Source organism: Thiomonas delicata (genome assembly GCF_900088825.1).
GTDB classification, from domain to species: domain Bacteria; phylum Pseudomonadota; class Gammaproteobacteria; order Burkholderiales; family Burkholderiaceae_C; genus Thiomonas_A; species Thiomonas_A delicata.
Window position 1 is genome coordinate 221,715 of sequence record NZ_LT592170.1, and the last position, 55,394, is coordinate 277,108.

General features: G+C 67.1%; 56 protein-coding genes (2 of these 56 cut by a window edge). 38 read left to right on the forward strand and 18 right to left on the reverse strand.

Annotated features, from left to right (window positions below; genetic code table 11):
- On the forward strand, window positions 1–565 hold the 3' portion of the coding sequence (gene ubiA / locus THIARS_RS01235; RefSeq protein ID WP_094160546.1) for a 4-hydroxybenzoate octaprenyltransferase. Its footprint begins 293 nt before the window's first position; 565 of the gene's 858 nt are visible here — the last part of the coding sequence; its start codon lies off the left edge, out of view; its stop codon occupies window positions 563–565.
- Between the two features lie 47 nt (window positions 566–612).
- On the opposite strand, the gene THIARS_RS01240 is transcribed toward ubiA, so the two are convergent.
- The 6 genes from THIARS_RS01240 to THIARS_RS01260 all read right to left on the reverse strand — a co-directional run bounded on the left by THIARS_RS01240 (window position 613) and on the right by THIARS_RS01260 (window position 7,077).
- Window positions 613–1,905: a Glu/Leu/Phe/Val family dehydrogenase gene (locus tag THIARS_RS01240; protein ID WP_094159121.1), complete on the reverse strand. Its 1,293-nt coding sequence runs from the start codon at window positions 1,903–1,905 to the stop codon at window positions 613–615.
- Window positions 1,906–2,060: 155 nt separating this feature from the next.
- Window positions 2,061–3,047 carry an aldo/keto reductase gene (locus tag THIARS_RS01245; RefSeq protein ID WP_094159122.1) on the reverse strand — a complete coding sequence of 329 codons (987 nt, stop codon included), beginning with the start codon at window positions 3,045–3,047 and terminating at the stop codon, window positions 2,061–2,063.
- A gap of 134 nt (window positions 3,048–3,181) precedes the next feature.
- Window positions 3,182–3,355: a hypothetical protein gene (locus THIARS_RS18495; protein ID WP_186436635.1), complete on the reverse strand. Its 174-nt coding sequence runs from the start codon at window positions 3,353–3,355 to the stop codon at window positions 3,182–3,184.
- A 77-nt stretch (window positions 3,356–3,432) separates the two neighbouring features.
- Window positions 3,433–5,442: a PglL family O-oligosaccharyltransferase gene (locus THIARS_RS01250; RefSeq protein WP_141202308.1), complete on the reverse strand. Its 2,010-nt coding sequence runs from the start codon at window positions 5,440–5,442 to the stop codon at window positions 3,433–3,435.
- Window positions 5,443–5,537: 95 nt separating this feature from the next.
- The gene (locus THIARS_RS01255) at window positions 5,538–5,975 is read right to left on the reverse strand and encodes a pilin (RefSeq protein WP_094159124.1); all 438 of its coding nucleotides are present in this window, start codon (window positions 5,973–5,975) and stop codon (window positions 5,538–5,540) included.
- A 628-nt stretch (window positions 5,976–6,603) separates the two neighbouring features.
- Complete coding sequence (locus THIARS_RS01260; RefSeq protein ID WP_094160547.1) at window positions 6,604–7,077, reverse strand: pilin; 474 nt, start codon at window positions 7,075–7,077, stop codon at window positions 6,604–6,606.
- A gap of 329 nt (window positions 7,078–7,406) precedes the next feature.
- Between THIARS_RS01260 and THIARS_RS01265 the strand changes: the two genes are divergently transcribed.
- The gene (locus THIARS_RS01265; RefSeq protein ID WP_094159125.1) at window positions 7,407–7,814 is read left to right on the forward strand and encodes a MerR family transcriptional regulator; all 408 of its coding nucleotides are present in this window, start codon (window positions 7,407–7,409) and stop codon (window positions 7,812–7,814) included.
- A 5-nt stretch (window positions 7,815–7,819) separates the two neighbouring features.
- Here the strand turns inward: THIARS_RS01265 and THIARS_RS01270 are convergent, their stop codons facing one another.
- Together THIARS_RS01270 and THIARS_RS01275 are read right to left on the reverse strand one after the other, a co-directional pair.
- A complete protein-coding gene (locus tag THIARS_RS01270; protein ID WP_094159126.1) occupies window positions 7,820–8,248 on the reverse strand; it encodes a type II toxin-antitoxin system VapC family toxin in 429 nt (142 codons plus the stop codon).
- Window positions 8,245–8,487 carry an antitoxin gene (locus THIARS_RS01275; RefSeq protein WP_094159127.1) on the reverse strand — a complete coding sequence of 81 codons (243 nt, stop codon included), beginning with the start codon at window positions 8,485–8,487 and terminating at the stop codon, window positions 8,245–8,247. Before THIARS_RS01275 ends, THIARS_RS01270 begins: the two co-directional genes overlap by 4 nt.
- Window positions 8,488–8,728: 241 nt before the next feature.
- Between THIARS_RS01275 and THIARS_RS01280 the strand changes: the two genes are divergently transcribed.
- Complete coding sequence (locus tag THIARS_RS01280) at window positions 8,729–9,907, forward strand: isovaleryl-CoA dehydrogenase (RefSeq protein WP_094159128.1); 1,179 nt, start codon at window positions 8,729–8,731, stop codon at window positions 9,905–9,907.
- A 95-nt stretch (window positions 9,908–10,002) separates the two neighbouring features.
- Here the strand turns inward: THIARS_RS01280 and THIARS_RS01285 are convergent, their stop codons facing one another.
- Window positions 10,003–11,166, reverse strand: coding sequence for an aminotransferase class V-fold PLP-dependent enzyme (locus tag THIARS_RS01285; protein WP_094159129.1), 1,164 nt, complete (start codon window positions 11,164–11,166; stop codon window positions 10,003–10,005).
- 196 nt (window positions 11,167–11,362) lie between these two features.
- Between THIARS_RS01285 and aceK the strand changes: the two genes are divergently transcribed.
- From aceK to leuA, 26 genes are all read left to right on the forward strand, one after another.
- A complete protein-coding gene (aceK, locus tag THIARS_RS01290) occupies window positions 11,363–13,174 on the forward strand; it encodes a bifunctional isocitrate dehydrogenase kinase/phosphatase (protein WP_094159130.1) in 1,812 nt (603 codons plus the stop codon).
- A complete protein-coding gene (locus tag THIARS_RS01295; protein ID WP_094159131.1) occupies window positions 13,171–14,352 on the forward strand; it encodes an acetyl-CoA C-acyltransferase in 1,182 nt (393 codons plus the stop codon). The genes aceK and THIARS_RS01295 overlap by 4 nt, the downstream gene beginning before the upstream one ends.
- Window positions 14,353–14,420: 68 nt before the next feature.
- Complete coding sequence (locus tag THIARS_RS01300; RefSeq protein WP_094160548.1) at window positions 14,421–14,801, forward strand: RidA family protein; 381 nt, start codon at window positions 14,421–14,423, stop codon at window positions 14,799–14,801.
- Between the two features lie 2 nt (window positions 14,802–14,803).
- Complete coding sequence (locus tag THIARS_RS01305) at window positions 14,804–15,931, forward strand: acyl-CoA dehydrogenase family protein (protein WP_094159132.1); 1,128 nt, start codon at window positions 14,804–14,806, stop codon at window positions 15,929–15,931.
- 29 nt (window positions 15,932–15,960) lie between these two features.
- Window positions 15,961–16,563 carry a 2-hydroxychromene-2-carboxylate isomerase gene (locus THIARS_RS01310; protein WP_094159133.1) on the forward strand — a complete coding sequence of 201 codons (603 nt, stop codon included), beginning with the start codon at window positions 15,961–15,963 and terminating at the stop codon, window positions 16,561–16,563.
- A gap of 80 nt (window positions 16,564–16,643) precedes the next feature.
- Entirely contained in the window at window positions 16,644–18,341 is a 1,698-nt protein-coding gene (locus THIARS_RS01315) for an AMP-binding protein (RefSeq protein ID WP_094159134.1), read from the forward strand.
- Between the two features lie 63 nt (window positions 18,342–18,404).
- Complete coding sequence (locus THIARS_RS01320) at window positions 18,405–20,018, forward strand: carboxyl transferase domain-containing protein (protein ID WP_094159135.1); 1,614 nt, start codon at window positions 18,405–18,407, stop codon at window positions 20,016–20,018.
- A gap of 41 nt (window positions 20,019–20,059) precedes the next feature.
- On the forward strand, window positions 20,060–20,314 hold the full coding sequence (locus tag THIARS_RS01325) for a type II toxin-antitoxin system VapB family antitoxin (RefSeq protein ID WP_094159136.1): 255 nt from the start codon (window positions 20,060–20,062) through the stop codon (window positions 20,312–20,314).
- Entirely contained in the window at window positions 20,311–20,709 is a 399-nt protein-coding gene (gene vapC / locus THIARS_RS01330) for a type II toxin-antitoxin system VapC family toxin (RefSeq protein WP_094159137.1), read from the forward strand. Before THIARS_RS01325 ends, vapC begins: the two co-directional genes overlap by 4 nt.
- 43 nt (window positions 20,710–20,752) lie before the next feature.
- Window positions 20,753–21,286, forward strand: coding sequence for a DinB family protein (locus THIARS_RS01335; RefSeq protein ID WP_094159138.1), 534 nt, complete (start codon window positions 20,753–20,755; stop codon window positions 21,284–21,286).
- On the forward strand, window positions 21,283–22,074 hold the full coding sequence (locus THIARS_RS01340; protein ID WP_094159139.1) for an enoyl-CoA hydratase-related protein: 792 nt from the start codon (window positions 21,283–21,285) through the stop codon (window positions 22,072–22,074). Before THIARS_RS01335 ends, THIARS_RS01340 begins: the two co-directional genes overlap by 4 nt.
- A gap of 19 nt (window positions 22,075–22,093) precedes the next feature.
- Window positions 22,094–23,122, forward strand: coding sequence for a biotin synthase BioB (bioB, locus tag THIARS_RS01345; RefSeq protein WP_094159140.1), 1,029 nt, complete (start codon window positions 22,094–22,096; stop codon window positions 23,120–23,122).
- A 51-nt stretch (window positions 23,123–23,173) separates the two neighbouring features.
- Window positions 23,174–23,887: a DUF4126 domain-containing protein gene (locus THIARS_RS01350; protein WP_094159141.1), complete on the forward strand. Its 714-nt coding sequence runs from the start codon at window positions 23,174–23,176 to the stop codon at window positions 23,885–23,887.
- Between the two features lie 4 nt (window positions 23,888–23,891).
- Window positions 23,892–25,976, forward strand: coding sequence for an acetyl/propionyl/methylcrotonyl-CoA carboxylase subunit alpha (locus THIARS_RS01355; protein ID WP_094159142.1), 2,085 nt, complete (start codon window positions 23,892–23,894; stop codon window positions 25,974–25,976).
- Window positions 25,973–26,923, forward strand: a complete 951-nt coding sequence (locus THIARS_RS01360) for an NAD(P)-dependent oxidoreductase (protein ID WP_094159143.1) — start codon at window positions 25,973–25,975, stop codon at window positions 26,921–26,923. Before THIARS_RS01355 ends, THIARS_RS01360 begins: the two co-directional genes overlap by 4 nt.
- A gap of 47 nt (window positions 26,924–26,970) precedes the next feature.
- On the forward strand, window positions 26,971–27,909 hold the full coding sequence (locus THIARS_RS01365; RefSeq protein WP_094160549.1) for a hydroxymethylglutaryl-CoA lyase: 939 nt from the start codon (window positions 26,971–26,973) through the stop codon (window positions 27,907–27,909).
- A gap of 43 nt (window positions 27,910–27,952) precedes the next feature.
- A complete protein-coding gene (locus tag THIARS_RS01370) occupies window positions 27,953–28,621 on the forward strand; it encodes a glutathione S-transferase family protein (protein WP_094159144.1) in 669 nt (222 codons plus the stop codon).
- A 13-nt stretch (window positions 28,622–28,634) separates the two neighbouring features.
- A complete protein-coding gene (locus THIARS_RS01375; protein ID WP_094159145.1) occupies window positions 28,635–29,153 on the forward strand; it encodes a YbaK/EbsC family protein in 519 nt (172 codons plus the stop codon).
- Window positions 29,154–29,183: 30 nt separating this feature from the next.
- Complete coding sequence (locus THIARS_RS01380) at window positions 29,184–29,618, forward strand: thioesterase family protein (protein ID WP_094159146.1); 435 nt, start codon at window positions 29,184–29,186, stop codon at window positions 29,616–29,618.
- 32 nt (window positions 29,619–29,650) lie between these two features.
- Window positions 29,651–29,848 (forward strand): DUF1289 domain-containing protein, encoded by a 198-nt coding sequence (locus tag THIARS_RS01385; RefSeq protein ID WP_094159147.1) that lies wholly within the window; start codon window positions 29,651–29,653, stop codon window positions 29,846–29,848.
- Between the two features lie 59 nt (window positions 29,849–29,907).
- Complete coding sequence (gene dusB / locus THIARS_RS01390) at window positions 29,908–30,963, forward strand: tRNA dihydrouridine synthase DusB (RefSeq protein ID WP_094159148.1); 1,056 nt, start codon at window positions 29,908–29,910, stop codon at window positions 30,961–30,963.
- Window positions 30,964–31,038: 75 nt separating this feature from the next.
- Window positions 31,039–31,278, forward strand: a complete 240-nt coding sequence (locus tag THIARS_RS01395) for a helix-turn-helix domain-containing protein (RefSeq protein WP_094160550.1) — start codon at window positions 31,039–31,041, stop codon at window positions 31,276–31,278.
- Window positions 31,279–31,330: 52 nt separating this feature from the next.
- A complete protein-coding gene (purH, locus tag THIARS_RS01400; protein WP_094159149.1) occupies window positions 31,331–32,881 on the forward strand; it encodes a bifunctional phosphoribosylaminoimidazolecarboxamide formyltransferase/IMP cyclohydrolase in 1,551 nt (516 codons plus the stop codon).
- A gap of 27 nt (window positions 32,882–32,908) precedes the next feature.
- Entirely contained in the window at window positions 32,909–33,499 is a 591-nt protein-coding gene (gene ruvC, locus THIARS_RS01405; protein ID WP_094159150.1) for a crossover junction endodeoxyribonuclease RuvC, read from the forward strand.
- A 168-nt stretch (window positions 33,500–33,667) separates the two neighbouring features.
- Complete coding sequence (locus THIARS_RS01410) at window positions 33,668–34,819, forward strand: branched-chain amino acid ABC transporter substrate-binding protein (RefSeq protein WP_094159151.1); 1,152 nt, start codon at window positions 33,668–33,670, stop codon at window positions 34,817–34,819.
- Window positions 34,820–35,322: 503 nt separating this feature from the next.
- A complete protein-coding gene (leuA, locus tag THIARS_RS01415) occupies window positions 35,323–37,035 on the forward strand; it encodes a 2-isopropylmalate synthase (RefSeq protein ID WP_094160551.1) in 1,713 nt (570 codons plus the stop codon).
- A 41-nt stretch (window positions 37,036–37,076) separates the two neighbouring features.
- Here leuA and fabA read toward each other — a convergent pair whose 3' ends face one another.
- Window positions 37,077–37,592: a 3-hydroxyacyl-[acyl-carrier-protein] dehydratase FabA gene (fabA, locus tag THIARS_RS01420; RefSeq protein WP_094159152.1), complete on the reverse strand. Its 516-nt coding sequence runs from the start codon at window positions 37,590–37,592 to the stop codon at window positions 37,077–37,079.
- Between the two features lie 107 nt (window positions 37,593–37,699).
- Between fabA and ruvA the strand changes: the two genes are divergently transcribed.
- Together ruvA and ruvB are read left to right on the forward strand one after the other, a co-directional pair.
- Window positions 37,700–38,281, forward strand: coding sequence for a Holliday junction branch migration protein RuvA (gene ruvA / locus THIARS_RS01425; protein WP_094159153.1), 582 nt, complete (start codon window positions 37,700–37,702; stop codon window positions 38,279–38,281).
- 43 nt (window positions 38,282–38,324) lie between these two features.
- Window positions 38,325–39,374 (forward strand): Holliday junction branch migration DNA helicase RuvB, encoded by a 1,050-nt coding sequence (ruvB, locus tag THIARS_RS01430; RefSeq protein WP_094159154.1) that lies wholly within the window; start codon window positions 38,325–38,327, stop codon window positions 39,372–39,374.
- Between the two features lie 12 nt (window positions 39,375–39,386).
- On the opposite strand, the gene THIARS_RS01435 is transcribed toward ruvB, so the two are convergent.
- The 6 genes from THIARS_RS01435 to THIARS_RS01460 form a co-directional block, all read right to left on the reverse strand.
- Window positions 39,387–40,286: a formate dehydrogenase accessory sulfurtransferase FdhD gene (locus THIARS_RS01435; protein ID WP_094160552.1), complete on the reverse strand. Its 900-nt coding sequence runs from the start codon at window positions 40,284–40,286 to the stop codon at window positions 39,387–39,389.
- 228 nt (window positions 40,287–40,514) lie between these two features.
- Entirely contained in the window at window positions 40,515–42,176 is a 1,662-nt protein-coding gene (locus THIARS_RS01440) for an MFS transporter (RefSeq protein ID WP_094159155.1), read from the reverse strand.
- Window positions 42,177–42,400: 224 nt separating this feature from the next.
- Window positions 42,401–42,727 carry a DUF1840 domain-containing protein gene (locus THIARS_RS01445; protein WP_094159156.1) on the reverse strand — a complete coding sequence of 109 codons (327 nt, stop codon included), beginning with the start codon at window positions 42,725–42,727 and terminating at the stop codon, window positions 42,401–42,403.
- 48 nt (window positions 42,728–42,775) lie between these two features.
- Window positions 42,776–44,128 carry a class I SAM-dependent methyltransferase gene (locus THIARS_RS01450; RefSeq protein ID WP_094160553.1) on the reverse strand — a complete coding sequence of 451 codons (1,353 nt, stop codon included), beginning with the start codon at window positions 44,126–44,128 and terminating at the stop codon, window positions 42,776–42,778.
- A 177-nt stretch (window positions 44,129–44,305) separates the two neighbouring features.
- Window positions 44,306–46,417 (reverse strand): EAL domain-containing protein, encoded by a 2,112-nt coding sequence (locus THIARS_RS01455; protein WP_094159157.1) that lies wholly within the window; start codon window positions 46,415–46,417, stop codon window positions 44,306–44,308.
- A gap of 198 nt (window positions 46,418–46,615) precedes the next feature.
- Window positions 46,616–46,903, reverse strand: a complete 288-nt coding sequence (locus THIARS_RS01460; RefSeq protein WP_094159158.1) for a PsiF family protein — start codon at window positions 46,901–46,903, stop codon at window positions 46,616–46,618.
- A 363-nt stretch (window positions 46,904–47,266) separates the two neighbouring features.
- On the opposite strand from THIARS_RS01460, the gene THIARS_RS01465 reads away from it, so the two are divergent.
- The 7 genes from THIARS_RS01465 to THIARS_RS01495 all read left to right on the forward strand — a co-directional run bounded on the left by THIARS_RS01465 (window position 47,267) and on the right by THIARS_RS01495 (window position 53,569).
- On the forward strand, window positions 47,267–47,716 hold the full coding sequence (locus THIARS_RS01465; protein ID WP_094159159.1) for an OsmC family protein: 450 nt from the start codon (window positions 47,267–47,269) through the stop codon (window positions 47,714–47,716).
- A 50-nt stretch (window positions 47,717–47,766) separates the two neighbouring features.
- Window positions 47,767–48,405: a class I SAM-dependent methyltransferase gene (locus tag THIARS_RS01470; RefSeq protein WP_094159160.1), complete on the forward strand. Its 639-nt coding sequence runs from the start codon at window positions 47,767–47,769 to the stop codon at window positions 48,403–48,405.
- A 206-nt stretch (window positions 48,406–48,611) separates the two neighbouring features.
- Complete coding sequence (locus THIARS_RS01475) at window positions 48,612–49,007, forward strand: DUF3579 domain-containing protein (RefSeq protein WP_094159161.1); 396 nt, start codon at window positions 48,612–48,614, stop codon at window positions 49,005–49,007.
- A gap of 123 nt (window positions 49,008–49,130) precedes the next feature.
- Window positions 49,131–50,252 (forward strand): Re/Si-specific NAD(P)(+) transhydrogenase subunit alpha, encoded by a 1,122-nt coding sequence (locus tag THIARS_RS01480; RefSeq protein ID WP_094158983.1) that lies wholly within the window; start codon window positions 49,131–49,133, stop codon window positions 50,250–50,252.
- 99 nt (window positions 50,253–50,351) lie between these two features.
- Entirely contained in the window at window positions 50,352–50,666 is a 315-nt protein-coding gene (locus THIARS_RS01485) for an NAD(P) transhydrogenase subunit alpha part 2 (protein ID WP_094158982.1), read from the forward strand.
- A 37-nt stretch (window positions 50,667–50,703) separates the two neighbouring features.
- Complete coding sequence (locus THIARS_RS01490; protein WP_094158981.1) at window positions 50,704–52,140, forward strand: NAD(P)(+) transhydrogenase (Re/Si-specific) subunit beta; 1,437 nt, start codon at window positions 50,704–50,706, stop codon at window positions 52,138–52,140.
- Window positions 52,141–52,522: 382 nt separating this feature from the next.
- Entirely contained in the window at window positions 52,523–53,569 is a 1,047-nt protein-coding gene (locus tag THIARS_RS01495; RefSeq protein WP_094159162.1) for an NAD(P)-dependent alcohol dehydrogenase, read from the forward strand.
- A 212-nt stretch (window positions 53,570–53,781) separates the two neighbouring features.
- Here THIARS_RS01495 and THIARS_RS01500 read toward each other — a convergent pair whose 3' ends face one another.
- Entirely contained in the window at window positions 53,782–54,261 is a 480-nt protein-coding gene (locus THIARS_RS01500) for a single-stranded DNA-binding protein (RefSeq protein ID WP_094159163.1), read from the reverse strand.
- Window positions 54,262–54,426: 165 nt separating this feature from the next.
- A protein-coding gene (merA, locus tag THIARS_RS01505) for a mercury(II) reductase (protein ID WP_094159164.1) crosses the window boundary here: on the reverse strand, window positions 54,427–55,394 show its 3' portion. It continues 700 nt past the right edge of the window; the window shows 968 of its 1,668 coding nt (coding positions 701–1,668); its start codon lies beyond the right edge, outside the window; the stop codon is at window positions 54,427–54,429.

A 55,394-nucleotide genomic window follows, 5' to 3' on the forward strand; every position in this document is an offset into this window, starting at 1 on the left:
GGCGCTGGCCGCCTTCGCCCTGGTGCTGCTGACCAACGCGCTGACCATCGCCCTGTCGTTCGCCGCGCTGCTCATCGCCACGGCCTATCCGTTCACCAAGCGCTGGCTGGCCGTGCCCCAGGCCTATCTGGGCGTGGCCTTCAGCTTCGGCATCCCCATGGCGTTCGCCGCGGCGCGCGGCGACGTGCCGCTGCTGGCCTGGTGGCTGCTGGCGGGGAACCTGTTCTGGGTGCTGGCCTACGACACGGAATACGCCATGGTGGACCGCGAGGACGACCTGAAGATCGGCATCAAGACCTCGGCCATCACCTTCGGCCGGGCGGACGTGGCCGCGGTGATGGCGAGCTATGCGATCTACCTCGCGATGTGGCTGGCAGCCGGCCTGCAACTGGGCTTGGGCTGGCCGTTCGCGCTCGGCCTGCTGGCTGCGGCCGGCATGGCGGTCTGGCACTACACACTCATCCGCCAGCGCGACCCGGCGCACTGCTTCACCGCTTTTCGCCACAACCACTGGCTGGGCTTCGCGGTGTTCGCCGGCACCGCAGCCGCCTACGCGCTGCGCTGAAACGCTCATCCCCAGCCCTCCCCATGCATGGGGAGGGAGCCGGGTTCTCAGGGATACAACCCGCGCTCGGCCCTGGCCTGCAGCACGCGCTCGCAGGCCACGACGAAGGCGGCCGTGCGCAGGGTGATCTTGAGCCGGTCGGCGGTGTCCCAGATATGCGCGAAGGCGCCGCCGAGAATCTTGTCGAGCCGGGCGTTGATCTCGTCCTCGCTCCAGAAGAAGCTGGAGAAGTCCTGCACCCACTCGAAGTAGCTCACCGTCACGCCGCCGGCGTTGCAGATGACGTCGGGCACGACCAGCACGCCGCGCTCGGCCATGATGTCGTCGGCCCCCGGCAGGGTCGGGCCGTTGGCGCCTTCGAGCACCAGCCTGGCCGCGGTGCGGCGCGCGCGCGCCTCGGTGATCTGGCCTTCCAGCGCGGCGGGGATGAGGATGTCGCAGGGCACGTCCCAGAAGTCCTCGCGGGCGATGGGCTGCGCCGCCTCGAAGCCGGCCACGCCGCCATGGGCCTGAACATGGGCCTGCAGCGCCGGCACGTCCAGCCCCGGCGCGTGCAGCACGGCGCCGGTGTGGTCCTGCACCGCGACGACCCGGGCGCCGGCATGGGCGAACAATTCGGCGGCGGTGGCGCCGACGTTGCCGAAGCCCTGCACCGCCACGCGCGCGCCTTCCAGCGGGAGGTTGATGCGCCGCGCGGCTTCGCGCCCGGTGACGAACACGCCGCGCCCGGTGGCCTTGACGCGCCCGAGCGAGCCGCCGAGCTGGACGGGCTTGCCGGTGACGACGCCGGTGGCGGTGCCGCCGATGTTCATGGAGTAGGTGTCCATCATCCACGCCATGATCTGGGGGTTGGTGTTGACGTCGGGCGCGGGGATGTCTTGCTGCGGGCCGATGATGATGCCGATCTCGCTGGTGTAGCGCCTTGTGAGGCGTTCGAGTTCCTTGTGCGAGAGTTCACCCGGCTCGACCCGGATGCCGCCCTTGGCGCCGCCGAAGGGCAGGCCCACCGCGGCGTTCTTCACCGTCATCCAGGCCGCCAGCGCCATCACTTCTTCCAGCGTGACCTGCGGGTGGTAGCGCACGCCGCCTTTGCCGGGGCCGCGCGAGAGGTTGTGCTGCACGCGAAAACCTTCGAAGTGGCGCACCGTGCCGTCGTCCATCTCGATGGGCACGTCCACGATCAGCGCCCGCTTGGGGCGCCGCAGGGTCTCGGCCCAGCGCGACAGGGGGCCCAGATAGGGCAGCACGCGCTCGACTTGGGATAGATAGGTCTGCCAGGGGCTGTCGGGCTGGGGGTCGATGTAGGACAGCGGGTTGTTCGGGCTGGCTGTTTGCAGCATTGATGTCTCCGTGCGTTGTGATGGCGCTCGTGGCGCCGAAGTGAATGGCGGCCTGGTAAGGCCGCCATTCACTGTAACTGCGCCGTGAGGCCGGCGCCACCCCGCCGCGCAAGGTACGGACTGGTCAAGCTGATGCAAATCAGCAGATCTGCAGATCAGCGGTTCAACGCCTGCATGGCCGCGTCGGGATAGCGCATGCCGCTGGCCGCCCCCGGGGGCATGGCCTGGTGGATGCGCAGCAGATCCTCCGTGCTCAGCGGCACCTGCAGCGCGCCCAGGTTTTCCTCCAGGCGCTCGATGCGCCGCGTGCCCGGAATGGGGATGATGTCGTCGCCCTGCGCCAGCAGCCAGGCCAGCGCCAACTGCGCCGCGGTGCAGCCGCGCTCGGCGGCCATGTCCCGCAGCGTGTCGGCCAGGCGCAGGTTGTGGGCCAGGTTCTCCGGCGTGAAGCGCGGGTTGTGCCGGCGCCAGTCGTCCGGCGCCAGATCGTCCAGTTGGCGAATCGCGCCGGTGAGAAACCCCCGTCCCAGCGGGCTGTACGCGACGAAGGCCATGCCCAGTTCGCGCACCGTATCCAGCAGCTCGCCCTCCGGGTCGCGGCTCCACAGCGAGTATTCCGTCTGCAGCGCGGCGATCGGGTGCACCGCGTGGGCACGCCGGATGGTGGCCGGCGCCGCCTCGGACAAGCCCAGCCAGCGCACCTTGCCGGCGCGCACCAGGCCGGCCATCGCCCCCACCGTGTCTTCGATGGGCACCTGCGGATCGACCCGGTGTTGGTAGTACAGGTCGATCACGTCCACCTGCAGCCGTCGCAGGCTGGCATCGCAGGCCTGGCGCACGTACTCCGGCCGGCCGTTGACCCCGGCGAAGCTGCGGTCCGGCCCACGCACATTGCCGAACTTGGTCGCCAGCACCACCTGGCTGCGCCGGCCGCGAATGGCGCGGCCCACCAGCTCTTCGTTGTGGCCGGCGCCGTACATGTCGGCCGTGTCCAGAAAATTCAGGCCCAGATCGAGCGCGCGATGGATGGTGGCGATCGACTGCGCCTCGTCGGCCGGCCCGTAGAACTCCGACATACCCATGCAGCCCAGACCCAAGGCGGACACCAGCGGACCGCTGGTGCCAAGATGTCGCATTTGCATCACAAGACTCCCCGACTGCCGGGCCCCGGATGCCGGCACCCGATGCACTGGCATCCTAGAAAAAACCCCGCGCCGACACTGCAACAGTTTGTTCGCCGTGCGGCGCGATGCCGATCTTTGGCGCCCGCCCGGCCTCAGCCCTCCCGCTCCTTGCGCAGCGCGACCCGCGCCGCCCGCCGCTCGGCCTTGCGCGACTTGCCGTGCGTCCCCGCCTTGCGCTGAAGCGTCGGCGCCACCAGCGGATTGCGCGGCACCGACGGCGGCAGGCGCAGGATCTTGGCGCGGGCGCGTTTGCGGGAGAGTTTCAAGGGTCCACCCGCTCAGGCCACACTACGATGAGCTGCTTCACTTTACCGAGCATGCTCAAAACCGTCAGCCTTTCATGCTATGGCTTTGGTTCTGCCGACCCCTGCTGCCGCTCAGAATTTGCGCCATGGCCTACCGCTTTGCCGGGCGATTGAGCAGTGACAAATGTCCCACCATTCGCACCCTCTTTCCCGACACCCGACGCATAGAACGCCAGATCAAATCCAAACCACGTTTTCTTGGGGTCGATTGTTACCACAGTCCCAGTATCGCCATGTTCCCATGGTTTGAGCGCATTCACATTAACTGGCTGCAAGGTCGATTGCGGCAGTGTTGCAAAAATTCTGGCGACAGGATCGTAGATATTCGGGTCCAAGCTCTGTAGATGGTGCAAACTTTCACGCACTTCCGGACAAGCATCGGGGTAGAACGCGCATGCCTTTGCAAGGGTTAAAGCTGAATTATTTGGCTTTTTATTCAGTGCATAGAGATAAGCCAGCTTCTGCATAAACCACGCGCCCGTGTAATTTCCTACTGCACGCTCTCCCAAGGCAATTTTTTCGCGTAACATGAACGGATCGACACTCAAACTGTAAAAATTAAGTGCCTCTACGATAGGCGAAAATCCAGGACTTACGATAATATTTTGCAAATTTCTTTGATAGATTCCTTGATATTTCTTATATACTGAACTGTCAGCCGCCAAGGCTGTTAATTTCACGATATCTATATACCTAGCACTTGCCCATCCCATGAACGCAAGCATGATCAACGGCAATAAACCAAGAAGAACCTGCACAGAGCGTGTTACAGGCCACTGCACTGCTGTACTGTCAAGTACACCCCAACACAAGGCAAACGGAATAAGATAATAGACATACCAAAGTGGAAACTCCGTCATGCTGTAACCCAACAGCATCACGCATACCCCTAGTGCGGGAACCTTCCATGCCGGCCAGGCTGCCAAACCAGTCCCCCATAGCTGCCTTGATATCAGCCACAAGCTGATACAGCCTGGTACCAACAATGCCAGCAAACCCGAGATACCAAATTCCGCCCCAATTTGCGCAAAGATATTGTGCGCATTGGTCGAGAACAAAGGATGCGCCTGCTGCAACCCCAGGCGAAACTCCCAATCAGAAAAGCTCCCAAACCCACCGCCGAATATCGGATGCGACTTAAATTCTGCCCACGCCACTTGCAGCATACCAAGGCGTTGCCCAAGACCCCGATCCACCAACCGCTGCGTTCCTGGAGGAAACAACTGCCCAAGGCCTAGGCCAACATAGATTATCCATTGCAACATTAAATACGCTAACCCCACACCCAAAACCCCTAATAGCGCAGCCCTGAATCTACTGCGGGGTTCGGCCCATAACATGCCAAAGCAAAGTCCCACGACAAATAAAAACCCAAAAGCGACTCGGCTTTGGGTCAGCGCAATACCACTCACCAGCAATAGCATAAGCGCGGCGACCAATGCCCGCTTCGCCACAACATATGCAACTCCTTGTCGCCCCCAATAAGCCAACGCCATCAATCCGAAACCAAGCACTAACGCAGATTGGTTACGTTGACCTAAATTTCCTGAGGGTGCTTGCAAAACCTGGCGTGGGAATAACCAGAAGGACTCTCCACCAGGATTAAAAAGCTGCACCCATATTAATAATGCAGTGCCCATCCCTGCCAAAAAAAAAGAAAAAAGCAAAAATCCCATAAGCCTTTCAGCGCCCCCCTGCCGCGCTACATTATGGCCGTACCATGCGGCCATTGCAGCGATAAGCAACGCCCCCAAAGGCCATAGCATGTAATCGAGACTTGCTTCCGGATGAATCCGCACACCAACTAACAATAATACAATGAAAATGAGCGCAGAAATACTTGCCCATGGCAACTGCCATCGCGTCCTTAATAGCCCACCAACCACTGAGATTGTGAATGCAAGCAAAAAACCTGCGCCAGCGGCAATCTCTTGATAAAAGCTCGGGATCGGCAGAAAGTGCTGGGGCGCCAATACTGCCGCGACGAATCCAAGAGCAATTAACACCAATGATAAATTTAGAATGAATAGATCTTTGGTTTTCAGCACGGCAGCACTCGCTCATTGTGAAACTCAATTATCGCAACTCAAATCTCAGAAATAAAAAACCCGCCTTGCGGCGGGTGTAAGTCCCGGAGATGAGATTAAGTGCAAGAAGAGGGAAGATAATTGGTAGAAATTGAACCTGCTTTGCAAGTCCACGAGAATGAGCCCCCGCTGGATGCGCCAACAAGCAGTAAAGTCTTACCGGAAATATTGGTATTCACCTTGGTCCCGCCATAAGTAATGGTAATGGTGCCTGGCGTCGTGCCGACATCAACGCTAGTCACATAATTGCCATTGATGCTAGCCGCCTGGGCCAGGCCAGCTGATGCGTTGCTTGCGGGCCAGGTACCGTGATTCGAGGCATATTCTGTCATCGCCGTCTTGGCACCATCTGCCAGTGAAAGGCCTTCCGTGACCTGTGCGCGGATGGTGTAGTTCTGATACGCCGGAATCGCGATCGCGGCCAGAATGCCGATGATGGCCACCACGATCATCAACTCGATCAGGGTGAAGCCTTGTTGCAGTTGCTTTTTCATGAAAACAGCTCCTAGAAGTGTGAAGGCTTGCGGCCATTGCGCCGGAAAACACCGGTGTCGACGCCTGGCCGTTGTTGGGTTGACGTCAATCCCCCCTGCGGGGCCGGTTCGGAAAAGCAGCTTCCATGCCAGCGCGGTTGTTCACACATTGTGTGATCTGCTTCACGGTTTGGCGCCCATTCCAAAGTCCAGCCGGACAATTTTTGGTCTTAACTGACAATTTTTGATTCGATGCACCGGAACTTGTCAGTGCCGGTTGGCTTCCCGATGATCTGCCGACGTGCGCCGCTGCGCGCCTGAAAACTGATATGCAAATCTTGTGCCGAAGCGCCGCATGGAAACCGCGGGTCCGCGCAAAACGGGGGCTATTGCGATTTCCACAGACGACGGCCGACGCATGGCGGGTGAGCTGTGCCCCCTCCCCATACATGGGGAGGGTTGGGGTGGGGAGGAGTCGGGCGGTCAGGAATTTGGGAAACATCAACCGGGCTTCGGACCTTGTCTGCCCGATACCGCCGCGCGATCGGGGCTGCGATTGGAAGATCGCGGCTCAAGACAAGCGGGCAGGCCATGGGCTCCCGCACGCGCGGCTGAGGCCGCGCCTGATTCAGGCCAAGCGACAAGAAACCTAGGCGCAGGAGCTCGGCAGGTACTGCCGGGGCACGGCGGTGGCGGGAGCGGTGCCGCCCGGCGCGGTGGTGCAGGTCCATAGCAAGCCGTCCGCGGACGACTTGCCGGACAGGTAGAGGGTTTTGTTCTGGATCGCGGTGTTGGCGTTCCCGCCGTAGACGATGGTGATGAGGCCGTTGGCGGCGTCCACGCGCTTGACGTAGTTGCCCGTGATGGACTGCGGCTGCGCCAGACCGGCGGACTGATTGCTGCCGGGAAATGCGCCGTGCTGGGAATAAAAGTCCCACACCGCCACCTTGGCGCCGGTGGCCAGGCTCAGCCCTTCCGTGACCTGGGCGCGGACGGTGTAGTTCTGGTAGGCGGGGATGGCGATGGCGGCCAGGATGCCGATGATGGCAACCACGATCATCAGCTCGATCAGGGTGAAACCCTTGTTCAAAAAGCCGGCGGCTGGACGCTGGACGTGGCGCATGGTGGATTCCCTGTGGTCGTTGGTTCTGTAGGTGGTTTGCCCGTAGCGCTGCGCGGCCATGCCGGACTGTCTGCGCCTGCGCGCGCCTGGATGAAGCGAAGCCTCCGCAACAATTAGGCCTGAGCATACGCGCGGAAGGCGTGACGGATTTCACGGAAACCCCGTCAAAATCAACGCATTAAAACGGTTGGCGGCCGAAAAACGTCAGCCGCTTTTGATTCTTGACACAGACGTGACGAAAAGTGTCGGTACGTGCGGCGGACATTCAAAAGCCCGCGCGCGTTGCGTTGACTACACTTGACGTAAACGTCAACCGGACACCCGCCCGCATGGCCGAACCGAGCAAGAGCACCTACACGATCACCGAACTGGCGCGCGAGTTCGGCCTCACGCCGCGCGCGATCCGCTTCTACGAGGAAGCCGGCCTGCTCAGCCCGCGACGCCAAGGGCGCCAGCGCGTGTACGCGCAGCGCGACCGCACGCGGCTGAAGCTGACCCAGCGCGGCAAGCGGCTGGGCATGAGCCTGGCGGAGATCAAGGAGCTGGTGACCATGTACGAGTCGCCGCGCGACACCGCGCCGCAACTGCGCCGCTACCTAGAAGTGCTCGCGCTGCACCGGCGCGACATCGAGGACCGCATGGCCGACCTGCAGGCCACGATGGCCGAGATCGGCGCCTACGAGGCCGAGGCGCGCGCCCTGCTGCGGGATTTAGGTGACGAGGAAAGGCCGGCCTGAGACAATCAGCCCGGCGAGTCGAGCCAGTTCTCCACGACGAGGCCGGGAACTCTGGAAAACTCACCCACGTTGACTGTCACCAGGGTTGCCGCTTCTTGCAGCGCATGGGCGGCGATCAGCATGTCGTTGGGACCGATGCTCTGGCCCGTGCGCTCGAGATGCCAGCGCAAAACGGCATAGTGCACGTCGACGGGTTGTTCGATGGGCCGAATGTCCAGTGCCGAGAGCACGGCCTCGACCTGCCGCAACAAACGCGGCGACCGGCTTTTTTCCGCGCCGAAGCGCAATTCCGCGCTCACGACGATGGACGTGAACACGGCGTTTTCACCCACCTGCGCAATGGCCTGCGCGACCGGGCCGCGCGGGCTTCGGACCAAGGCGAAGAGGATGTTGGTGTCCAGCAGATACTGCGGCCCACGTTGCGGCGCGCTCACAGCGCCACGTCGTCCAGCGCGCCGAGTTCCGCGTCCACGTCGGGAAACGGCTCGGCAAGATCGGGCAGGTCCGCGAGCGTGGCAAGCAGGCCCAGGACAGGCAGAGGCTCAATGATGAGTCGCGCACCTTCGCGGCGGATCACCGCGTCGCGCGTAGGAAGTTCCATGTCGCGTGGAATCCTGACCGCCTGATTGCGGCCGTTGCGAAAGAGGCGCACGTGGCGTTGGGCGGTATCCATCCAGTCACTCCCATAACATATGTTTGAACATATGCCGCATGGATCCTGGTGTCAACCACTGCGGCCTTCCCGGGCGCAGCACGACACAGTGCCAGGGTCGTGTGTTTACAAAGTCCTGCAGTCTTTCTACAGTAACGCCTAGATATTCCTATTACGTAAACGTCAATTGAGGTCAGCCCAGGCTTGGGTTGTGATTGACGGGCCGGCGCGGCGCGCACGGATCACGACACGAGGAGATGTGATGGAAATGCCCGGACTGGACTTTCAACTCGGCGACGACGTCGACGCGCTGCGCGACGCGGTGCGCGACTTCGCGCAGACGGAAATCGCCCCGCGCGCCGCGCAGATCGACAGCACGGACCAGTTCCCGATGGATCTGTGGCGCAAGTTCGGCGAGCTCGGGCTGCTCGGCGTGACCGTGCCGGAGGCGGACGGCGGCACGGGCATGGGCTATCTGGCGCACATGGTGGCGATGGAGGAAATCTCCCGCGCCAGCGCCTCGGTGGGGCTGAGCTACGGCGCGCACAGCAATCTGTGCGTCAACCAGATCCGGCGCAACGGGACGGCCGCGCAGAAACGCACCTATCTTCCCGCGCTGCTGTCCGGCGCGCATGTCGGCGCGCTGGCGATGAGCGAGGCCGGCGCGGGTTCGGACGTAGTCGGCATGAAGCTGCGCGCCGACCGGCATGGCGACGACTTCGTGCTCAACGGCACCAAGATGTGGATCACCAACGGCCCGGACGCCGACGTGCTGGTGGTCTACGCCAAGACCGACCCCGGCGCGGGCAGCAAGGGCATCACGGCCTTCATCGTGGAACGAGGCATGCCCGGCTTTTCGGTGGCGCAAAAGCTGGACAAGCTGGGCATGCGCGGCAGCCACACCGGCGAATTGGTGTTCCAGGACGTGCGGGTTCCGGCCGCCAACGTGCTGGGGGCCGTGGGCGCCGGCGCCAAGGTGCTGATGAGCGGGCTGGACTACGAGCGCGCCGTGCTGGCGGCCGGGCCGGTGGGCATCATGCAGGCTGTGATGGACAACGTGGTGCCCTATGTGCACCAGCGCGCCCAGTTCGGCCGGGCCATCGGCGAGTTCCAGCTCATCCAGGCCAAGCTGGCCGATATGTACACCGTGCTGCAGGCGGCGCGCAGCCTGCTCTACACCGTGGGCAAGAACCTCGACGCCCTGGGCGACGGCCACGCGCGCGGCGTGCGCAAGGACTGCGCCGCGGTGATTCTGTGGTGCGCCGAGAAAGCCACCTGGATGGCGGGCGAAGGCATCCAGATCTTCGGCGGCAACGGCTATATCAACGACTACCCGCTGGGGCGGCTGTGGCGCGACGCCAAGCTGTACGAGATTGGCGCGGGCACGTCGGAGATCCGCAGGATGCTCATCGGCCGGGAGCTGTTCGCGGAGACGGCATGATGCGCGGGCCTCTTGCCGCGCGGCGTCACGAGGCGGCGCACGGGCGGCCGCGTCGTTCATGTCGGCCGGGCGCGGGCCCGGCCAGCACCTCGACCTCAGGCCAACTGGGCCTGCGTCGTGGCTACGGCGCGCAGCCCGGCCGCGTCGAGCGCGGCGTCCAGCCGGCGCACGCAGGCGGGCACGTCGGCCCACTTGTCCAGCCCGAACAGGCCGATGCGGAAGCTGCGGAAATCGGCCGGCTCGTCGCAGGCCAGCGGCACGCCGGCGGCGATTTGCAAGCCCTGCGCGGCCAACGCCTTGCCGCTTTGAAGGTCCGGGTCGCGGGTGTAGCTGACCACCACGCCCGGCGCCTGGAACCCGGGCGCCGCCACGCTGCGCAGACCACGGCGCTGCAGACTCTCGCGCACCGCGCGGCCGAGCTCGATTTGCGCCGCCTTGAGCTTGGGCAGCCCGACGTCGAAGGCCTCGCGCATGACGTCGCGCACCTGCGCCAGCGCGTCGGTGGGCATGGTGGCGTGGTAGGCATGGCCGCCGCCCTCGTAGGCCTGCATGATCTGGTGCCATTTCTTGAGATCGCAGGAATAACTGTCGCTCTGCGTCGATTGCAGGCGCTGCACGGCGCGCTCGCCCAGCATGGCGAAACCGGCGCATGGCGGGCCGCTCCAGCCCTTTTGCGGCGCCGACACCAGCACGTCCACGCCGACGTCGCGCATGTCGACCCACATCGCGCCGGAGGCGATGCAGTCCAGCACGAACAGGCCGTCCACCGCGCGCACGGCCTCGCCCACGGCGCGCAGGTAGTCGTCGGGCAGCATCATGCCGGCGGAAGTTTCCACGTGCGGCGCGAACACCACGGCCGGACGCTCGCGCCGGATTGCGGCGACCACCTCGTCGATCGGCGCCGGGGCGAAGGGGGATTCGGGCGCGTCGGCGGTGCGCCGCGCCTTGAGCACGGTGATCTGGTCCGACAGCTTGCCGGTCTCGATGATCTGCGACCAGCGGAAGCTGAACCAGCCGTTGCGGATCACCAGCACGCGCCCGCCCGGCACGAACTGGCGCGCCACGGCCTCCATCGCGAAGGTTCCGCTGCCCGGCACGATCACGGCGGCATCCGCGCCATAGGCCTGCTTGAGCATGGCCGCGATGTCGGTCATCACGCCCTGGAAACGCCTGGCCATGTGGTTGAGCGCGCGGTCGGTGTAGACCACGGAATATTCCAGCAGGCCATCGGGGTCGACATGGGGCAGCAGTCCGGGCATGGCGTGTCTCCTGAAAGATCGAGGGGGTTGAATGTCGCGCACGGCGGCAAAGACCTCGTTCGGGCCTTTCGCCGCGGCAGCGTCGTGCGGTTAACTAGCCTAGCATGGGCCCGGCGCGCCGGGAGCGCCCCCCTCCCTGTTCCTGGACACGCGGCGCGGGTACAGTCGGTGCCGTGGTCTTGCCGATGAGGGCTCGATGAACCAATTCCCCCCGCGCCTGGATTCGAAGGTGGCCTTCGCCATCGCGCGTGCCATGCTCGACGGGTTCAACAAGCATTACCGGCTGTTCCGCGAGGTCAGCCGCGAAGCCAAGGCGCGCTTCGAGGCCGCCGACTGGGCCGGTCAGCAGCGCGCGCAGCGCGAGCGCATCGCCTTCTACGACATGCGGGTGGACGAGGCGACCGAGCACCTGCAGACCGCGTTCGACGCCGCGCACCTGGACACCGAAACCTGGCACCAGGCCAAGCTGCACTACATCGGCCTGCTCACCAACCACCTGCAGCCGGAACTGGCCGAGACCTTCTTCAACTCGGTGACGACCAAAATCCTGCACCGCAGGCATTTCCACAACGACATCCTGTTCGTGCGCCCGGCCGTGTCCACCGAGTACATCGAATACGACGAGCCCGCGGCCCAGCCCACCTTCCGCGCCTATTACCCGCAGCGCGACACCCTGGGCGACACCCTCACGCGCATCATCCACAACTACCAGCTGCAGCGCCCGTTCGAGAACCTGGAGCGCGACATCGGCCTGGTGCTCGACGCAGTGGAAAAGCGCCTGGCGGGGGCGCGGCTGCGCAGCAATTTCCAGATCCAGGTGCTGTCCTCGCTGTTCTACCGCAACAAGGGCGCCTATGTGGTGGGCAAGATCATCAACGGCTTCTGGGAATTTCCGCTGGCCCTGCCGATCCTGCACAACGAGCGCGGCCGGCTCATCATCGATACCGCGCTGCTCGAGGAGGACGACCTGCTGCTGGTGTTCTCGTTCGCGCGCGCCTACTTCATGGTGGACATGGCGGTGCCCTCGGCCTACGTGCAGTTCCTGCGTTCGCTGATGCCACGCAAGCCGCGCTCGGAGCTGTACAGCGCGCTGGGCCTGGCCAAGCAGGGCAAGACGCTGTTCTACCGCGACTTCCTCTACCACCTGCGGCATTCGAGCGACCGCTTCACCACCGCGCCCGGCATCCGCGGCATGGTGATGCTGGTGTTCACCCTGCCGTCGTTTCCCTTCGTGTTCAAGGTCATCCGCGACTTCTACCCCGCGCCCAAGGACACCACGCGCGAGAAGATCAAGAGCAAGTACCTGCTGGTCAAGCGGCACGACCGCGTCGGCCGCATGGCCGACACGCTGGAATATTCCAACGTGGCCTTCCCGCGCGAGCGCTTCGACCCGGAGCTGATCGCCGAACTCAAGGCCACCTGCCCCTCGCAGCTGGAGGAGGACGGCGGCCTGCTCGTCATCCGCCACTGCTACATCGAGCGGCGCATGATTCCGCTGAACATCTACTTGCAGGAAGCCACGCCGGAGCAGCTGGAGGCGGCGGTGACCGACTACGGCAACGCGATCAAGGACATGGTGGCGGCGAACATCTTTCCCGGCGACATGCTGTGGAAGAACTTCGGCATCACCCGCCACGGCAAGGTGGTGTTCTACGACTACGACGAGATCGAATACATCACCGACTGCAACTTCCGCCGCGTGCCCGAGCCCCGTTGCGAGCAGGACGAGATGTCCGCCGAGCCCTGGTACCCGGTCGGCCCGCACGACGTCTTCCCCGAAACCTTCGGCACCTTCCTGCTCGCCAACCCCAAGGTGCGTGAGGTGTTCATGCGCCACCACGCCGACCTGCTGGACGCGGCGTTCTGGCAAAACCAGCAGCAGCGCACGCGCGAAGGCCATGTGTTCGACGTGTTTCCCTACGACGCGTCGCGGCGCTTCAACCAGCAGATCGGCGAAGCGCCGCCCGCCGCATCCCCACCCTCGTCAACCCCTCTGGAGACCCCATGAATTCAGATCCGATCGTCATCGTCTCGGCCGCGCGCACCCCCATCGGCGGCCTGCTCGGCGACTTCGCCGCCCTGCCCGCCTGGGAACTGGGCGCCGTCGCCATCCGCGCCGCCGTCGAACGCGCCGGCATCAAGCCCGACGCCGTGGACGAAGTGCTCATGGGCAACTGCCTGATGGCGGGGCAAGGCCAGGCCCCGGCGCGGCAGGCTGCGCTCAAGGCCGGGCTGCCGCAGTCGGCGGGGGCGGTGACGCTGTCGAAGATGTGCGGCTCGGGCATGCGGGCGATGATGTTCGCCCACGACATGCTGGCCGCGGGCTCGGCCGATGCCGTGGTGGCCGGCGGCATGGAGAGCATGACCAACGCGCCCCACCTGGCCTTCGTGCGCAAGGGCGTGAAATACGGCGCCACCCAGTTCTACGACCACATGGCGATGGACGGGCTGGAAGACGCCTACGACCGCGGCAAGGCGATGGGCGTGTTCGCCGAAAGCTGCGTGGCGAAATACAACTTCACGCGCGAGGCGATGGACGCCTTCGCGGTGGCCTCCACCGAGCGCAGCAAGAAGGCCAACGAGGACGGCAGCTTCGACTGGGAATTGGCCGCGGTGGCCGTGCCCGGCAAGGGCGGCGAAGTGCTCGTCAAGCACGACGAGCAGCCGTTCAAAGCCAAGCTGGACAAGATTCCCGGGCTCAAACCCGCGTTCAAGAAGGACGGCACCATCACCGCCGCGACCTCGTCGAGCATTTCCGACGGCGCCGCGGCCACGGTGCTGATGCGCGCGTCCACCGCCAGGCAGCTGGGCTGCGCGCCGCTGGCACGCATCGTCGCGCATGCCGTGCACGCGCAGGCGCCCGAGTGGTTCACCACCGCGCCGGTCGGCGCGATCCGGAAGGTGCTCGCCAAGGCCGGCTGGACGGCGAAGGACGTGGATCTGTGGGAAGTCAACGAAGCCTTCGCCGCGGTGACCATGGCGGCGATGCGCGAGTTCGACCTGCCGCACGACATCGTCAACGTGCACGGCGGCGCGGTGGCGCTGGGCCACCCCATCGGCGCCTCGGGCGCGCGCATCGTGGTCACCCTGCTCGGCGCACTGCGCAAGCGCGGGCTGAAAAAGGGCGTGGCGGCGCTGTGCATCGGTGGCGGCGAAGCCACGGCGCTTGCGCTGGAGTTGCTGTGAGTCCGCGGCGCGAGATGCCCGCGCCCACTCTGACAATCTCGATCGCCGAAAACGCTCTGGAAACGACCATGCGCAAGACCATCGGTTCAGGCTCCACGTTCGAGGCCCTGGCCGGCTACAGCCGCGCCGTGGTGGACGGCATTTATGTGCACGTGTCGGGCACCACCGGGTTCGACTACGCGCGCATGACCATCGACCCGGACGTGGTGGAACAGACACACCAGTGCATGCGCAACATCGCGGACGCGCTGCGCCAGGCGGGCTGCGGCCTCGACGAGGTGGTGCGGGTGCGCTACCTGCTGACCGACGCCGCGGACTTCGAGCGCCTCGCGCCGGTGTTCGGCGCGTATTTCGCGCGGGCCCGTCCGGCGGCCACCGCGCAGGTCTGCGGCCTGATCGATCCGCGCATGCGCATCGAAATCGAAGTCACGGCCAAACTTCCGAACTGACCATGCTGCTCGATGACGACCACCGGATGATCCGCGACGCGGTGCGCGATTTCGTGCGCGCCGAGATCGCCCCGCACGCCGCGCGATGGGCGCGCGAATCCCGCTTTCCGCGCGAAGCCCTGCAAGGCCTGGCGCAACTCGGCTGCCTGGGCGTCGCCGTGCCCACCGCATGGGACGGCGCCGGGCTGGACTACCTGGCGCTGGCGCTGGCCATCGAGGAGATCGCCGCCGGCGACGGCGCCACCAGCACCATCGTCAGCGTCAACAACTGCCCGGTGTGTTCCATCCTGACGGCCTGGGGCAGCGAGGCGCAGAAGGAACGCTGGCTCAAGCCGCTGGCGCGCGGCGCGATGATCGGCGCCTTCGCGCTCACCGAGCCGCAGGCCGGCTCCGACGCCTCGGCCCTGCGCGCCACGGCCTGGAGGGATGGCCAGCATTACGTGCTCGACGGCGTCAAGCAGTTCATCACCAGCGGCAAGCACGGCGACGTGGCCATCGTGCTCGCCGCCACCGACCGCGCGGCGGGCAAGAAAGGCATCAGCGCCTTCATCGTGCCGACCGATGCGCCCGGCTACGGCGTCGAGCGGGTGGAGCACAAGACTGGCCAGACCGCGTCCGACACCGCACAGATCCGCTTCGAGAACTGCCGCGTGCCGCTGGAAAACCGCATCGGCGCCGAAGGCGAGGGCTACAGGATCGCGCTCTCGGGCCTGGAGGGCGGGCGCATCGGCATCGCCTCGCAGGCGGTGGGCATGGCGCGCGCCGCGTTCGAAGCCGCGCTGGCCTACGCCCGCCAGCGCGAGGCCTTCGGCAAACCCATCTTCGAACATCAGGCCGTGCAGTTCCGCCTGGCCGAGATGGCCATGCGCATCGAGGCCGCACGCCAACTGGTCTGGCACGCGGCCAGCCTGAAGGATGCGGGACAACCTTGCCTGAAGGAGGCGGCGATGGCCAAGCTGTTGGCCAGCACCATGGCCGAGGCCGTGTGCAGCGACGCCATGCAGATCCACGGCGGCTACGGCTACGTGAGCGATTTTCCCGTCGAGCGCATCTGGCGCGACGTGCGCGTGTGCCAGATCTACGAAGGCACGAGCGACGTGCAGAAGATGCTCATCGCCCGCGCGCTATAACGTCGGGAACAGCCCCCCGGAGACCCGTCATGCCCGTCAGCCCCATCGCCTTCTTCTTCGATTTTTCCTCGCCCTATTCCTACCTGGCCAGCACGCGGATCGAGGCGCTGGCGGCCAAGCACGACCGCAACCTCGAATGGGTGCCCATCCTGTTGGGCCCGGTGTTCGCCATGACCGGCGCCAAGCCCCTGACGGACCAGCCGCTCAAAGGCGATTACGCGCGCATCGACATTCCGCGCTCGGCCCGCTTCCTGGGCGTGCCCTATGCCCACCCGGAACCCTTCCCCGTGGCCACCTACCAGGCCGCGCGCGCGCTCGTCGGCCTGCAGCGCGATCGGCCCGAACTGGCGGCGCCGTGGGCGCACGCCTGCTTCGCCGCGTATTTCACCCAAGGCCGCAACATCGCCGAGGTGCCGGTGCTGCACGAACTGGCACGGGATCTGGGGCTGGACGCCGCCCGGATCGACGCCTGGTGCGCGGACCCGCAGATCAAGGCCCAGCTCAAGGCCAACGGCGACCGCGCGCTGCAAAGCGGCGTGTGCGGCGCGCCGTTCTTCATCGTCGACGAGGAGCCGTTCTGGGGCGTGGACCGCCTGCCCCAGCTCGACGCCTGGCTCACCGCCCGCTTCTGAACCTCACCTCCGCACATCCCATCGCACCACCCGCAGGCAGACGGCGCCCGAACGCCGCAAGCCCCTGCCCGGAGACAACCATGACGACGCCCCTCACCGCCAGCTATGCCTGCGGCACCGACCGCGAACCGCTGATCACCCAGACCCTGGGCGATTTCTTCGACGCCATGGCCGCCCGCCAGGGCGAGCACGCAGCCCTGGTGTCGCGCCACCAGGGCCGCCGCCTGAGCTATGCCGAGCTGCGGCGCGAAGTCGATACGCTGGCCAGCGCCATGCTGCGCAGCGGGTTGCGCAAGGGCGACCGCGTCGGCATCTGGGCGCACAACGGCGTGGAATGGGTGCTGATGCAGCTGGCCACGGCCAAGGTGGGCATCATCCTGGTCAACATCAACCCGGCCTACCGCACCAGCGAGGTGGAATACGCGCTGAACAAGGTGGCCTGCCGCGCGCTGGTGACCATGCCCAGTTTCAAGACCAGCGACTACCTGGCCATGCTGCGCGAACTCGCGCCGGAGCTGGACCGCTGCGCGCCGGGCGAGCTGCGCGCCGCGCGCCTGCCCGAGCTGCGGCTGGTGGTGACGCTCGGGGACGCCGAACAGCCGGGCATGCTGCGCTTCGCCGACTGGAACGCGCGCGGCAGCGCCGACGACCCGGCGGTGGCCGAGGCCGCGGCGGCGCTGGACGCGCACGAGCCCATCAACATCCAGTTCACCAGCGGCACCACGGGCTTTCCCAAGGGCGCCACGCTGACCCACAACAACATCCTGAACAACGGCTATTTCATCGGCGAGGCCATGAAACTCACCGCGGCGGACCGGCTGTGTATTCCGGTGCCGCTGTACCACTGCTTCGGCATGGTGCTGGGCAACCTGGCCTGCTTCACGCACGGCGCCACCATCGTCTATCCCAACGACGCCTTCGACCCGCTGGCCACGCTGCAGGCCGTGCAGGACGAAGCCTGCACCGGGCTGCACGGCGTGCCGACCATGTTCATCGCCATGCTGGACCACCCGCGCTTCAAGGCGTTCGACCTGTCCACGCTGCGCACCGGCATCATGGCCGGCAGCCCCTGTCCGACCGAGGTGATGAAGCGCGTGGTGCGGGACATGCACCTGAGCGAGATCACCATCGCCTACGGCATGACGGAAACCGCGCCGGTGAGCTGCCAGAGCTCGACCGACACGCCACTGGAGAAGCGCGTGAGCACGGTGGGCCGGGTGCAGCCGCATCTGGAGGTGAAGATCATCGACCCGCAGACCGGCGACGTGGTGCCGCGCGGCTCGCCCGGCGAACTGTGCACCCGGGGCTATTCGGTGATGCACGGCTACTGGGGCGACGCGGACAAGACGCGCGAGGTCATCGACGCCGAGGGCTGGATGCACACCGGCGACCTGGCGACCATGGACGCCGAGGGCTACGTGAACATCGTCGGGCGCATCAAGGACATGGTGATCCGCGGCGGCGAGAACGTCTATCCGCGCGAGATCGAGGAATTCCTCTACCGCCACCCGCAGGTGCAGGACGTGCAGGTGGTGGGCGTGCCCGACGCGAAGTACGGCGAGGAGTTGTGCGCCTGGATCATCCCCAAGCCCGGCGCCGCGCCCACCGAGGACGACATCCGCGACTTCTGCAAAGGGCAGATCGCGCACTACAAGATCCCGCGTTATATCCGCTTCGTGCAGAGCTTCCCCATGACCATCACCGGCAAGGTGCAGAAGTTCAAGATCCGCGAGGCCATGAAGCAGGAACTCGGCCTGCGGGACGCCGAAACCGCCTGAGCCCGCCGCTTGCGCCGGGGCCGGCCGGCCCCGGTTCCGCACTCCACGCCACCCTCAACACCCATGCCCCGCATCGAATCCCGCACCGACCTCCGCAGCCCCGCCAGCATCGCCAACGCCGATGCCGTGCGCGCCCTGGTGGACGACCTGAACGCCAAGCTCGCCGCGGCCGCGCTCGGCGGCGGCGAAGCCGCGCGCGCCAAGCACACCGCGCGCGGCAAGCTGCTGCCGCGCGAACGCGTGGCGCAGTTGCTCGACCCCGGCACGCCCTTCCTGGAGTTCTCGGCCCTGGCCGGCCTCGGCCTGTACGGCGACGCGGCGCCGGGGGCGGGCATCATCACCGGCATCGGCCGCGTGAACGGGCGCGAATGCGTCATCGTCTGCAACGACGCCACGGTCAAGGGCGGCACCTACTACCCCCTCACCGTGAAAAAGCACCTGCGCGCGCAGGACATCGCCGCCGAGAACCGGCTGCCCTGCATCTACCTGGTGGACTCGGGCGGCGCCAACCTGCCCAACCAGGACGAGGTGTTCCCCGATCGCGACCACTTCGGGCGCATCTTCTACAACCAGGCCACCATGTCGGCGGCCGGCATCCCGCAGGTCGCGGTGGTGATGGGTTCGTGCACCGCGGGAGGCGCCTACGTGCCGGCGATGAGCGACGAGTCGGTCATCGTCGCCAGGCAGGGCACCATCTTCCTCGCCGGCCCGCCGCTGGTGAAGGCCGCCATCGGCGAGGTGGTGAGCGCCGAGGACCTCGGCGGCGCCGACGTGCACACGCGCCTGTCCGGCGTGGCCGACCACTACGCGCACGACGACGCCGAGGCGCTGGCCATCACCCGCCGCATCGTCGGCCACCTGCCGGCGCCCCCCGCCAAGCCGCAGGGCCTGGACCTGCGCGAACCGCGCGAGCCCGCCTACCCCGCCGAGGACCTGCGCGCCCTGGCGCCGCTGGACCTGCGCAAGCCGCTGGACGTGCGCGAGATCATCGCCCGCATCACCGACGGTTCGGAACTCGACGAATTCAAGGCCCGCTACGGCACCACTCTGGTGTGCGGCTTCGCCCACATCCACGGCATGCCGGTGGGCATCGTGGCCAACAACGGCATCTTGTTCTCCGAGTCGGCGCTCAAGGGCGCGCACTTCATCGAACTGTGCTGCCAGCGCCGCATTCCGCTGGTGTTCCTGCAGAACATCACCGGCTTCATGATCGGGCGCAAGGCCGAGAACGAAGGCATCGCCCGCAACGGCGCCAAGATGGTGACCGCGGTGGCCTGCGCCCAGGTGCCCAAGTTCACCGTCATCGTCGGCGGGTCGTTCGGCGCCGGCAACTACGGCATGTGCGGCCGCGCCTACGGCCCGCGCCAGCTCTGGATGTGGCCCAACGCGCGCATCTCGGTGATGGGCGGCGAGCAGGCCGCCTCGGTGCTGGCCACCGTGCGGCGCGACGGCATCGAGGCCAAGGGCGGCGCCTGGAGCGCAGACGAGGAGGAGGCGTTCAAGGCGCCCATCCGCGCCCAGTACGAAACTCAGGGCCACCCGTATTACGCCACGGCCCGGCTGTGGGACGACGGCATCATCGACCCGGCCGATACGCGCCGCGTGCTGGCATTGGGGCTCTCGGCCGCGCTGAACGCGCCGATTCCCGAAACGCGGTTCGGCGTGTTCCGGATGTGACAAGCATACAATGCGCATTGTTATCAGACCTTATACACATCATGCGCACGAACATCGACATCGACGACGCCTTGATGGAAGCCGCCATGCGCGCCGGCCCGTTCAAAACCAAGAAAGACGCGGTGGAAGCCGGGCTGCAACTCTTGCGCCGGCAGGCGGCCTATCGCGATCTGCTCGCCCTGCGCGGCAAGCTGCGCTGGGAAGACCCCCTGGCCGCGGGCGCCGCGCCGCCCATGGTGCAGGAGTCGCGCAAGGCTTACGGTTCCGCGACGGATCCTGGCAAGGCGGCGAAATGATCCTTGTGGACAGCTCGGTGTGGATCGACTTCTTCAACGGCCGCACCACCCGTCAGACCGACCAGCTCGCCTGGCTGCTGGAGGACATGGCGCCGCTGGCGGTGGCCGACCTGGTGCTGTTCGAGGTGCTGCGCGGCTTCCGCCACGAGCGCGACCATCTCGCCGCGCGCAAGACCCTGGCCGCATTGACCACGGTGGACATCGGCGGCGAACACAACGCCCTGCAGGCGGTGCAGCACGACCGCCTGCTGCGCGCGATGGGTTACACCGTCCGCAGCCCCATCGACATCCTGCAAGCCAGCTACTGCATCGAGCACGACCACGCCCTGCTGCACAACGACGCCGACTTCGACGTCATGGAAGACCTGCGCGGCCTCAAGGTCTGGCGGCACTGATTCACCATTCCCGTTCATTGCCCACGAACAAGCCGCGCCCACCATGACCGCCCTGCGCAACCATCTGTGCACCATGGCCCGTTATCACGCCTGGGCCACACGCAAGCTGCTCGACGAACATGTCGCGCAACTGCCCGAGGCCGACTACCGGCGGGATTGCGGCCTGTTTTTCAAGAGCCTCCACGGCACGCTCAACCATCTGCTGGTGGGCGACGCGCTGCTGTGGTTTCCGCGTCTGGCCGAGGGCGTGTCGCCCAAGATCAAGCTCGACATGGAAGCCGAGCCAGACCGCCCCCGCCTGCGCCAGCGTCTGCTCGACGCGGTCGCGGTCTGGGAGCCTTTCGTCGCGCACCTGAGCGGGGAGCGCCTTGCCGGCGAGCTGCACTACACCACCACCCAGGGCGTACCGACCAGCCTGCCCTACGCCGCCACGCTGGCCCATGCCTTGAACCACGGCACCCACCACCGCGGGCAGATCACGGCCGCGCTCACCATGATGGGCCACCCCAGCCCGGAAATCGATCTGGTGTGGATGCTCCAGGCCGAGCGCCGACAACAGGAACAGCAGCAAGCATGAATCCGTCATCCATCACCGTGTCCCGTGCCGGGGCCGTGGCCACCGTCACGCTGGCGCGCCCAGGCGTGCGCAACGCCTTCGACGCCGCCACCATCGCCGCGCTGCACGCCGCCTTCATCGAACTCGGCGCGCAGGCGCAGGTCCGCGTCATCGTGCTGGCGGCCGAAGGCCCGGCCTTCTGCGCCGGCGCCGACCTCAACTGGATGCGCGCCATGGCCGGCTACAGCGAAGCCGAGAACCGCGAGGACGCCATGCAACTGGCACGCATGCTGCGCGCCGTGGCCGAGTGTCCCAAGCCCGTCATCGCCCGCGTGCAGGGCGACGCCTTCGGCGGCGGGGTGGGCCTGGTGGCTGCATGCGACCTGGCCGCAGCCGCCGCGCCCGCGCGCTTTTGCCTGAGCGAAGTCAAACTCGGGCTGATTCCGGCCACCATCGCGCCCTACGTGCTGCGCGCCATGGGCGCGCGCGCCGCGCAGCGCTACACGCTCACCGCCGAAGTGTTCTCCGCGGCGACCGCGCAGCAGCACGGCTTGGTGCACGAGGTGGCCGCCGACGCCGCACAGCTCGACGCCCAGGTGCAACAATGGTGCGCGGCCCTGCAGGCCGCCTCGCCGCAGGCCCTGGCCGCCGCCAAGCGCCTGCTGGCCGACGTGGCCGCGCGCCACGTCAACGAGGCGCTGCTGGCCGACACCGCCGAACGCATCGCCCAGGCCCGCGCCAGCGACGACGGGCGGGAAGGCATCGCCGCCTTCCTGCAGCGCCGCAAGCCGTCCTGGGCGAACACCTGACCTTACACAGACCCACGCCATGACCACAACGCACGCATCCCCGACCTGGACGCCCGAGCGCATCGAAACCCTGCTCGCCCTGCCCCTACCCGAATTGATGTGGCAAGCGCAGCAGACGCATCGCGCCCACTTCGACCCCACTGAGGTGCAGCTGTCCTCGCTGCTGTCGATCAAGACCGGCGGCTGCCCGGAAGACTGCGGCTACTGCCCACAGTCCGCCCACCACGAAGCCGGCGTGAAGGCCGACAAGCTGATGGACCCCGACCTCGTGCTGGCCAACGCCCAGGCGGCGAAGGACGCCGGCGCCAGCCGCTTCTGCATGGGCGCCGCCTGGCGCGAACCCAAGGACCGCGACATCGACAAGGTGGCCGCCATCGTCGAGGGCGTCAAGGCCATGGGCCTGGAAACCTGCATGACCCTGGGCATGCTCAACGCCCAGCAGGCGCAGCGCCTGGCCGACGCCGGGCTGGACTACTACAACCACAACCTCGACACCTCGCCCGAGTTCTACGGCAACATCATCACCACCCGCACCTACCAGGAGCGTCTGGACACGCTGCAGGTCGTGCGCGAGGCCGGCATGCACGTGTGCTGCGGCGGCATCGTCGGCATGGGCGAGAGCCGGCGCGACCGCGCCGGGCTGCTGGCGCAGCTCGCCGGGCTCGATCCCTACCCGGAATCCGTGCCCATCAACTCCCTGGTGCGCGTGGCCGGCACGCCGCTGGAACAGGCGCCCGACCTCGACCCCTTCGAATTCGTGCGCACCGTGGCCGCTGCGCGCATCACCATGCCGAAGGCCTGGGTGCGCCTGTCGGCCGGCCGCAAGGAGCTGGGCGACGGCATCCAGGCGCTGTGCTTCCTCGCCGGCGCCAATTCCATCTTCTACGGCGACACCCTTCTGGTGACCGGCAACGCCGATGTGGATGCTGACCGCGCGCTGTTCACGCGCCTGGGCTTGCATGCGGCGAGCGACGGTGCAGCGACTCAAGCAGCGCAGCCCCAAGCCGCACCCGCCCAGACCCGCATACCCATCCAGCCAGCCGCATAGTCCTTGACGGGTCGCGCGCGCCAATCTTGCCGTCGACCCGCACCCGCGCCCATGCCCGCCACCACCCCCGACACGCTGCAGCTTCTTGCCCTCGCCGCCGCGCTCGGCTGGGCCAGCGGGCTGCGCGCCTTCCTGGTCATGTTCGCCGTCGGCGTGGCGGGACTGGCCGGCTGGGTGCAGTTGCCACCCGGTCTGCACATATTGGCCAGCCCGGTGGCGGTCGGCATCACCGGGCTGCTGGCCTTGCTCGAGTTCATCGGCGACAAGATTCCCGGCGTCGACAGCCTGCTGGACTTCGTCTCCACCCTGCTGCGCATTCCGGCTGGCGCCATGCTCGCGGCCAGTGTGTTCGGGCTGGACCACGGGTTCATCGCCGCGCTCGCCGCCGCGGCCGGCGGCAGTCTGGCGGCGGTGAGCCACGGCACCAAGCTGACCACGCGCGCGGCCATCAACACCTCACCGGAACCCTTCTCCAACATCGGCGCCTCCCTGGGCGAGGATGCCTTGGTCCTTGGCGGCTTGTGGCTGGCGTGGAACCACCCGGTGGTGTTTTTCCTCGCCCTGGCCGCGCTGCTCGTCGCCATGGTATGGCTGGCGCATCGCAGTTTCCATTTCGTGCGCGGCCTGCTCGGCCGATTGGTGCGGCTGTTCAGCGGTCGCCCCGAACCCGGGCCGCCAGCCGCGCCACCGCCGCCTGTCAGGGCACTGCCCAAGATGCACGACGTGACCGATGTCGACCCGGTCGAACCCAACGCCAAGAACTGACACCATGTTCAACAAAATCCTCATTGCCAACCGCGGCGAAATCGCCTGCCGCATCGCCGCCACCTGCCGCAGATTGGGCATCCGCACGGTGGCCGTGTATTCAGAGGCCGACGCCCAGGCCGCACACGTGGCGGCTTGCGACGAAGCGGTTTGCATCGGCCCGGCCCAGGCGGCGCAGAGTTACCTGAACGCGGCGCGCATCCTGCAGGCCGCGCGTGACACCGGCGCGCAGGCGGTGCATCCGGGCTATGGCTTCCTGAGCGAGAACGCGGAATTCGCCGAAGCCTGCGCCCAGGCGGGTGTCGTATTCATCGGCCCGCCTCCGGGCGCGATTCGCGCCATGGGCCTGAAGGCGGAGTCCAAGCGCCTGATGCAGGCCGCCGGCGTGCCCCTGGTGCCGGGCTACCACGGTGCGGCGCAGGACGATTCCCTGCTGGCCGCCGAGGCGGCGCGCATCGGTTACCCGGTGCTGATCAAGGCCAGCGCGGGCGGCGGCGGCAAGGGCATGCGCGAGGTGCTCGACGCGGCGGACTTTCCCGCCGCGCTGGCCTCGTGCCGGCGCGAGGCGCAGGCGGCGTTCGGCAACGACGCGGTGCTGGTCGAGCGCCTGGTGCGCAACCCGCGCCATATCGAGATCCAGGTGTTCGCCGACGCGCACGGCAAAACCGTGGCGCTGTTCGAGCGCGACTGCTCGCTGCAGCGCCGCCACCAGAAGGTCGTGGAGGAAGCCCCCGCGCCGGGTCTGAGCGACGCGCAGCGCACCGAGCTGGCGCAGGCCGCGGTGGCCGCCGCGCAAGCGGTGGGCTATGTGGGCGCCGGCACAGTGGAGTTCATCGCCGAGGGCGACGGCCAGGGCGGGATTCGCGGCTTCTACTTCATGGAGATGAACACGCGGCTGCAAGTGGAGCACCCCGTCACCGAGATGATCACCGGGCTGGACCTGGTGGCCTGGCAGTTGCGCGTGGCCGCCGGCGAGGCGCTGCCCGCCGCACCGGCACGACCGCATGGCCATGCGGTGGAGGTGCGCCTGTACGCCGAGAACCCGGTCGCCGGCTTCCTGCCGTCGACCGGACGCCTGGCCCGCTTCGCCCTGCCGCCGCACGTGGCCTTCGAGGTCGGCGCCGACACGCAGCAGCGGCCGGCCGCGCTGCGCGTGGACAGCGGGGTACGCGAGGGCGACGTCATCACGCCGCACTACGACCCGATGATCGCCAAGCTCATCGCCTGGGGCGAGACCCGCGAGCAGGCGCTGGCGCGCCTAGCCGGCGCGCTGGCAGCGGTGCGCGTGGTCGGCCCCGAGACCAATGCCGCCTTCCTGCTGCGGCTGCTGCAGTCGCCCGACTTCGCCGCCGCGCGCATGGATACCGGCCTCATCGCCCGCGAACTGGACACGCTGCTGGCCAGCCCGCTCAGCGCCGAACAGATCTGCGCGGCCGCCACCTGCGCCCAGTTGGAGGCCGAACGCGCGCGACAAACCACCGACCCCTGGAGCGCGCGCGACGGCTGGAGCAACGGCGCCATGCCGCCGCGCCGTCTGCGCTGGCGCCAGGACAACCGCACGCCGATGGAGGCGTTGCTGCAGCGCGCCCATGGCGGTTGGCGGCTGGCGCTCGGCGAGGGCGCGGCCCAACCCCTGCGCTGGCATGCGGCGCCCAGCGGCGCCCACGAATTGCACCTGGCCGCAAGCTGGGGCGACTTCGCCCTGCGCGCCCACGTGGCGCACGACCCCGTCGCGCCCAAACGCTTGCATGTGTTCGCGCAGGGCGGGCACGGCATTGCCGAACTGCACGACGCAATCACGCTCGCGGCGAGCGCCGGAGCCGGCGGCAGCGGCAGTCTGGCGGCGCCCATGCCGGGGCGCATCGCCGCCGTGCTGGTGCGGCCCGGGCAGCAGGTCGCCGGTGGTCAGCCCATGGTGGTGCTGGAGGCCATGAAAATGGAACACACCCTGCACGCCGCGGATGACGGCGTGGTCGACGCTGTGCTGGTGGCCGTGGGCGAGCAGATCCAGGAAGGCGCCTTGTTGCTGCGCATGCGCGACGCCACGGCGCAGGCCGCCACGCCCGATACCGAGGACGCCGCCGCATGAAGCTCGCCGTGTGGGACCCCGACGAGCCGTTTCGCCGCTGGCGCGACGCGCTGGTGCAGCACGCCTCGGAACTGAGCCTGGCGATCGAGGTCGTCGACGCCGCCGCCGATCCCGAGGCGCAGGCCGATTTCGCCCTGGTGTGGAAACCGCCGTCGGACTGGTTGGCCGGCCAGATGGGATTGCGCGCGGTGTTCAACCTCGGCGCCGGGGTCGACGCCGTGCTGCCGCTGATGCAGCGCGCCCTGCCCGGCGTGCCGCTGATCCGCCTGGAAGACGCCGGCATGGGCCGGCAGATGGCCGACTACGTGGCCGAAGGCGTGCTGCACGCCTACCGCCGCATGGCCGACTACGCCGCGCTGCAGCGGCAGATCAAGTGGGAGCCGCTGCCGCTAGCCCCGCGCGGCGGTTACAACGTCGGCTTCCTGGGCCTGGGCCAGATGGGCTATGCCGCCGCGCGGCGCGTGGCCGACATGGACTTCCCGGTGCTGGCCTGCACCCGCAGCGGAGAAGCGCGCGACGGATTCGATGCGCCCTGGCCGTTCTACCCGCTGGCGCGGATGGACGAATTCCTCGCCCAGACCCGGGTGCTGGTGGTGCTGCTGCCGCTCACCGCGCAGACCCGCGGCCTGCTGGACTACGCCGCGCTGAACCGCCTGCCCAAGGGCGCGCACCTGATCAACGCCGGGCGCGGCGCGGTCGTCGACACCGGCGACCTGCTCGATCTGCTCGACACCGGCCACATCGCCAGCGCCCTGCTCGACGTGTTCGACGCCGAACCGCTGCCCGCGAGCGACGCGCTGTGGCGCCACCCGCGCGTGCGCGTCACCCCGCATGTCGCGGCGCAAACCCTGGTCGGACCCTCGGCCGCGCAGGTCATGCGCAAGATCGCCGCGATCGAACGCGGCGACCGGCCCGGCGGCCTGGTCGATACGCGGTTGGGCTATTGAGCGCCCGGCCTTCCCAACAAGGCAACAAGGAGACTGCGATGCCCACGATGCACTTGCCGCAGCACGTCAAGCTGGTCGAGGTCGGCCCGCGCGACGGGCTGCAGAACGAGGCCAACCCGGTGCCGCCGGAGGTGAAGGTCGAACTGATCGACCGGCTCTCGGCCGCCGGCCTGCCCAATGTCGAAGCGGCCGCCTTCGTCTCGCCCAGATGGGTGCCGCAAATGGCCGACGGCGCCGAGGTCATGGCCCGCATCCGGCGCCGGCCCGGCACCGTGTATTCGGCGCTGGTACCGAACATGAAGGGCATGGAGGCGGCGCTGGCCGCCAGCGTCGGCGAGGTGGTGGTGTTCAGCGCCGCCTCGGAAGCCTTCGCCCAGGCCAACATCAACTGCTCCATCGCCGAATCCATCGCCCGCTTCGAACCCGTGGCGCAAGCCGCCAAGGCGGCCGGCGTGCGCCTGCGCGGCAGCATTTCCTGCGCGCTGGGCTGCCCCTACCAGGGCGAGGTCGAGCCGCGAGCCGTGGTGGACGTGGTGCAGCGCATGGCCGCGCTGGGCTGCGACGAGATCGACATCGCCGACACCATCGGCGTGGGCACCCCGGGCGCGGTGCAGGCGGTGTTCGAAGCCGCCGCCGGCGTTTTCCCGCTCGACCGCCTGGCCGGGCATTTCCACGACACCTACGGCCAGGCCCTGGCCAACATCCTGGCCGCGCTGCAAAGCGGAGTTTCCGCGTTCCACGCCTCCGTGGCGGGTTTGGGCGGCTGCCCCTACGCCAAGGGCGCCACCGGCAACGTCGCCACCGAGGACGTGCTCTACATGCTCGAGGGCCTGGGGCTACGCACGGGCGTGGACCTGCGCGCCGTGGCCGAGACCGGCGACTTCATCAGCCGCGCCATCGGCCGCCCGAACAACAGCCGGGCCGGACGCGCGCTGCTGGCAAAATGGTCGGCGCAGAACGCCAACCCCACGGCCTGCGCCGCCTGACCTTCCGGCGCCATCGGCGCGCACGCTGACCGACGAGGACACCATGGCCGACTCCCCGCAACTCGACTTCTACCATGCCCCCCAGACCCGCTCCACCGGGGTGCTGACCCTGATCGAAGAACTGGGCCTGCGCGAAGGCACCGACTTCACGATGCACCTGCTCGACATGAAAGCCGGCGAACAGCGGCAGCCCGCCTACCTAGCGGTCAACCCGATGGGCAAGGTCCCGGCGCTGCGCCACGGCGAGGCGCTGATCACCGAGCAGGGCGCGGTGTACATCTACCTGGCCGACCTGTTCCCGCAGGCGGGCCTGGCGCCGGCCGTCGGCGACGTGCTGCGCGGCCCCTACCTGCGCTGGCTGGTGTTCTACGGTTCCAGCTTCGAACCGGCCGTGGTCGACCGCGCCCTCAAGCGCCAGCCCGCGCCGCCGTCCACCTCGCCCTACGGCGATTTCGACACCATGCTCGGCACCCTGACCCGCCAGCTCGAAACCGGCCCCTGGATCCTGGGCGAGCGCTTCACCGCCGCCGACGTGCTGTGGGGCACGGCGCTGCGCTGGACCACGCACTTCGGCCTGGTTCCGCCCTTGCCGGCGGTCCAAAGCTATATCGACCGCGTGCTGGCCAGGCCCGCCGTGCGGCGCGCGCAGCAAAAAGACGCCGACTTCGCCGCCGCGCAGGAACGGGCGCGCCCGCCTTCACCCGCCCCCTGATCCGGCCCTCACCATGCCCACGTCCAACCCCGACCCGCTCCAGCTCGACACCCTGCCCGACTCCGTGCGGCGCGTCGTCAGCGCATTGCAGGCGCTCGGCCACGGCGAACCGCCCGTGATGCTCGACGCCGCGGCGCGCACCGCGCAGCAGGCGGCCGACGCGCTCGGCGTGCGGCTCGGGCAGATCGCCAAGTCCATCGTGTTCCGCCATGTCGCGTCCGACCGCGCCGTGCTGGTGGTCTGCGCCGGCGACCGCCGCGTCGACGAGGCGCGGGTCGCCGCCCAGGTAGGCCCGTTGGCGCGCGCCGACGCCGATTTCGTGCGCGCCCGCACCGGCTTCGCCATCGGCGGCGTCAGCCCCGTCGGCCATGCCCATGCGCCGCTGGCCTTGCTGGACGAAAGCCTGTGGCGCTTCGACCGCATCTGGGCCGCCGCCGGCCACCCGCATGCCGTGTTCCCCCTGTTGCCCGACGATCTGCGGCGCTGGCTGGATGTGCCGCCCGGCGCCGTCACGCTGCCGCCGCAGGCCTGAACCTGTCCACGCCTTCAAGCCCCTCCCGCGATGAAACCCATCCCCACCGGCACCCGCTTCGCCTTCGACTACACGGTCCAACCCGGTGTGACCGTGCCTGCGCTGTATGCCGACACCTTCCCCGAATTCGCCCAGATGCCCGGCGTGCTCGCCACGGGGCTGATGGTGACGCTGATCGAGGGCTGCTGCCAGCGCGCCATCCTGCCGTTTCTCGACTGGCCGCGCGAAGGCTCGCTCGGCGTGCACGTGGACTTCAGCCACCTCGCGCCGACCCCGCCGGGCATGACGGTGCACGTGACGGCCGAAGTCGTCGCGGTGAACGGACGCCGTGTCGTGTTCCGCGCCGAGGCGTTCGACGCCGTCGAATGCATCAGCCGAGGCACCCACGAGCGCATGGTGGTGGACTACGAGCGCTTCGCCCGGAAGGCCGCCGACAAGGCGCGCGCCGCGGGCCTCGCGGCGTGAGTGAGGCCACACCGCGGCGCGGAACGCCGGCCATGCGCGTGCCTTCGCCATGCATCCAGGTCTGCTCGATGGACGAGGCCAGCGGCCTGTGCCGCGGCTGCCAGCGCACGCTGGACGAAATCGCCGCCTGGAGCGCCCTCAGCGACGCCGAGAAACTCCGCGTCTGGAAACGCATCCGCGCGCGCCGGCTCGCACATCCGCCCGCTGGCGGCCCGATTCGGCGGGGCTAGAATGCGCCTCCTGCACAAAAAACAAGCAGCGCCACCCCGCGCAACCGTTCGCTTTCCGCATGTTGTCCCCGTCCACCAGCACCCCCGGCACCGCTCGCGCGACAACCCTGACCTTGGGACCGTTCGAGATGCCCAACCGCGTGTTCGCCGCGCCCATGGCCGGCGTGACCGACCTGCCCTGGCGGCAAATGGCGCGCAAGCTCGGCGCCGGGCATTGCGTGAGCGAAATGGTCACCTCCAAGCGCGAACTGTGGGACACGCTCAAGACCTCGCGCCGCATGAACCATGCCGGCGAACCCGGCCCGGTGGCGGCGCAACTGGTGGGGGTTGATCCGCAGGACATGGCCGATGCGGCGCGCGCCAACGTCGAGGCCGGCGCGCAGATCGTCGACATCAATATGGGCTGCCCGGCCAAGAAAGTCTGCAGCCGCTGGGCCGGCTCGGCGCTAATGCAGGACGAGACGCAGGCGCTGCGCATCGTCGACGCCGTGGTGCGGGCGATGCGCGAGCTGAACGTGCCGGTCACGCTCAAGATGCGCACCGGCTGGTGCGCCGACGTCCGCAACGCGCCGCGCATCGCCCGCGCCGCGCAGGACGCCGGCGTGGCGATGATCGTGGTGCACGGCCGCACCCGCGACCAGGGCTACGGCGGCCAGGCCGAGTACGACACCATCGCCGCGATCAAGCGCGAACTGCGCATTCCGGTGGTGGCCAATGGCGACATCGACTCGGCGGCCAAGGCGCGCGCCGTGCTGGCCGCAACCGGCGCCGACGCGGTGATGATCGGCCGCGCCGCGCTCGGCCGCCCCTGGCTGCTCGGCCATATCGCGCAGGCCCTGCAAAGCGGCACCGAGCCGGAACAACCCAGCCTGCGCCAGCAAGGCGCCTGGCTGCTCGAACACCTGCGGGCGCACCAGCTGTTCTATGGCGAGGCCGGTACGAAAACCGCGCGCAAGCATGTGGGCTGGGCCGTGGCCGCCCTGCCCGGCGGCGCCGCGTTCCGCGCCCGCTTCAACACCCTCAGCGACCCACGCGCCCAGGTGGACGCCGTGGCGGCCTATTTCGACGCGCTGGACACATCATGCGATTCCCAACCCATTCCCCTGGCGGCATGAGCCCCATGCAACGCTTCGCCGTTCCCATCATGCGCCCGCCCAAACCCGGGTCCCGTGCTGCGCCGGGGTGCGTCCATGAGTAAAAAGCCCCCGCTCGAGCAGTGCGTGATCGACAGCCTGGAGGCCTATTTCGACGACCTCAACGGCACCGAGCCGCACGGCATCCACGGCATGGTGATGCAGACCGTGGAAAAGCCGCTGCTGCAGACCGTGATGCGCCGCGCGCAGGACAACCAGTCGCTCGCCGCCGAGTGGCTGGGCATCAACCGCAACACCCTGCGCAAAAAGCTCAAGGACCACAAGCTCATCAAGTGAACCGGTTGCGAACGCCCGCCTCCGCCATCCAAAGCCTTCGACGAACCCATTCATGTACGCGCTCCTCTCGGTCTCCGACAAAACCGGCGTCGTCGACGCCGCCCGCCGCCTGCACGCCAAGGGCGTGACCCTGCTGTCCACCGGCGGCACCGCCAAGCTGCTGGCCGAGGCCGGCCTGCCCGTCACCGAAGTCGCCGCGCACACCGGCTTCCCGGAAATGCTCGACGGCCGCGTGAAGACCCTGCACCCCAAGGTGCACGGCGGCCTGCTGGCGCGGCGCGACCTCCCGGCCCACGTGCAGGCCATCGCCGCCCACGGCATCCCGGCGATCGACTGGCTGATCGTCAATCTCTACCCGTTTGAAGCCACGGTGGCCAAACCCGGCTGCACGCTGGAGGACGCCATCGAGAACATCGACATCGGCGGCCCGGCCATGGTGCGCTCGGCGGCGAAGAACTGGCAGGGCGTGACCGTGCTCACCGATGCCGCGCAATACGAAACGGCGCTGGCCGAGTTCGAGTCCACTGGCGCGGTCTCCGGCAAGACGCGCTTCGCGCTGGCCGTGGCCGCGTTCAACCGCATCGCGCAATACGACGCCGCGATTTCCAACTACCTCTCGGCCCTGCAGGACGGCGGCAAGGCCGCCTTCCCCGGCCAGTTCAACACCTGCTTCGTCAAGACGCAGGACCTGCGCTACGGCGAGAACCCGCATCAAGGCGCCGCGTTCTACGTCGAACCCGGCGCGCGCGAGGCCAGCATCGCCACCGCCCGCCAGCTGCAGGGCAAGGAGCTGAGCTACAACAACATCGCCGACGCCGACGCCGCGCTGGAGTGCGTCAAGCAGTTCGATGCCGCGCCGGCCTGCGTCATCGTCAAGCACGCCAACCCCTGCGGCGTGGCGTATGGCGAGTCGCTGCTCGCGGCCTACGACCTCGCCTACAAGACCGACCCCGAATCGGCCTTCGGCGGCATCATCGCCTTCAACGGCGAACTCGACGGCGAAACGGCCAAGGCCATCGTCGAGCGCCAGTTCGTCGAGGTCATCATCGCGCCCAGGGTGTCGCAGGCGGCCATCGAGGTGTGCGCGGCGAAGAAGAACGTGCGCCTGCTGGAATGCGGCGCCTGGCCCGCAGAGCCGCTGCCGCGCCTGGACTTCAAGCGCGTCAACGGCGGCCTGCTGGTGCAGGACGCCGACCTGGCGCTGCACGGCGAGATCAAGGTCGTCACCCAGCGCGCGCCGACCGAAGCCGAAATGCGCGACCTGCTGTTCGCCTGGCGCGTGGCCAAGTTCGTCAAGTCCAACGCCATCGTCTACGCCAAGGACAGCACCACCGTCGGCGTCGGCGCAGGCCAGATGAGCCGTGTTAATTCGGCACGCATCGCCGCGATCAAGGCCGAGCAGGCCGGCTTGTCGGTACCCGGCTCGGTGATGGCCTCGGACGCCTTCTTCCCCTTCCGCGACGGCATCGACAACGCCGCCGCCGCCGGCATCCAGGCCGTGATCCAGCCCGGCGGATCGATGCGCGACGAGGAGGTGATTGCCGCGGCCAACGAACACGGGATGGCCATGGTGTTCACCGGCATGCGGCACTTCCGGCATTGAACCCCGCTCGAACCGCGGGGCCAGACCATGCGCATCCTCGGCATCGACCCCGGACTCAACACCACCGGCTACGGCCTGCTCGAAGCCTGCGGCCAGCGCCTGCATTACCAGGCTAGCGGCGCCATTCGCATTCCCAAAGGCACGCTGCCGGAACGGCTGAAAACGCTGTTCGAGGGCGTGAGCACGGTGGCGCGCGACGCGGCGGCGGACGTGGCGGTGGTGGAGATCGTGTTCGTCAACGTCAATCCGCAGTCCACCCTGCTGCTGGGGCAGGCGCGCGGCGCCGCGATCGCGGCGCTGGTGGCGCAGGGCCTGCCGGTGGTGGAGTACACCGCGCTGCAGCTCAAGAAATCCATCGTCGGCTACGGTCGCGCCAGCAAGGCCCAGATGCAGGACATGGTGATGCGCCTGCTGACCCTGCCCGGCCAGCCCGGCCCGGATGCGGCAGACGCGCTGGGGCTGGCCATCTGCCACGCGCATGCCCAGCGCGGCCTCGCAGCGCTGACCGGCGCGCGCACCACGATGGAGCAACCCGCCGCCGCGATGGCGCCGGCGGGCGCCATCAGCGCAACCCAGCTGCGCCGCATGCGCATGCGGCGCGGCAGGCTGATCGGCTAGGCGTGTGGGCATGCTGTCCCGCGGCCGCGCCTCGCGCATACAACCTGTCACACCGCGCGCCCGGAACTTGCTTCAAGCTACGCGGTGTGCGGGGCCAAGCCGCGGCGGCCGAAGGGCCGGCTATCTCAGCCCCTGGATTTCATGGATTCCCGTTCAAGGAGATGCAGCATGCGCACAAGGACCCTATTCACAAGCATCGCCGCCGCCGTGCTGGCGATGGCCCTGCAGGGCAGGGCTCAAGCCGCCGAGCTTCGCGTGGTGATCGGCGTCGCCGTCCCCTTGTCGGGAGCGCTCGCGGCCAGCGGGCAGGATGCGGTGAACGGTGTGCAGATGGCCATCCGCAAGCTCAACGCCGAGCATGCCGAGATCGCCGGTCAGCCGGTGCACTGGGCGATGGACGCCGAGGACGACCAGGGCCTGCCCAACCAGGCCACGCTGGTGGCGCAAAAGCTGGCCGACGAGCATGTCAACGGCGTGGTCGGCCACCAGACCTCGGGCTGCACCTTTCCGGCCGCGCGCATCTACAGCGAGGCCGGCATCCCGCAGATCACCCCCTCGTCCACCGCACCCAAGATCGCGCAGCAGGGCTACAAGACCTTCTTCCGCATGATCGCCAACGACAACGCCCTGGGCGCGGGCCTGGCCGACTATGCCGGCAACACGCTCAAGGCCTCGCGGGTCGCCGTGATCGACGACCGCACCGCCTACGGCCAAGGCTTGGCCGACGTGTTCACCGCCACGGCGAAAAAACTCGGCATGCACGTGGTCGATCGCGAATACACCGACGACAAGACCACCCAGTTCTCGGCCATCCTCACGCGCATCAAGAGCTACCACCCCGACGTGGTGTTCTACGGCGGCATGTACAGCCAGGCCGGGCCGCTGGTGCGGCAGATGCGGCAGTTCGGCATGCAGGCCACCCTGATGGGCGGCGACGGCATCTGCGCCCCGGCGATGGCCGAATTGGCCGGCAGCGACGTGAACGGCACCATCTGCGCCCAGGGCGGCGTGCCATTGAGCCAGATGCCCAGGGGCGAAGCGTGGAAGGCCGCTTACGACGCCGAATTCGGCGCCAGCGCCTTTCAGCTCTATTCGCCCTACGCCTACGACGCCACCATGGTGCTCGCCCACGCCATGATGAAGGCCAAATCGCCCGACCCCAAGGTCTATCTCCCCTTCATCCGCAACGTCGGCCTGAACGGCATCACCGGGAATGACATCCGTTTCACCGACACGGGAGAGCTTCTGCACCCCAGCATCACCCTGTCCATGTTCAAGAACGGCAAGAAAACGCCGCTCGCGGTCGAACACGTGGAATAGCCACGCATGCGCGGCGGCCGCACGGCGCATCCGCGCTCGCCCGCGCCGCGCGGGCTTCAGGGCTGGCTTGCCCCTGCAATTGACGCGCCGCACCGTTTTTGCTACTGTTGCGGCGTGATGAAGCCCTTCCAACACCCCATGCGCACCACCGCTGCGGCCCTTGCCGCCATGCAGCGTGCCCAGATGCTGCGCCTGCTACGGGTGGACGGGGCTCGGCGACTGCGCCCGGCGCGCACCTGAACGTCGACCCAGCCGCCCTCATTCGTCCCCCACGGGACTCGTGCGCTGAGCTTCAGCGCCAGCAGCAGCCGAAGGATCCATTCCAGGCGCTGCCTTTTTCGGAATCCGCCATGTCAGCCTTCCCGCACAGCCTTTCGCTGCAACGACTAAGCATCGGCAGCCGGGCCCTGCGCTCGCGACAGCCCGGCTGCCTTGGGTCGCACACTGGAAGCCCCTCGCTGAACCCATTCTGAATTGCATTTGTCTTGCCGGAGATTGCCGCCATGTTGAAGCACCCCGAAACCAAATACCGCCCGATGCCGCCGGTGGGCCTGAAAGACCGCACCTGGCCGGATCAGGTCATCAGCAAACCGCCCATCTGGATGAGCACCGACCTGCGCGACGGCAACCAGGCGCTGTTCGAACCGATGGACGCGCAGCGCAAGATGCGCATGTTCAAGACCCTGTGCGCGATTGGCATCAAGCAGATCGAGGTGGCCTTTCCCTCGGCTTCGCAGACCGACTTCGATTTCGTGCGCGAGCTCATCGAAGGCGACCACATTCCGGACGACGTCACCATCGAGGTGCTGACCCAGGCGCGCGAGGATCTCATTCGCCGCACCTTCGAGTCGCTGCGCGGCGCCAGGCAGGCCATCGTGCACGTGTACAACGCGACGGCGCCCAACTTCCGGCGCATCGTGTTCAATGTCGACGAGGCCGGTTGCACGCAGATCGCCGTCAACGCGGCCAGGCTCATCAAGCAGCTCGCCGCCGAGCGCCCCGAAACCCGCTGGACCTTCCAGTACAGCCCCGAGGTGTTCAGCGGCACCGAACTGCCCTTCGCCGCCTCCGTGTGCAACGCCGTGACCGCGGTGTGGCAGCCCACGCCCGAGAACAAGATCATCTTCAACCTGCCGGCCACGGTCGAGATGAGCACGCCCAACGTCTACGCCGACCAGATCGAGTGGATGCACCGTCATCTGGACCAGCGCGACAGCATCCTGCTCTCGGTGCATCCGCACAACGACCGCGGCTGCGCGGTGGCCGCCGCCGAGTTGGCGGTGATGGCCGGAGCCGACCGCGTCGAGGGCTGCCTGTTCGGCAACGGCGAGCGCACCGGCAACGTCGACCTCGTGACCCTGGCGCTGAACCTCTACACCCAGGGCATCCATCCCGGCCTGGACTTCTCCAACATCAACGCGGTGGCGCGCACGGTGGAGGACTGCAACCAGCTCCCCATCCACCCGCGCCATCCCTATGTGGGCGATCTGGTGTTCACCGCCTTCTCCGGCTCGCATCAGGACGCGATCAAGAAAGGCTTCGCGGCGCAGAAGGCGACGGCCATCTGGGAGGTTCCCTACCTGCCGGTGGACCCGGCCGACCTCGGCCGCACCTACGATTCGGTCATCCGCGTCAACAGCCAGTCGGGCAAGGGCGGCATCGCCTACCTGCTCGAGTCCACCTACGGGCTGGTGATGCCGCGGCGGCTGCAGGTCGAGTTCAGCGGCGTGGTCCAGCGCCACACCGACGCCACCGGCGCCGAGGTCACCGCCCAGGAACTCTGGGCCATGTTCAATGCGGAATACGTGCAGACCGACGAGCCGCTGCGCTACGTGGCGCACCATCTGAACGAGCACGGACACGAGCAGGGCATCCGGCTCGAACTCGAGGTCGACGACCGCCGCGTGTCGCTGCGCGGCGAGGGCAACGGCCCGATCGACGCCGCGGTGCATGCCTTGCACCTGCCGCTGGTGGTGCACAGCTACGAGGAGCGCGCGCTGGGCCTGGGCGCGAACGCGCGCGCGGTGGCCATGGTCGAGGTGGCGATGGAGGGCATGCCGGTATCGACCTTCGGCGTCGGCATCGACCCCAATATCGTGACGGCGTCGATCCGCGCCATCCTTTCAGGCGCCAACCGTCTGCTCCAACACGCCGACCAGGCCGAACGCGAACAGCTGCTCAAGGGGCTGCAGGCCAAGCTCAAGGCCGTGGCCTGAGCCGCGGCGGCGGGCTGGGCGCGGCCCCCGGCCTGGGGGACTCAGAAGCCCTCGGTGGACGTGAACAGCCCGACCCGCAGATCCTTGGCGGTATAGATTTCGCGACCGTCCACGCTCATGCTGCCGTCGCCGATGCCCATGACCAGGCGGTGATTGATCACCCGCTTGAGATCGATGCGGTAGGTGACCAGCTTGGCGCTCGGCAACACCTGGCCGGTGAATTTCACCTCGCCGACGCCTAGAGCGCGGCCGCGCCCCGGAGCGCCGATCCAGCCGAGGAAAAAACCCACCAGCTGCCACATGGCGTCCAGGCCCAGGCAGCCGGGCATGACCGGATCGTTCTCGAAATGACAGCCGAAGAACCACAGCTCGGGCCGGATGTCGAGTTCGGCATGGATCACGCCCTTGCCGTAGGCGCCGCCCTGGTCGGCGATCTGGGTGATGCGATCCATCATCAGCATCTGGCCCAGCGGAAGCTGGGCATTGCCGGGGCCGAACAGCTTGCCGTGGCCGCAGGCCACGAGTTCGTCATGCGTGTAGGAAGATTGAGGTTTCATGAGCGGTTGCGCAATGTAACCGCGCAGTTTAGCCGCGCCGAACTTGCGCGTGGCGGGAACCGCCCTGACCGGCCCGGTCCGCGCCGCGGGCTGCTAAAGTCCTCGGCATGATCGGACGCATCCACGGCACCCTGCTCGACAAGACCCCGCCGCAACTCCTGGTGGATTGCGCCGGGGTGGGCTATGAACTCGACGTGCCCATGAGCACGCTGTACACGCTGCCGGCCGTGGGCCAGGCCGTGACCCTGCTGACCCACCTCGCGGTGCGCGAGGATGCGCACCAGCTGTTCGGTTTCGCCACGCCGCAGGAGCGCGCGGCGTTTCGCGCGCTGATCAAGATCTCCGGGGTCGGCGCCCGCATCGCGCTGGCCGTGCTGTCGGGGCTGAGTGTGCATGAACTGGCGCAGGCGGTGGCCGCGCAGGACGCCTCGCGCCTGACCCGCGTGCCCGGCATCGGCAAGAAAACGGCCGAGCGTCTGTTGCTGGAGCTGCGCGGCAAGCTCGGCCCCGACCTCGCCCTGCACAGCGCTGGTGGCGGCGTCGCGCCGGGCCATGCCGACGTGCTGCAGGCCTTGCTCGCGCTGGGCTATTCGGAGCGCGAGGCCAGCGCGGTCGTCGCCAAGTTGCCCGCCGACAGCGGCGTGGACGACGGCATCCGCCAGGCGCTGAAGCTGCTGGCCAAGGCCTGATCGCCGCGCCGCCGAAGCCAGAACCCTCCGCACGCAAGCCGCCATGAGCATTCAAGCCGACCGCCTGGAACCCGCGCGCATCATCAGCGCCGCCCCCGCATCGCCGCAGGAAGAGGCCGTGGAGCGCGCGCTGCGCCCGCAGAAGCTGGCCGACTACATCGGCCAGGCCAAGGTGCGCGAGCAGCTCGACATCTTCATGGGCGCGGCGCGCAAGCGCGGCGAGGCGCTGGACCACGTGCTGCTGTTCGGCCCGCCGGGTCTGGGCAAGACCACGCTGGCCCACATCATCGCCCACGAGATGGGGGTGAACCTGCGCTCGACCTCGGGCCCGGTGCTGGAACGCGCCGGGGATCTCGCCGCCCTGCTCACCAACCTGGAGCGCGGCGACGTCCTGTTCATCGACGAGATCCACCGCCTGTCGCCGGTGGTCGAGGAAATCCTCTACCCGGCGCTGGAGGACTATCAGATCGACATCATGATCGGCGAGGGCCCGGCCGCGCGCAGCGTCAAGATCGACCTGCAGCCCTTCACCCTGGTGGGCGCCACCACTCGCGCCGGCATGCTGACCAATCCGCTGCGCGACCGCTTCGGCATCGTTTCACGGCTGGAGTTCTACACCACCGAGGAACTCACCACCATCGTGCAGCGTTCGGCGCATCTGCTGCAGGCCGGCATCGAGCGGGACGGCGCGCTGGAAATCGCGCGGAGATCGCGCGGCACGCCGCGCATCGCCAACCGCCTCCTGCGCCGCGTGCGCGACTACGCCGAGGTGCGCGCCGACGGCCGCATCACGATCGACGTGGCCGACGCGGCGCTGAAGATGCTCGACGTCGATCCGCTGGGGTTCGACGTCATGGACCGCAAGTTGCTCGAAGCCATCATCCACCGCTTCGGCGGCGGCCCGGTGGGGCTGGACAATCTGGCGGCGGCCATCGGCGAGGAACGCGACACCATCGAGGACGTGATCGAGCCTTTCCTCATCCAGCATGGCTATGTGCAGCGCACGCCGCGCGGGCGCATCGCCAGCGCGGCGACCTATGCCCACCTCGGCCTGGCGCCGCCGCAGAGCGGGCGCGATCTTTTCGGGGGCTAGGCGGCCTGCATTTCAGGTTCGATCCGGGGCCACGCGGGGCACGCGGGGCACGGGTTCGGCGCCGAAACGCTCCGGCGCGGTGTAGAGCAGGAAATGCCTGTTGGTGCATCGTGCAAATAGCGCAATGCCCAACTGTGCGGCGATGTCGTAGCCCATCTGCGTGACGCCCGAGCGCGACACCAGGATGGCCACGCCCATCAGCGCGCACTTGATGACCATCTCGGAAGTCAGCCGCCCGGTGGTGTAGAACACCTTGCCCGCGCCGTCCACGCCGTGCAGCCACATCCACCCGGCGATCGCGTCGACCGCGTTGTGGCGGCCGACGTCCTCGGTGAACATCAGCAACCGGCTGCCTTCGAACAACGCGCAGCCATGCACCGACCCGGCCGTCTTGTAGATGGAGTCGTGCGTGCGCATGGCGTCGAGCAAGGCGTACAGCTCGCTCTGGCTGATGCGGGTGTGGGGGTCCAGTTCGGCGCCCCGCACCTCGTCCATCAGACTGCCGTACACCGTGCCCTGGCCGCAGCCGGTGGTGACCACGCGCGGAGCCTCGACGCGTTGCTCCAGATCGGCAAAACCGCTGCGGCTGGTGATGGAACAAGCCTCCACGTCCCAATCCACCTGCACCGACGCGATGTCGCCGATGTCGCGCACCAACCGCTGGTTGCGCAAATAGCCCAGCGCCAGCAACTCGGGCGCCGCGCCGACGGTCATCAGGGTGACGATCTCGCGCTTGTCCAGATACAAGGTGAGCGGACGCTCGGCCGGGATATGGGTTTCCTGCTGCTCGCCGTACTCGTTGCGCACGATGACGGCACGCGTCAAATCCACGCGCGCGTCGCTCAGTTGCGGACGCCGAACGGGAGCCTGCGCATCTGCGCTCGATGATCTGGCATGAAATCCTGTGTGCATGGCGGTGGCGCGCCGCTGGCGTGGCTTGAAAAACACGGCCATGCCAGCGGCGATGATGAAGGACGGCGCAAGCTTACGCCGCGCCTGCGCCCTTGATGCAGCAAGGGCCGCGGAACCGTTGCCTGTGCCGCCCCGACGCGACGAGGCCCGCGTCTGGCGGGCCTCGTTCGATCCATGGAAAACCGCGGCTTGCGGCAAGGTTATGCCGCGCGCCGCCTTCAGGCCGTCTCAATCATGGGCGTAGATGTCGCGGTCCTTGGTTTCCGGCAGGAAGAACAAGCCGATGACGAAGGTCGCTCCGGCCACGATGATGGGGTACCACAGGCCGTAGTAGATGTTGCCGTTCTGCGCCACCAGGGCGAAGGCGATCGTGGGCAGCAAGCCGCCGAACCAGCCGTTGCCGATGTGGTAGGGCAGGCTCATCGAGGTGTAGCGGATGCGGGTGGGGAAAAGCTCCACCAGGGCGGCGGCGATCGGCCCGTACACCATGGTCACGTAGATCACCAGCAGCACCAGGATGGCGGTCACCAGCGGCTTGTTGATCTTCGCCGGATCGGCCTTGGCCGGATAACCGGCAGCCTTGATCGCGGCGCCGATGTCCTTCTTCAGCGCGGCTTCCTTGTCCTTGAACTCGGCGGCCGGCAGCCCCTTGCCCTCGAAAGCGGGAATCACCTGGCTGCCGACCTGGATCTGCGCCACCCCGGTTCCCGCCACGTTGGTGTAGTTCACCGAGGACGCGGCAAGCATCTGCTTGGCGATGTCGCACGAACTGGTGAACTTGGCCGTTCCCGTGGGATTGAACTGGAAGGAGCACTCGGCCGGGTCCGCCACCAGCGTGACCGGGGAATTCGCCAGCGCCTTGGCGAGGTCGGGGTTGCCGGCCTGGGTGAGCGCCTGGAACAGCGGGAAATAAGTCAGCGCCGCCAGCAGGCAGCCCGCGAGGATGACGGGCTTGCGGCCGATCTTGTCCGACAGCGCACCGAACACCAGGAAAAACGGCGTGCCGATCAGCAGCGACAGGCCGATGAGCAGGTTGGCGGTGACGCCGTCGACCTTGAGGGTTTGCGTCAGGAAGAACAAGGCGTAGAACTGGCCCGCGTACCACACCACGGCCTGCCCGGCCACCAGACCCAGCAAGGCGAGGATGACGAACTTCAGGTTGCCCCATTTGCCGAACGACTCGGTGAGCGGTGCCTTGGAGGTTTTGCCGTCCTGCTTCATGCGAGCGAAGGCTGGCGATTCATTGAGTTTGAGGCGTATCCACACCGAAATGCCCAGCAGGAAGATGGACACCAGGAAAGGCACGCGCCAGCCCCAGTCGTTGAACGCCTCTTCGCCCAGGCCGGTGCGCACGCCGAGAATGACCAGCAGCGACAGGAACAGGCCCAGCGTGGCGGTGGTCTGGATCCATGAGGTGTAGGCCCCCCGCTTGCCATGCGGCGCATGCTCGGCGACGTAGGTCGCGGCGCCCCCATACTCGCCGCCCAATGCCAGGCCTTGCAAGAGGCGCAGGGCGATGAGGATGACCGGAGCCGCCACGCCGATGGCGGCATAGCTCGGCAGCAGGCCGACGATGAAGGTGGACAAGCCCATGATCAGGATGGTGACCAGGAAGGTGTACTTGCGCCCGATCATGTCGCCCAGGCGGCCGAACAGCAAGGCGCCGAAAGGCCTCACGATGAAGCCCGCGGCGAAGGCCAGCAACGCGAAGATGAAGGCGGAACCGGGGTCCAGTCCGGCAAAGAATTTCTTGGCGATGATGGCCGCCAGCGAGCCGTAGAGATAGAAGTCGTACCACTCGAACACGGTGCCGAGCGAGGATGCAAAGATGACCTTGCGCTCCTCCCCGGTCATGGGCCGCGGCGCGGCGTTCAGGGTGATGGATGCCATGAAGCTGTCTCCTCGTTGGAATGATGTCCGCGCAAAGCGCGCGGATCACGGACTCAATGCCGCCATCTCGGACGGCCAACGTAACGTCAAGTTACCTGCGTTACGGAGTGTGAGGATTGTTGAGAGCCCGTCTGACCGCTTGCTGACAACTGCCGCGTCAAAACCCCCGGGAATTCCCGGGGGTCCGACGCCAAGCCACCCCCGGTACCGCGGCTTTGTCCGGGTCAGACACCCCAGACGATGGGCTTGTCGGCTTCCAGGCTGCGCTTGAGCAGCTGCAAGAACGGCCATGCGCGCTGGTGCAGCGTGATGACCTGCGAACCCGAGCTCGCCGCGCTGCCTGCGGTTTCTCCGTTGGCCGCGCGTTCGCTGCGGAACTTCTCGTCTTCGGCCACGGCCGCCTCGAGCCTGGCGATGGCCTGCGGCATGTCGGCCGGTTCGATGATGCCCTTGGGGCCCGGGTCCTTGCCGATGATGGCCAGGATGCGTTCGGCCGGGCCCTGGTTCATGAACAGGTCGGAATCGGCTTGGGACTTGAATTTGTACAGCATGGCATGGGCGCCTCGGTCATCATGAATTCGGGAATGCGACGCGTCGGCCTAGATGGTTTCGGTGTCGCGCTGTTGCCTGGCCCTTGGCGCATCCTGCATCGCCTCGGTACGGTCCTGCGCGTACATGTAGGCGCGGTTGAAAGGGTACTCGCTCTGGGTGGCGCGCAGGCGCGTGGAAACCCCGGGCCGCATTTCCACCTGACCGTTCGGGCGCGCGCCGAGAATTTGGAACAGCGAGATCCAGCCCTGCTCGAAGCCCATGGCCGAACCGGCCAGGTAGAGGCGATACGCGCGCAGCACCTTCTCCGCGTTGTCACCAAGCACGCGGCGCGCCTCGGCCTCGCGCGCCTCCAGGGCGTCGAGCCAGTGCCACAGGGTCTGCGCGTAATGCGGGCGCAGGCACTCGGCGTCCAACGGCTCCAGGCCGCCGCGCGCCATCGTGTCGAGCATGACGCTGACATGCACGAGCTGGCCGCCGGGGAAGATGTATTTCTCGATGAAGTCGCCCATGCCGCCGGCAAGCTGGGGGTTGTCGGTGCCGCCGGCGGTGATACCGTGGTTCATCACCAGGCCGCCGGGCTTGAGCAGGCGGCGGATCTTGGCGAAGTACAGCGGCAGATTGGGCCGGCCGACATGCTCGCACATGCCCACCGAGGCCACTTTGTCGTAGGGCTGGGATTCGTCGACGTCGCGGTAGTCCTGCAGCAATATGCGAACGCGGCCCTGCAAGCCTTTTTGCTCGATGAGGCGGTTGACGTAGGCATGCTGATTGCGCGAGAGCGTGATGCCGGTGGCGTCCACGCCATAGTGCTCGGCGGCCCACAGCAGCAGGCCGCCCCAGCCGGCGCCGATGTCGATGAAGCGCTCGCCGGGCTTGAGCATGAGCTTGTTGCAGATGTGCTCAAGCTTGGCCTCCTGGGCCTGGGCCAGGCTCATGCTCGGGCTGGCGAAATAGGCGCAGGAATACACCCGCCGCGGGTCGAGCCACAGGGCGTAGAACGCGTCGGAAACGTCGTAGTGGTGCTGGATCTGCGCCGCATCCTTCGCCCGGCTGTGGTGGGTGCGCTCCCAGACGGCGCGCTGCATGCGCTGCAGCAGGCGCGGCACGAGGGCCGCGGGTTCGCGCGTCGGATCGGTGCCGAGCAATGCGGGCGCGGCCAGCATCAGGTCGCGCAGCCGGCCTTCGATTTCCAGCCGGCCTTCGACGTAGTCTTCCGCAAGGCGCCCGATCGCCCCTTGCGCCAAATGCATGAGCGCGCGCATGTCGCGCACCACCAGCTGCAGGCGTGGTTTCGCTGCGCCGATGCGTTGACCTCCGGGAAGCTGAACGGCGCAGGGCAGGGGCAAGCCCGCCAGGCGTTGCTCGGCGGGCTGCAGCAAAAGACGGTTGGACAGGGCCATCACGCTTTCCTCCGTATGCTCGTCGTGCGGAAACCCCGCACAGGCAGGCATTCAGGCTCGCCTTGCAGCGCGCCTGAGCCGCGAAACGCGCTTCGATTGTGCAACATCGCCGCGCAGCTTGCAGTCATTGGCCGACTTTTCCAATGCATCGGTCAGAAATCGAACGCTTCGGTCGCCTCAACCCGTGGGAAAACCGTTGGCCTGGCGCACATGGGCGGCCAGCAGGATGCGCAGCTTTTGGCGCGCGTGGCGGTAGGCCTGGCTGGCCGGCCCCTGCGTCGCCGCGCTCAGCACCAGCTGCCGCGCCGAATCCAGCGCGCTTCCCAGCAAATCCTGCGACAGCAAATAGTTGCCCAAGCCGGATGGGACTTGCACGAAACGCTCCAACAAGTCGGGCCAGGGCGTCAGTGCCGCGAGCTGCGCCTCCCACAGCAGATAGGCGGCATAGCTGCCCAGTGCGGTGCGTGGATGCTCGGGGTCCAGTTCAAGCACATAGCGCCTCGACCAGGCGGGCACCTCGGCGGCCGGCATGGCGCGTGCAATGCCCCAGCCCTGGCCGAAGTCGGCACCGAGTATGGCGGCGGCCTCGATCAGTCCCAGCGTTTCCAGGCCCTCCACCGTGACCGGAATGTTCAGGTCCTGACTCAGTCGGGCGAGGTGGCGGATGAAGTCGAGCGCCTTTTGCGGCGCGAAGGCCGAGCGGCGCACCAAGCCCTGGTCGATCTTCACCTCGTTGAAGGCTATGCTGTCCAGACGCAGCAGCGAGCTGTAGCCCGCGCCGAGATCGTCCTCGGCAAGCAGCACGCCCAGGTTGTGCAGCCTGGCCATCAAAGGCTCGCGCAATGCCGCCTCGCTCAGCTCTCCGCTCTCCAGCAATTCCAGGGTCAGGCGCCCAGGCGGCACGTCCGTGACATGCAACTGCGTCTGCACGGCCTGCACGTAAGCCGGATCGCTCAGCCCATGCGGCGGCAGATTGATGGACACGCCGACGTCCAGTCCCTGTTGCCGCCACATGCGCAACGCGGCCAGAGCCTGCTCCAGGCCGCGCTCGAAAAGCAGCAGCAGTTGGCGCGCATCGAAGGCGGGCAGGAATTCGGCCGGGCCAACCAGACGACCGCTTTCTGGCTCGCGCAGCCGCGCCAGCGCCTCGAACTTGGCGACCTTGCCGCTGCGTAGTGCCACGACCGGCTGAAAATGCATCTCGAGCGCCCCTGCGTCGAGCCACTGGCGATAGAGGCGGCGCGTCTCGTAGGGGATGACCCGGGTCGAGGCCACGCTGCGCGAGAGCGCATGGCTCAGGGCGCGCTGCAGGTGCGTCAGCAAGGTGCGCCGCGCCGGAGTCGAGAAATAGCCGGGCCACTCCGCGTACAGATCGACCAGTGCCACCGGCTGCCGATCGGCGTCGAGCAGAGGAATGGCCACCGCGCTGCGTATGCCGAGCTCGCGCGCATCGTTCCGCCAGGGGTCGATGGCGGGATCGGTGGCGTAGGCCGCGGTGTGCTGCACCTGGCCGCTGCGCCAGGCGCGGCCCGAGGCCCCGCCTCCGGTGGGGTCGTCCGCGCGAATGCTGATGGGCGCCGCATGCCCCTTGGCCGCGTGTTCCACATAGCGCTCGAATCCGGCGCCGCGCACCACCTCGAACTGAAACTCGCCGTCGGCGTCAGGCCTACCCAGCGTGGCGGCGACCATGCCGTCCAGGCGGACAAGAATATCGAGCGCGCCGGCAATGAGGTCGGGCGGCGGCAGATCCTGCAGGAGCAAATCATCCACGCGCGAGAGCGCTTCGGCCAGCCGCTGCTCGACCTCTTCGTGCGCCTGGATCTGCACGTGCAGATCCCGCGCCATGCGCTGTTCGATGAGATCGCCTGCCGCCTCGGTCATCGCGGGGCAGCCTTGCGTGGCGTCCCCAGTCCGCGCCTGCCTGAGGATGCTCCGCCACGCGCCATAGGACTCCACCAGCCAAGCCACCCGGACCCCGGTCATTGCGTGCACGCGGCCAAGCTGACGCGATGACGCATCTGCTGCCTCGCCGGACGTGTCGGGCGTGAGCAGCAAGCGCTGATGCTCGGCCTGGCGTCGCCGGTAAGCCGCGCCATCGTCCGGCCCCAAGGCCGTCAGCAAAGCCCCGTACCCGTCGCCCCCCGGCAAGCCGGCGTAGAGCGACTCGACCCAACCCTCCACCAGCGCGAGCAATGAGGAGGCAAAAGCTTGCAACAATGCCGCCGCGCGCGTCCCATAGGCAGGGCAATCCTGCGCCAAATCTGAAACAGTATCGGCGTTGGCGGTCATGGCTGGATTATTGATGAGTCAAACCCAGCGGGCCAGTGTCTTTATTGCGGCCTACCCCCATGCCCCCCTGATTCGGGTGGGTCCCGGAGGCTCAAACAGAAACCGTGGATTTCTGCCCACGCCATGCGCAAGGGCCACGCGAAGCGTGGCCCGAGCCCGCCGAAGCGGGCCATTGAAATACTCCCGGATGGAGCGTGCTCAGCCTTGCATGCACTGCTGGATGAACTGCTGCCGCTGCTGCCCTTTCAGGCCTTGCTGCTTGGCCTGCGCGGCACATGTGGCTTCCTTGTTGCCCGAGACTGCGCCGCCACCGCCGCCGGGAGCCTGGCCTTGCATGGCCGCTGGTGGCGCTCCCAGGGGCTGCGAGTTACTACCCGGATCGGCCGCCCATGCGGAAGCGCCGCCGACTGCGGCGAGGATGCATGCTGCCAGAAGCGGGCGCAAAGCCTGGGACATCTGCTTTCGGCTCGAAGTCGTCGAAATCATGTGTTCACTCCTTGAAAAGGTTGGACATTGCGAAGCCGGCTGGCCTCACGACCTCCCTTTTGCAAGGGGTGTGCCTGGACGAATTTGATTCAAGCGAATCAATAGCTTATAGCGCACTCAACCTTGTGCCGCGCGCGATTGCCGAGACTTGTGCGCCGCAAACTGTCCTCGTCTGGCGACGCTTCAGTCGGCACGGCGCCAAATCCTTGATCTTGGGCAAGAATTTTGTCGCCGCGGGACTACGCCGCCGACACATTCCGATCGGCGCGCATCCCCGTCCCGCCGCACCAAGGTTCTGCGCAGGCGCAAATCACGAAGCGGCGGCTTTGCGTAAGCTGTGACCATCTTTTTGTGGAGAACGTCATGTCCGAGGAAAATCCGCCCAGCGTCGTCCTGCGCCAGAAACAGGCCTACCAATTCGACATCGAATTCGCATCCGTCGCCCCGCATGTGCTGTCCGACGAGCCGCCGCCACTGGGCCAGGGCGCCGGGCCCTCGCCTGCCCACCTGTTGCTCGCTGCGGTGGGCAATTGCATGAGTTCCAGCCTGTATTTCGCTCTCACCAAGTTCAAGAACGACCCGCAGGGCATCACCACCACCGCGCTCGCGCACATCGGACGCAACGAAGCCGGGCGCCTGCGCGTGCTGCGCATCGAGCTGGACATCCGCATCGGCGCGCCCGCGGCGAGCATGAACCATCTCGACCGCATCATCGGCCAGTTCGAGGAGTTCTGCACCGTGGGCCAGAGCGTGCGCGCCGGCATTCCGATCGAGGTCTCGGTCTACGACGGCGAAGGGAAAAAGCTTCAATAATGCGCGTTCTCGACCGCAAACCTTCCCCTAACGCCTCGACAGCCCTCGCGATGAGCACACCCGACCCCCATGCAGGCTTCACGGACGCGCGCACCACCTGGGACGCCCGCTTCTCCCAGCCCGGCCTCCTGTTCGGCGACCAGCCCAACGCCTTTTTGCGCCGCGAAGCGCACCGCATCCCCGCACACAGCCGCGTGCTCAGCGTGGCCGACGGCGAAGGCCGCAACGCCATCTACCTCGCCGATCAGGGGCACACGGTCACCGCGTTCGACCTCTCGCCCGTCGCCGTCGACAAGGCTCGGCGCTGGGCCGCCGAACGCGGCGCGCGCGTCGATTTCCAGGTGGCCGGTGTCGACGATTGGGCCTGGACGACCGGCGCCTACGATGCCGTGGCTGCCATCTTCGTCCAATTCGCCGACCCGGCGATGCGTGCGCGCATGTTCGCCGGCATGTGGCAGACCCTTGCCCCCGGCGGCCTGCTGCTGCTCCACGGCTACACCCCCAAACAGCTCGACTACCGCACCGGCGGGCCGGGCAAGCTGGAGCACCTGTACACCGAGGCGCTGGTGCGTGAACTGCTGCCCCAGGCCGAATGGCTCCTGATGCGTGAATACGAGGACGATCTCGCAGAGGGCAACGGCCACGCGGGACGCTCGGCCCTGCTCGACGCCGTGGCGCGTAAACGCTGACGAGACCCGCCAATCAGCCGAAAGATTTCATTCGATGTTTCGGCGGAAATCGCGAACACCATCGCATGAATCGGCAAATAGTCCGTTGTTCAAGACTACAACCGCCCTTGGTTCGTCGGATTGTTCAAAAACTTACGAATTAGGGTTTGCCATGATGCGCCGCAACACGGCAAAATTGATGCATCGCAATATTCAAGATTCTTGCCATGCTCGATTCGGTGCTGGTTCAGCGCATCCTGAAACCCGGTGAAATTCTGATTCTCGGCCGCACCCACGAAGGCCGCTTGTTCCGTCCCAGCGATTGGGCCGAGCGTCTGGCCGGTGTCATGGCCCAGTTCCGGCCCGCCGCCCACGCGCATCAGGAAGAGCACCTTTGTTACTCGCCCTATTGCATGCCGACCCTGGTTGACGGCGTCCGTTCGATTGTGCTCAGCCGCGCCTTGGCCGACATCGAGCCCATGGCATATGCCTTCGTGCTGAATTTCGCACGCGACAACAACCTCGAAACAGCCGAGGCCTGCATTCTGGACATCGCGTCACAGCCAGAAGCGCCAAGCCTCGATCTGGAGATCATCAAGGCCTCCGGTTTGCGCGCGGCCTAGAGCCCCGCGCTCCATCATCGATCTCCGCGCGCTCATCCGTGCGGGTGCAATAACGAACACCAGCGTGCCGCTGCGATCACGCGATCGGCGGTCAAGTCACTTATTTGTTGAGGAGAAGGATTCATGCGCATCGGCGTTCCGGCTGAGAGTGTGGCGGGGGAGGCCAGGGTGGCCGCCACTCCCGAGACCGTCAAGAAGCTCGTGGCCCAGGGGCATGTGGTGGTGGTGCAGGCCGGGGCGGGCGTGGCCGCTGGCGCGGTGGACGCCGACTACGAGGCCGTAGGGGCCCAAATGGTCACGGCGGCCGAGGCATTGGGGGCCGAACTCGTGCTCAAGGTGCGTCGCCCGCAAGACGCCGAGCTGGCGCAGATGCAGCGCGGCGCCACCGTGGTGGGCATGCTCGAACCCTTCAACGCCGAAGGCCTGCAAGCCCTGGCCCAGGCCGGCCTGACGGCCTTCGCGCTCGAAGCCGCCCCTCGCACCACGCGGGCACAGAGCCTGGACGTGTTGTCCAGCCAGGCCAATATCGCCGGCTACAAAGCCGTGCTGCTGGCTGCCAACCTCTACCCCCGCTTCATGCCCATGCTCATGACCGCCGCCGGCACCGTCAAAGCCGCCCGACTGGTGATTCTGGGCGCCGGCGTGGCCGGGCTGCAGGCCATCGCCACCGCCAAGCGCCTGGGCGCGGTGGTGGAAGCTTCCGACGTGCGCCCCGCCGCCAAGGAGCAGGTCGAGTCCCTCGGCGCGAAGTTCATCGACGTGCCCTTCGAGACCGACGAAGAACGCGAGATCGCCCAAGGCGTGGGCGGCTACGCCCGGCCCATGCCCAAGGCCTGGCTGGATCGCCAGGCCGCCCTGGTGGCCGAGCGCGTCAAGCAGGCCAACATCGTCATCACCACGGCGCTCATCCCCGGGCGGCGTGCCCCCGTGCTGGTGAGCGAGGCCATGGTCCAGGGCATGCGCCCCGGATCGGTCATCGTCGACATGGCTGCTGCGCAAGGCGGCAATTGCCCGCTGACCGAAGCCGACAAGACCGTGGTCAGGCATGGCGTCACCATCGTCGGCGAGACCAACCTGCCCGCCATGGTTGCAGCCGACGCCTCCTCGCTGTACGCACGCAATGTGCTGGACTTCCTCAAGCTCGTGCTCGACAAGGACAAGGGCCTGATCGTCAACATGGACGACGACATCGTCGCCGCCTGCCTGATGACCCGGGACGGCGAGGTCAAGCGCAAGGCGGCCTGATCCCATGGCCGCACCTGCCCCGTTTGGCGCGGCGCAAGGCCGGCGCATTGCCGCCGCGCGCCGCGCCGCTCCCAGCATTGCCTTCACGAAGGACTGAACATGCACGAAATTTCTCCTTTCATCATCAACCTCACCATCTTCGTGCTGGCCATCTATGTCGGCTATCACGTCGTGTGGACCGTCACCCCCGCGCTGCACACCCCGCTGATGTCGGTGACCAACGCCATCTCCGCCATCATCATCGTCGGCGCCATGCTCGCCGCCGCGCTCACCGTCACGCCGCTGGGCAAGGTCATGGGCATGCTGGCCGTGGCCATGGCCGGGGTGAACATCTTCGGCGGCTTCCTCGTCACCCGCCGCATGCTGGAGATGTTCAAGAAAAAAGAACGTCCCGTCGCCAAGAAGGCCGAATGACCATGAACCACGCCAAGATCGCACGCAAGGATTTGCCATGACCCTCAGCATGAACCTGGTCACCCTGCTTTACCTCGTCGCCTCGGTGTTCTTCATCCAGGCCCTCAAGGGTCTGTCGCACCCGGCCACGAGCCGGCGCGGCAACGTCTTCGGCATGACCGGCATGGCCATCGCCGCGCTCACCACCGTCGCCCTCATCGTCAAGATCGGCGGTGACGCCGGCGCCGCCGGCCTGGGCTATGTGCTCGCCGCGCTGGTCGTGGGAGGCGCCATCGGCGCCACCATGGCCAAGCGCGTGGAGATGACCAAGATGCCCGAACTGGTGGCCTTCATGCACAGCATGATCGGCCTGTCGGCGGTGTGCATCGCCGTTGCCGAAGTGGCCGAGCCCCATGCCTTCGGCATCGTCGCCGCGATGGGCGATCCGCTGCCCTACGGCAACCGCGTCGAGCTGTTCATCGGCGCCATCGTCGGCGCCATCACCTTCAGCGGCTCGGTCATCGCCTTCGGCAAGCTCTCCGGCAAGTACAAGTTCCGCCTGTTCCAGGGCGCGCCGGTGCGCTTTGCCGCGCAGCACTGGATCAATCTGGCCATCGCGCTGACCACCGTCGGCTTCGGCCTGGCGTTCTGGGCCACGGCGAACTGGACGCCCTTCCTGGTCATGCTGGCGCTGGCCTTCGTGCTGGGCGTGCTCATCATCATCCCCATCGGCGGCGCCGACATGCCGGTGGTGGTGTCCATGCTCAACAGCTACTCGGGCTGGGCCGCCGCCGGCATCGGCTTCTCGCTGGAAAACAGCATGCTCATCATCGCCGGCTCGCTGGTGGGATCCTCCGGGGCGATCCTGAGCTACATCATGTGCAAGGCGATGAACCGCTCGTTCTTCAACGTCATCCTCGGCGGCTTCGGCGGCGAGGCCGCCGTGGCCGCCACGGGCGGGGCGCAGCGCACGGTCAAGTCCGGCAGCCCGGACGACGTGGCCTTCCTGCTGGGCAACGCCGAAACGGTGATCATCGTGCCGGGCTACGGCCTGGCCGTGGCCCGCGCGCAGCATGCGCTGAAGGAGTTGGCGCAAAAACTCGGCGAGCGCGGCGTGAACGTGAAGTACGCCATCCACCCGGTGGCCGGCCGCATGCCCGGGCATATGAACGTGCTGCTGGCCGAGGCCGAGGTGCCCTACGACCAGGTGTTCGAGATGGACGACATCAACCCCGAGTTCGCGCAGGCCGACGTGGCCGTGGTGCTGGGCGCCAACGACGTGGTCAACCCGGCGGCGAAGAACGATCCCAAGTCGCCGATTGCCGGCATGCCCATTCTCGAGGCCTACAAGGCCAAGACCGTGATCGTGAACAAGCGATCCATGGCCACGGGCTATGCGGGTTTGGATAATGACTTGTTTTATCTCGACAAAACCATGATGGTCTTCGGCGACGCCAAGAAGATCATCGAAGACATTACCAAAGCCATCGAATAGTGTCAGTGTCGGCAGGCAGAAGCCCCGCGCTGCGGCGCCGAACAACGGCGCCGGATTCAAGACGCATCGGTGCCGAGTCTGCACGACCGAGATGCTTTGGCACCATCCAAGGCATGGCTTTAGACCATCGGTGCAACGGGCTGACGATGCGCCGACCATAATTCGCAGATAGACATTCCCACGACATCAGCGATCGCTTCAACGCCTGCATTCCAGCGCTGAAGCGGTTCGCCAGCTGCCTGTGTACGGTTCGGGCGCGACGCCCTCAAACCGCCTGTCATTCCCAGCGGAACATTGGAAGATGCCATGCGCGGCCTCGCCAGGCTTTCTCATGGCATGCCCTTTGTGCTGGGCCCTCAGCCAACGACGGAGCATTTCCACCATGATGAAGAGCAAAGCCTACGCAGCACTCAGCGCGACAAGCCAGTTGGTCCCCTACGAAATCGAGCGCCGCGAGCCCGGTCCTGACGACGTGCAGATCGAGATTCTTTATTGCGGCGTCTGCCACTCGGATTTGCACACCGCGCGCAACGAGTGGAAGAACACGCTCTACCCTTCCGTGCCCGGCCATGAGATCGTCGGCCGCGTCGTTTCCGTCGGGAATCAGGTTCATGGTTTTAAAGTGGGCGATCTGGCTGGCGTCGGCTGCATGGTCGATAGTTGCGGCCATTGCCACCCCTGTCAGGAAGGCGAGGAGCAATATTGCGAACATGGCTTCACCGGCACCTATAACGGCCCTGTCTTCGGCGGCGAGAACACATACGGCGGTTACTCGAAAACCATTGTCGTCAAGCAGTCCTTTGTTCTGCACATCAAGCACGACGAAAGGGATTTGGCGAGTGTGGCGCCGTTGCTTTGCGCGGGAATCACAACGTACTCGCCGCTGCGGCATTGGAAGGTCGGGCCTGGCAAGAAGGTCGGGATCGTCGGCCTCGGCGGCCTGGGCCATATGGGCGTCAAAATCGCGCACGCCATGGGCGCTCACGTGGTGCTGTTTACGACCTCACCCGGAAAAATCGGGGACGGCAAGCGGCTGGGCGCGGACGAAGTCTGCATTTCAACCGACCCCGAGCAAATGGCCGTGCACGCCAACGGGCTCGACTTCATTCTGAATACCGTTGCCGCACCCCACAATCTGGACGCCTACCTGCAACTCCTCAAGCTCGATGGCACCATGGCCCTGGTTGGTGCACCCTCGGAACCGCACCCGTCGCCGGAAGTTTTCAACCTCATTTTCAAGCGCCGCCAGTTGGCCGGATCGCTCATCGGCGGCATTCGCGAAACACAAGAAATGCTCGACTTCTGCGCCGAGCACAACATTGTTTCGGACATCGAAACCATCCCAATGGACTACATCAACACGGCCTATGAGCGCATGCTTAAAAGCGATGTGAAATATCGCTTCGTAATCGATATGGCCAAACTTTAAGGCGCCGCTGAAAGGCGCCGCCACGTGGGTGGGGTTCGAAGCTGAATCCCGCTCACGCCTCCGGGACCAGCGCCGCATCGATGCGAGACCGCATCGAAATCGGGACAGGGGGCCCTCCATGATCGGTGGCAGGAAAAGTGTTGGTAAACGAAAACGGCCCACTCTCCTAAGAGATGTGGGCCGCTACCAACAAGAAAGCCGGTTGGTAGTAATTAGAAAGGAATGTCGTCGTCCATGTCGTCGAAATTGCCTGCCGGCTTGGCTGCGGGCGCCGAGCCTCGGCTCGCCGCGGGACGGGACGGAGCGCTTTCGCGGCTGCGCGTGTAACCCTCGTCGTCGCCGCCGCCGCCACCACCGCCCTCACGACCGCCGAGCAACTGCATTTCGGTGGCGACGATGTCGGTGGTGTAGCGTTCCACGCCGTCCTTGTCGGTGTATTTGCCGTACTTCAGGCGTCCCTCGACATAAACCGGGCGGCCTTTCTTGAGGTACTCGCCGGCAATCTCCGCGAGGCGGTCGTAGAACACCACGCGGTGCCAGTCGGTCTCTTCTTTCTTCTCGCCGGACTTGTCCTTCCACTGCCGCGTGGTGGCGATGGACACGTTGCAGACCGCGGCGCCGGAAGGCGCATAGCGCACCTCGGGGTCGCGGCCGAGATTGCCGATGAGTATCACTTTGTTGACGGAAGCCATATCGAATCCTGAGCGTAGGTGTGGCCCGCGCGGCGGGCGTTCCCGGCGGCCCGTGCGGCCGCTCTGCGGGCTGGGTCGGAAGGATAGCGCCAATCGAGGCGCTGGGGCACAAAGAGGAGCGGCTGAAACCCTACCCTGCTCCACGCCGCAAGAGCTAGGGCCTGTTCACCCCGCGCAGCACGACAGTTGCGTCACATCCTTGGTGAAGGTCTGGGCGGTCAGCTTCAGGCCCTCCACCATGGTCAGGTAGGGAAACAACTGATCGGCCAGTTCCTGCACCGTCATGCGGTTGCGGATCGCCAATGCCGCGGTCTGGATGAGTTCGCCGGCCTCGGCGGCCACCGCCTGCACGCCGAGCAGGCGTCCGGAGCCGGCATCAGCGACCAGCTTGATGAAGCCGCGCGTGTCGAAGTTGGCCAGCGCCCTGGGCACGTTCTCCAGGCTCAGCGTGCGGCTGGCGGTCTCGATGTTTTGGCGCCGCGCCTCGGCCTCGGTCAGGCCCACCGTGGCCACCTGCGGGTCGGTGAACACCACGGCCGGCATGGCCGAGAGGTCGAGTGTCGCATCGCCTCCGGTCATGTTGATGGCCGCACGCGTGCCCCCGGCTGCGGCCACATAGACGAACTGGGGTTGATCGGTACAGTCCCCGGCGGCATAGATGTGGGGCACGTTGGTGCGCAGATGGTCGTCCACCGCAATGGCGCCGCGCGCGTCGCACTCCACCCCGGCGGCCTGCAGATTGAGCGCCGCCGTGTTGGGCGCGCGGCCCGTCGCCACCAGCAGGCGCTCGGCCCGAATCTCGCCACGGTTCGTGGTCAGCGCGAAGCTGCCGCCGGCATGAGCCACCGCGCTGGCCTGGGTGTGGGTCAGCACGGTGATGCCCTCCTCGCGGAACGCGGCGGCAACGGCTTCGCCGATGGCCGGATCTTCCTGCGAGAACAGCGTGTGGCGCGCCAGGACGGTGACCTGGCTGCCCAGGCGGGCGAAGGCCTGGGCCAGTTCCAGCGCCACGACGGAAGAGCCGATGACCGCCAGGCGCGGCGGAATCGTGTCGCTTTCCAGCGCCTCGGTCGAAGTCCAGTATGGCGTGTCCTTCAAGCCCGCAATGGGTGGGATGGACGGGCTGGCGCCGG

Excerpts from the sequence above, each read along its gene's own strand:
- THIARS_RS01240 (WP_094159121.1), bottom strand. The coding sequence starts at position 1,905 with ATGCTGCAAACAGCCAGCCCGAACAACCCGCTGTCCTACATCGACCCC.
- THIARS_RS01245 (WP_094159122.1), bottom strand. The coding sequence starts at position 3,047 with ATGCAAATGCGACATCTTGGCACCAGCGGTCCGCTGGTGTCCGCCTTG.
- THIARS_RS01255 (WP_094159124.1), bottom strand. The coding sequence starts at position 5,975 with ATGAAAAAGCAACTGCAACAAGGCTTCACCCTGATCGAGTTGATGATC.
- THIARS_RS01260 (WP_094160547.1), bottom strand. The coding sequence starts at position 7,077 with ATGCGCCACGTCCAGCGTCCAGCCGCCGGCTTTTTGAACAAGGGTTTC.
- THIARS_RS01265 (WP_094159125.1), top strand. The coding sequence starts at position 7,407 with ATGGCCGAACCGAGCAAGAGCACCTACACGATCACCGAACTGGCGCGC.
- THIARS_RS01275 (WP_094159127.1), bottom strand. The coding sequence starts at position 8,487 with ATGGATACCGCCCAACGCCACGTGCGCCTCTTTCGCAACGGCCGCAAT.
- THIARS_RS01280 (WP_094159128.1), top strand. The coding sequence starts at position 8,729 with ATGGAAATGCCCGGACTGGACTTTCAACTCGGCGACGACGTCGACGCG.
- THIARS_RS01285 (WP_094159129.1), bottom strand. The coding sequence starts at position 11,166 with ATGCCCGGACTGCTGCCCCATGTCGACCCCGATGGCCTGCTGGAATAT.
- aceK (WP_094159130.1), top strand. The coding sequence starts at position 11,363 with ATGAACCAATTCCCCCCGCGCCTGGATTCGAAGGTGGCCTTCGCCATC.
- THIARS_RS01295 (WP_094159131.1), top strand. The coding sequence starts at position 13,171 with ATGAATTCAGATCCGATCGTCATCGTCTCGGCCGCGCGCACCCCCATC.
- THIARS_RS01300 (WP_094160548.1), top strand. The coding sequence starts at position 14,421 with ATGCGCAAGACCATCGGTTCAGGCTCCACGTTCGAGGCCCTGGCCGGC.
- THIARS_RS01305 (WP_094159132.1), top strand. The coding sequence starts at position 14,804 with ATGCTGCTCGATGACGACCACCGGATGATCCGCGACGCGGTGCGCGAT.
- THIARS_RS01310 (WP_094159133.1), top strand. The coding sequence starts at position 15,961 with ATGCCCGTCAGCCCCATCGCCTTCTTCTTCGATTTTTCCTCGCCCTAT.
- THIARS_RS01315 (WP_094159134.1), top strand. The coding sequence starts at position 16,644 with ATGACGACGCCCCTCACCGCCAGCTATGCCTGCGGCACCGACCGCGAA.
- THIARS_RS01320 (WP_094159135.1), top strand. The coding sequence starts at position 18,405 with ATGCCCCGCATCGAATCCCGCACCGACCTCCGCAGCCCCGCCAGCATC.
- THIARS_RS01325 (WP_094159136.1), top strand. The coding sequence starts at position 20,060 with ATGCGCACGAACATCGACATCGACGACGCCTTGATGGAAGCCGCCATG.
- vapC (WP_094159137.1), top strand. The coding sequence starts at position 20,311 with ATGATCCTTGTGGACAGCTCGGTGTGGATCGACTTCTTCAACGGCCGC.
- THIARS_RS01335 (WP_094159138.1), top strand. The coding sequence starts at position 20,753 with ATGACCGCCCTGCGCAACCATCTGTGCACCATGGCCCGTTATCACGCC.
- THIARS_RS01340 (WP_094159139.1), top strand. The coding sequence starts at position 21,283 with ATGAATCCGTCATCCATCACCGTGTCCCGTGCCGGGGCCGTGGCCACC.
- bioB (WP_094159140.1), top strand. The coding sequence starts at position 22,094 with ATGACCACAACGCACGCATCCCCGACCTGGACGCCCGAGCGCATCGAA.
- THIARS_RS01350 (WP_094159141.1), top strand. The coding sequence starts at position 23,174 with ATGCCCGCCACCACCCCCGACACGCTGCAGCTTCTTGCCCTCGCCGCC.
- THIARS_RS01355 (WP_094159142.1), top strand. The coding sequence starts at position 23,892 with ATGTTCAACAAAATCCTCATTGCCAACCGCGGCGAAATCGCCTGCCGC.
- THIARS_RS01360 (WP_094159143.1), top strand. The coding sequence starts at position 25,973 with ATGAAGCTCGCCGTGTGGGACCCCGACGAGCCGTTTCGCCGCTGGCGC.
- THIARS_RS01365 (WP_094160549.1), top strand. The coding sequence starts at position 26,971 with ATGCACTTGCCGCAGCACGTCAAGCTGGTCGAGGTCGGCCCGCGCGAC.
- THIARS_RS01370 (WP_094159144.1), top strand. The coding sequence starts at position 27,953 with ATGGCCGACTCCCCGCAACTCGACTTCTACCATGCCCCCCAGACCCGC.
- THIARS_RS01375 (WP_094159145.1), top strand. The coding sequence starts at position 28,635 with ATGCCCACGTCCAACCCCGACCCGCTCCAGCTCGACACCCTGCCCGAC.
- THIARS_RS01380 (WP_094159146.1), top strand. The coding sequence starts at position 29,184 with ATGAAACCCATCCCCACCGGCACCCGCTTCGCCTTCGACTACACGGTC.
- THIARS_RS01385 (WP_094159147.1), top strand. The coding sequence starts at position 29,651 with ATGCGCGTGCCTTCGCCATGCATCCAGGTCTGCTCGATGGACGAGGCC.
- dusB (WP_094159148.1), top strand. The coding sequence starts at position 29,908 with ATGTTGTCCCCGTCCACCAGCACCCCCGGCACCGCTCGCGCGACAACC.
- THIARS_RS01395 (WP_094160550.1), top strand. The coding sequence starts at position 31,039 with ATGAGTAAAAAGCCCCCGCTCGAGCAGTGCGTGATCGACAGCCTGGAG.
- purH (WP_094159149.1), top strand. The coding sequence starts at position 31,331 with ATGTACGCGCTCCTCTCGGTCTCCGACAAAACCGGCGTCGTCGACGCC.
- ruvC (WP_094159150.1), top strand. The coding sequence starts at position 32,909 with ATGCGCATCCTCGGCATCGACCCCGGACTCAACACCACCGGCTACGGC.
- THIARS_RS01410 (WP_094159151.1), top strand. The coding sequence starts at position 33,668 with ATGCGCACAAGGACCCTATTCACAAGCATCGCCGCCGCCGTGCTGGCG.
- leuA (WP_094160551.1), top strand. The coding sequence starts at position 35,323 with ATGTTGAAGCACCCCGAAACCAAATACCGCCCGATGCCGCCGGTGGGC.
- fabA (WP_094159152.1), bottom strand. The coding sequence starts at position 37,592 with ATGAAACCTCAATCTTCCTACACGCATGACGAACTCGTGGCCTGCGGC.
- ruvA (WP_094159153.1), top strand. The coding sequence starts at position 37,700 with ATGATCGGACGCATCCACGGCACCCTGCTCGACAAGACCCCGCCGCAA.
- ruvB (WP_094159154.1), top strand. The coding sequence starts at position 38,325 with ATGAGCATTCAAGCCGACCGCCTGGAACCCGCGCGCATCATCAGCGCC.
- THIARS_RS01435 (WP_094160552.1), bottom strand. The coding sequence starts at position 40,286 with ATGCACACAGGATTTCATGCCAGATCATCGAGCGCAGATGCGCAGGCT.
- THIARS_RS01440 (WP_094159155.1), bottom strand. The coding sequence starts at position 42,176 with ATGGCATCCATCACCCTGAACGCCGCGCCGCGGCCCATGACCGGGGAG.
- THIARS_RS01445 (WP_094159156.1), bottom strand. The coding sequence starts at position 42,727 with ATGCTGTACAAATTCAAGTCCCAAGCCGATTCCGACCTGTTCATGAAC.
- THIARS_RS01450 (WP_094160553.1), bottom strand. The coding sequence starts at position 44,128 with ATGGCCCTGTCCAACCGTCTTTTGCTGCAGCCCGCCGAGCAACGCCTG.
- THIARS_RS01455 (WP_094159157.1), bottom strand. The coding sequence starts at position 46,417 with ATGACCGCCAACGCCGATACTGTTTCAGATTTGGCGCAGGATTGCCCT.
- THIARS_RS01460 (WP_094159158.1), bottom strand. The coding sequence starts at position 46,903 with ATGATTTCGACGACTTCGAGCCGAAAGCAGATGTCCCAGGCTTTGCGC.
- THIARS_RS01465 (WP_094159159.1), top strand. The coding sequence starts at position 47,267 with ATGTCCGAGGAAAATCCGCCCAGCGTCGTCCTGCGCCAGAAACAGGCC.
- THIARS_RS01470 (WP_094159160.1), top strand. The coding sequence starts at position 47,767 with ATGAGCACACCCGACCCCCATGCAGGCTTCACGGACGCGCGCACCACC.
- THIARS_RS01475 (WP_094159161.1), top strand. The coding sequence starts at position 48,612 with ATGCTCGATTCGGTGCTGGTTCAGCGCATCCTGAAACCCGGTGAAATT.
- THIARS_RS01480 (WP_094158983.1), top strand. The coding sequence starts at position 49,131 with ATGCGCATCGGCGTTCCGGCTGAGAGTGTGGCGGGGGAGGCCAGGGTG.
- THIARS_RS01485 (WP_094158982.1), top strand. The coding sequence starts at position 50,352 with ATGCACGAAATTTCTCCTTTCATCATCAACCTCACCATCTTCGTGCTG.
- THIARS_RS01490 (WP_094158981.1), top strand. The coding sequence starts at position 50,704 with ATGACCCTCAGCATGAACCTGGTCACCCTGCTTTACCTCGTCGCCTCG.
- THIARS_RS01495 (WP_094159162.1), top strand. The coding sequence starts at position 52,523 with ATGATGAAGAGCAAAGCCTACGCAGCACTCAGCGCGACAAGCCAGTTG.
- THIARS_RS01500 (WP_094159163.1), bottom strand. The coding sequence starts at position 54,261 with ATGGCTTCCGTCAACAAAGTGATACTCATCGGCAATCTCGGCCGCGAC.